The following is a 56954-nucleotide window of genomic DNA, read 5'->3' on the forward strand; positions in this document are numbered from 1 at the left end:
AGCTGCGCCAGATCCTCGATCGAGTAGATATCATGGTGCGGCGGCGGGGAGATAAGCGTCACACCCGGCGTGGAATGGCGCAACTTCGCGATCATCTCTGTCACCTTGAAGCCGGGAAGCTGGCCACCTTCACCAGGCTTGGCACCTTGGGCAACCTTGATTTCCAGCTCTTCGCAGGCGTTCAGGTATTCTGCCGTCACGCCAAAGCGGCCGGACGCCACCTGCTTGATCGGGCTGTTGGCGTTGTCGCCGTTCTCATAGGGCTTGTAGCGTTTTTTGTCTTCGCCACCCTCACCCGAGACCGACTTCGCACCAATGCGGTTCATGGCAATCGCCAGTGTTTCATGCGCTTCAACCGACAGCGCACCCAACGACATGCCCGGCGTGATGAAACGTTTACGGATCTGGGTGATCGATTCCACCTCATCAATCGGCTTGCCTTTTTCAGGGCGACGAAAATCCATCAAGTCACGCAGGTTCACCGGGGGCAGGTTATGCAAACCCCGCGAATAGGTGAGGTACTTGGCATAGTTGTCTTGGCCAACTGCAGTTTGCAACAGGTGGATAAGCTGGCCGTCATGGGCATGCACTTCGCCGCCACGGCGGTAGCGATAGAGGCCGCCAATGGGCAATACCAGAGCATCCTCATCAAAGGCTTTCGCGTGTTGTTCCAATACTTTTTTCTGGATACCCGACAGCCCGATACCGGAAATTTTCGTCGGCATCCCTGGGAAAAACTCAGCCACGAGCGAACGAGAGAGGCCCAGCGCCTCGAAGTTATTGCCCCCACGGTAGGACGAGACCACCGATATGCCCATTTTCGACAGGATCTTGAGCAGCCCCTGATCAATGGCTTCGCTGGCGCGCCAGATAGCATCGTTGAGCGTCATGTCGCCAAAGAGCCCCTTGGCATGGCGGTCTGCAATGGTATCCTGTGCCAGATAAGCGTTTACAGTCGTGGCACCCGCACCGATGAGCACGGCAAAATAATGCGGGTCGAGACATTCCCCCGCACGCACATTGAGGCTGGTGAAGGTTCTGAGCCCCTCATTGAGCAGGTGTGTGTGCAAGCCACCCGTTGCCAGAATCATCGGCACCGGCGCACGCTCCTCGCTGATATTTTCGTCTGATAGGAACAAATGCCCGCGACCGGCACGCACTGCATCTTCAGCTTCGCGCCGGATACGGTCGATTGCCTCACGCAGGGCGGTTTTGCCCGCCTTGACTTCAAAGGTACAGTCAATCACCTGTGCCGAGTCGCCAAAATGCTTGATCAGGATATCCCATTCACGGCTTGAGATCACCGGACTGTCGAGCACGATGGCCCCAGCCTGCGTGTGGCCGCTATCGAGCACGTTGGCAAAGTTGCCAAAACGTGTCTTGAGGCTCATCACCCTGTGTTCGCGCAGACTGTCAATCGGCGGATTTGTCACCTGGCTGAAATTCTGGCGGAAATAATGCGACAGATTACGATACTTGGACGATAAAACAGCAAGCGGTGTGTCGTCGCCCATGGAGCCAATGGCTTCCTTGGCTGTCGTTACCTGCGGATGAAGGATAAGCTCAAGGTCTTCATGGCTGAGACCGGCCGCGATTTGCCTGCGCTTGAGGTCATCGCCGGTGAAAGCCGCGCCTTCGGGTCCCCGGAAATCCGGCAATTCGTCGATGCCCTGAATGTCCTGAACCCAATCCTCAAACGGCTGACTGGCCGCCAGTTTGTCCTTAATCTCGCGGTCATGGTAGAAATGACCCTCCTTGAGATCGAGCGCAATCATCTGCCCAGGGCCCAGGCGGCCCTTTTCGCGCACGTCTTCCTCGTCGACGATCACCATGCCGGTTTCGGAGCCAACCACCAGGAAGCCATCGTTGGTCACCGTAAACCGCATGGGGCGAAGTCCGTTACGGTCCAGCCCGGCGACAACCCAACGGCCGTCTGTGGCTGCCAGCGCAGCCGGACCGTCCCATGGCTCCATCACCGAATTAGTGTAGGCATACATGGCGCGGTGAGCCTCAGGCATGCTGGTTTTATTGGTCCAGGCTTCAGGCACCAGCATGGTTTTCACCATGGGCGCCGACCGGCCCGCACGCACCATGACCTCAAACACAGCATCAAGGGCCGCGCTGTCACTGGCACCTTTTGGCACCACAGGCTTGATATCTTCGGAATTTTCACCAAACGCTATTGACGCCATGCGGATCTGGTGACTGCGCATCCAGTTCACATTGCCGCGGATGGTGTTGATCTCGCCGTTGTGCGCCAGCATGCGGAAGGGCTGCGCCAGCCACCACTGTGGGAACGTGTTTGTCGAATAGCGCTGGTGGTACACCGCAAAGCTGGAGACAAAACGCTCATCCTCAAGATCAGGATAAAAGGTAGAAAGTTGTTCGGCCAGAAACAGGCCTTTATAAATGACCGACCGGCATGACAGCGAACAGATATAGAAGTCACCCACCTGTGCCTTGATAACCGCAGCTTCAATGCGGCGGCGCACAAGGTAAAGTTCGCGTTCGAACGTCTCTTCATCAACTCCCTTGGAGTTGGCGATCATGATCTGTTCAATCTCGGGCCGGGTGCTTTCGGCTTTTTCGCCAATCACATCAATGTCCACCGGCACCTGACGCCAACCATAGATGGTGTAGCCAAACGCGAGGATTTCTTTTTCCACGATGGTACGGCAGGTTTCCTGCGCCGACAGGTCAACCCGCGGCAGGAAAACCATACCGACCGCCAGACGTCCTTCCGCAGGCACATGGCCCGTGGCCCGCACGTGTTCCTTGAAAAACGCCTGCGGGATCTCGACGTGAATACCCGCGCCGTCACCGGTTTTACCGTCTGCGTCTACCGCGCCCCGGTGCCAGATGGCCTTTAGCGCCTCGATCCCCATAAGCACCACACGGCGCGAGGGTTTGCCGTCCATAGCCGCCACAAGGCCAACACCACAAGACGAATGCTCATCTACCGGATCGTACAGCCCAACAGGGCCCGGAACATGCTCGTTATAAGTCTGCATCATCTTTTGTCCCCTTATGCCGCGACACTTGCGCGAGCGCGCAGGAATTGTTTGATCTGGGCCGCAGCGTCGCGGCCGTCACGAATAGCCCACACCACAAGCGAGGCACCGCGCACGATATCACCGGCAGCAAACACCCCGTCGAGGTTGGTCATCATGGTTGAGTGGTTCACCGTCACCGTGCCCCAGCGCGTAACGCGCAGTTCCGGCGCACCAAAAAGCGCGGGCAGGTCTTCGGGCTCAAACCCGAGCGCCATCACGGCAAGGTCACAGTCCAGGGTGAAGGACGATTCCGGTACCGGCTCAGGCGCTTGCCGACCGGTGGCATCAGGCGCGCCCAGGCGCATTTCATAGGCGCGCACCGCTTCAACATCCTTGACGCCCAGAAATGCCTCAGGGCCAGAGAGCCAAACAAATTCAACGCCTTCTTCCTCGGCATTTTGTACCTCACGCACCGACCCCGGCATGTTGGCCCGGTCCCTGCGGTAAAGGCATTTGACCGACTTGGCACCCTGCCGTACAGCCGTTCGCACGCAGTCCATCGCGGTATCACCGCCACCAATGACGACGACGTTTTTGCCGTTGGCATCCAGCGCGCCGTTTTCAAACTCAGGCACAGTGTCGCCCAGACCCTGCCGGTTGGAAGCAATAAGATAATCAAGTGCCTCGCGAATATTCCCAAGGCCTACACCCGGCACCTTAAGGCCTCGGGCGCGATAAACCCCGGTCGCGATCAGAACGGCATCATGTTTTTCACGCAGTTCCGCAAGGCCCGCTTCGCCGCCAACCTCAAAGTCAAGGTGGAAGGTAATGCCGGATTGCTCCAGTCGCCCGGTACGACGGCCCACAACGTCCTTTTCCAGCTTGAAACCGGGAATACCATATATCAGCAGGCCACCAGCGCGGTCGTGCCGGTCATAGACATGAACCTGAAAGCCCGCTTTACGAAGCTCTTCAGCGGCCGCGAGACCCGCAGGCCCGGCACCGATAATACCAACGCTCTCGTCCAGTTCCTTGCGTGGTGTTATCGGCTTGATCCAGCCCTGATCCCACGCGTTATCGGTAATGAATTTCTCAACGCTGCCAATAGTGACGGAGTCGAAATCCTTCTCAATGACACAATTGCCTTCACACAGGCGGTCCTGCGGGCAGATGCGACCACAAATCTCCGGCATATTGTTCGTGGCGCTTGAGATTTCGTAAGCTTCCTGCAACCGGCCTTCAGCGGTCAAGCGCAACCAGTCTGGGATATTGTTCCCAAGCGGACAATGGATCTGGCAAAACGGCACACCGCACTGGCTGCAGCGGCTGGACTGCTCACGCGCGCCATCCACGTTATAGCGGGCATAGACTTCAGAAAAGTCCTCCGCACGCTCTTTTGCCGCGCGTTTGTCCGGCATTTTCTGGTCGATCGAAACAAATTTCAACAGATCGTCGGCCATAGGGCACCCTTCTCACTCTGACAGTTAAAGTGCCCGACAAGATGCCCGACACATTATTATTCGCCCGGAAGCAGCGTGTTAGAAATAGCCGATGCAGAATTGTCGGCGGCTCCGGAAGGCCTAAATAAACCCGGGTGGGTTTATGGCTTGGCGGGGTCGTCGGGATAGCCTCTGCATTAGCAAGTAATTTTACTGTCCACGATTCCGATGCTGCGCATTATAAGTTCAAAATTATCAAATTTCACGCAAAAAATACATTATAGGTCAATTATACTGTCCTATAATTCCTAAATACCTCAAATCCAACGATTCTTCGCCGGACTGGAATGGCCATTTTAGTACCGTTATTGTACTATATCGACTATCGCCACCACCGGGGCACCTTGTTATAAGGATTTTCGAGAATTTCATGGGGAGAGGTGGCCGTGACGGCTCTGCATTTGTTCATCCTGGCTATCGTTCAGGGCATCACCGAATTTCTGCCAATTAGCTCATCTGGACACCTTGTGCTTGTGCCGGTGCTTACCGGCTGGCCCGATCAAGGCCTGATGATGGACGTCTCCGTGCATGTCGGAACGCTGGTTGCGGTACTGATCTATTTTCGTGATGACACAAAGGGCCTGTTTCTCGCGGGTCTCGGCTCTGTCGGCATCGCGCCCGCGCGGCGCGCAACGGAAGGCACCATTTATGGCAAGCTGTTCTGGGCTATTGTCATCGCGACCATCCCGGCAGCCATGATGGGCTTTGCCGTCAAGATCACCGGACTTGCCGACCTGATGCGGGGGGCGGCTATTATCGCCACGACCTCCATCATCTTCGGCCTTCTACTTTATTGGGCCGACAAAGTGGGGGCGACGGAGAAAACGCTGGAGCGCATGGCCGTCAAACCAGCATTGATCGTCGGGCTAGCACAGGTCCTGGCTCTCATCCCCGGCACCAGTCGCGCGGGTATCACCATGACGGCAGCGCGCTATCTGGGCTTCACGCGTCAGGATGCGGCGCGGTTTTCCCTTCTTTTGTCGATCCCCACTATCCTTGGCGCCGGTGTGCTCCTGGGTAAGGATGTCGCGGAAAGTGGTGACCAGATCCTGTGGGTGCACGCAGCGTTCGCGGCCGGCCTTTCCTGCCTCGCAGCACTGGCGGCGATCCACTTTCTGATGAAATGGCTTGCGCACGCCAGCATGGCCATTTTTGTTGTCTACCGGGTTGCTCTCGGGCTGTTCCTGTTCGCGCTGATCGCCGGCGGCGCCATCTAACCTGTCTTGAACTGGCCGTGGCGCTTGTGGTGTGTCATGTAAGCTGGCAACACCGCACTGATACGGGTTGGCGTGATATCGAGATCTGCCAACCCCTTTGCGCCCTCCGGCACCACATTATCCTGCTTTAGCAATTTCACCTGATCGCGCGTTAAGAGCGGGTTTGGCAGCAGCCCCAGAAATGTCGCCTCAAACATGGCAAGACCGAACGGCACATTGATGATCGGTCGCTGCACGCCGGTATAATCCATCATTTCCTCAAGCAGGGCACGCAGTGTTTTAACCTGTGGCCCGCCCAGCGAAAACATTTGCCCTGCAACTGCCCTGGTCCCCGTCGCGGCGCGAACAATGGCTTCCGCCACATCATGCACGTAAACAGGCTGGAACTTCGTCTCCGCCCCGGGAATAGGCAAAACCGGCAGCTTCGCGGCAAGAGAGGCGAACCGGTTATAAAAGCCGTCTTCCGGGCCAAACACCACGCTGGGGCGAATGATGGCGGCACCGGGAAAAGCACCCCGCACAGCGTCTTCGCCGCGCGCCTTGCTGCGCGCATAGTCTGACTCGGATCCGGCGTCCGCGCCAAGCGCTGACATATGCACCATAGTCCGCGCACCCGCCGCCGCGGCACAGGCCGCTACCCGGCCCGCGCCTTCATCGTGCAGGTCTTTGAAAGACTGGCCACCGGCATTAAACAACACACCTACCAGATTGATCACTGTATCAGCCCCAACCACCGCGCGCCTTACAGAGGCCTCGTTATTGAGGTTCGCCGCCACAATCTGTATCTGACCCAGTTCGCCAAGCGGCTTGAGAAAGAGGGCATCTGCCGGGCGCCGGACCGCCACGCGAATCAGGTCGCCGCGCGCCGCCAGTTTTTCCACCACATAGCGCCCGATGAAGCCGGAACCGCCGAATACTGTCACAAGCCTCGATTTCATGCCGTAACCTCCTATGCTGGAAAGAATATTTGCTTTGCGTCCAGTATAATCCTGACGTGCCATTATGGCAATTATACATACGAAAGTACGCGCTGCGCAGATGACAGTAGAAAATAATTACTATTCGCGGGCTTTTTTGACTGTGAGCGCTTGACAGCCCCCCCTTCCGCGCGCTAAATCCCGCCGACCAATTTCTTACGGTGCCCAGATGGCGGAATTGGTAGACGCGCTAGCTTCAGGTGCTAGTGTCCTTTATGGACGTGGAGGTTCGAGTCCTCTTCTGGGCACCAATCAAAAAACCCGCTTTTCTGGCGGGTTTTTTTGTGTTTAGCACTGATCGCCTGCTTTTGCTGTTACCGCAGCTCGTTTGACTTGCCCGCAACCGCCACTTATAGAGACGCGATGCAGATATTTGAGGGCATCATATCAGACCGCGGATCAAAATACGCGGTGTCCGGCGGGCCATGCAGTACGGCCGAGGAAGCCAAAGCTTTTATCAAGGCTCTTTGCCGGCGAAAAAAATTCGCCAAGGCGACCCACAATACCTGGGGCTTTCTGGCTGGCGATGAACCCGTAAAAAACGACGACGGTGAAGGTGGTGCGGGCATGATTATCGTACGCATGCTGGAACGGGAAAATCTGCAAAACCACATCATCGTTGTCACCCGCTGGTACGGCGGAAAACACTTGGGTGGTGACCGCTTCCGCCACGTTCAGGACGCCGTCCGACACTACCTGGACAATGCGCTTTAGCGCCCTCACCATCGCGTGCGCCTCAATTTAAACCCTATATTCTATTGATTATATTAGGGAAAAATAAATATAATCTCCCGGTAATATATAGAAAGAGGCACCATGGCCGATGATCAGTTGAACGCAACACTGTCTGCACTCGCGGACCCCACGAGACGGGCCATCCTCACACGCCTGATGGCCGGTGACGCCACCGTAAACGAGCTTTTGGAACCTTTCAGTATATCCCAGCCCGCCTTGTCGAAGCACCTTAAGGTGCTGGAGGGTGCGGGGTTAATCTCGCAACGCAGTGATGGGCCGCGCCGACCGCGTCGGCTGGAGGCAGGCCCCCTTGTGGGTGTCGTTAAATGGCTGGAGGATTTTCGCCCCCACTGGGAAGACAGCATACAGCGCCAAGCCGAATTCGCCGACCTGCTTGAGGATGACGGTTCCATCACATGGAGCTAGACGCAGGTGGAATGAATCTGTCGACGCGGTAAGCTAAAGCGGTTACCTATGCATCATGACAGAGAATATACTTGAAATTTTTCTGGTAACGGTACCCGGTTTGGAAGCAACTCTGCTGGCCGAAGCACAGCAAAAAGGGTTTGCTGGCGCTAAAGCTATCACGGGCGGCGTCACCGTCCGTGGCGGTTGGCCTGACGTCTGGCGGGCCAATCTGGAACTGCGCGGACCGAGCCACGTGCTTGTCCGGCTAGGGTCCTTCAAGGTTCAGCATCTGGCCAAGCTTGATAAGCGTAGCCGCGGCTTCCCGTGGGCTGACACCTTGCGGACGGACAGGCCCGTACGCGTTGACGTAACCTGCAAAAAATCCCGCATATATCATGATAAGGCGGCTGCGGAACGGATTGAAAAAGCCATCCGTTCCGCCGCGGGCACCGAGATATCCAAAGACGCAGATATCTGTATCAAGGCACGTATTTTTGACGATATTTGCACCATCAGCGTGGATACCTCCGGCGAACCCCTCCACAAGCGAGGGCACAAAGAGGCAGTGAACAAAGCTCCCATGCGCGAAAACCTGGCCGCGCTGTTGCTTCGCGAATGTGGCTTTGACGGCTCAGAGCCGGTAATCGATCCTATGTGTGGTTCCGGCACATTTGTAATCGAAGCTGCAGAAATCGCGGCGGGCCTTTATCCCGGTCGCAGCCGCGCGTTTGCCTTTGAAGACCTGAAGTCCTTCGACAAAGTTATCTGGAACGACTTGAAGAAAAAAACGATACAAAACAACACCAGCTGCCGGTTTTATGGTTTCGACCGCGATGCAGGCGCCATTAAAATGAGCTGTGCTAATGCGAAGCGAGCGGGCGTGTCAAACCTCACCAGCTTTGGCGCACAACCCATCAGCGACCTTGCCCCGCCCGAAGGCCCTGCAGGGCTTGTGATCATCAACCCGCCCTATGGCGCACGCATTGGGGACGTTGGTCGTCTGCGCGCGCTATATACGACGCTCGGCAGCACCCTGTTATCACGGTTTACCGGCTGGCGCGTGGGCCTCGCAACCAACTCGCCTGAACTTGCAAAAGCAACAAAGCTGCCGTTTGGCAAAAAGCCGTTATCATTCTCTCATGGCGGTATTTCGGTGAAGCTGTTCAAAACACCGCCACTGCGTTAACGGCGTCAGCATTTATTCGAAATAAACCATGCATTGACGAGAGAGAGCGAGCAGCTCGCCAGACTCCGAAAACACCAGTCCGGATTGCTGGCTATAACCATTTGCGGCGGCCTCAAGTGTGTAATCAAGGTAGCACCACCCCGGTTTCACCGTCTCGGGCGCGACAAGAAATTCAAGCGACCAGCTAAGCGAACTTGCCATAATAGGCCGATCATAATGCGACATCATCACCGGTGGGGGAATATCTGCAATAGCAATAAGCGCCTCGGTCGGAAAGGCAGCAACGTCCGTGTTATGGCGCACCCATTTGCCAAGTCTGCGCGCCTTCTGGTTCGATGCCGGTATGCCGCCACCGGTCCAATGCACATCAAAATGCTTCAGAAAAGCCGGCAACAGGCGGACAGAGCTATCCATCGGGGGCACACTGTCCCGCGGCTCTGGCTGAAACGCCACGTCTGGCGGCGCTGCTTTGGTTTCACGGTCGGATCCGTATGCTGCCATGGCCTGGGCACATACCTTGTCGCCGTCCGTCATCAGCGCTGTCGCCTGGGTAACATTGCGCCCCTCCCGCAGCACGCTTGCTTTCACACCGACATCTCCTGCAGGGGCGGGGCCCACAAACGAGACCATGAGCGATCGCAATGTTTTCGGCTCATGCAGACCTTTCGTCATGCTGCGGGCGAGCAAGGCCGCGACAAGGCCACCAAATGTGGCGCGGCCCTGCGTCCACCCTTGCGTGAGAGTCACTGTGCCATCGGGGGCGCTAATATCACTCAGAATTTCAGCTAACAAACGGTCCTGCATATATAATCCTTACCAAACAAATTCGGGCGGGTGCCATGCCGTGAACAGATAGCACCTTCGCCGGACCGGGCAAGGCACCATCTGTGTATGCCCCCTATAACAGAGGCAAATAACCGCTGACGCCAATATAGTCCTTTTTTCTGCCACAAGGGGCTTTATAATAGTGGCTCCGCCTGACAATATCCGGCAGCATGTTGCGACAGCTTACGCTGCATCGTGACATGTCAGAATGTTCAAGCATGTTCAACACACCAGGGAGCAGGATACACAATGGCCATTCACTTCCATGAAGGCGACCTGCCGGATGGGGTCGACCTCGGCTCCATCGTCGCGATTGATAGCGAAACAATGGGCCTTAACCCGCACCGGGACCGACTTTGCGTCGTGCAATTGTCCTCAGGTGACGGTGACGCTCATCTGGTGCGCTTCAGGAAGGCCACCTATAACGCGCCAAACCTGCGCAAGTTGCTCACAGACAAAAACGTACTGAAACTGTTCCATTTCGCCCGCTTCGATGTCGCGGTAATGAAGAAGTATCTAGGCGTAGACACCGCGCCGGTCTATTGCACCAAAATTGCCTCCAAGCTTGTGCGTACCTATACCGACCGACATGGGCTGAAGGATCTTGTACGTGAACTGGCTGGCATTGAGCTGGACAAACAGCAGCAGTCCAGCGATTGGGGCGCGGACGACATCACCGACGCACAGCAAAAATATGCCGCATCAGACGTGCTTTACCTTCACGCCTGCAAGGAAAAGCTGGATATGATGCTGGCGCGTGAGGGGCGGACAGAACTGGCGGCAACCGCTTTCGCCTTCCTGCCAACGCGCGCCGCCCTTGACCTGGCCGGTTTTGAACCGGTTGATATTTTTTCGCACTAAGGTTCAGCAACGCCACATGTCTCAAGCCAACAACGCCGACAAAGAGCATTTCATCAGCACGGACGCCTCAAGGGCGCGCGCGCGCGATGCATTGGGCCCGATGGCAATTAAAAAAACCGGCGAAAACTGGGACCGCTTTATCCTGTTCATGCGGGTGCTGTTACCGATACTCGCCGTCATTGTGGGCGGCACAACAATACTGTGGCCGTTTATCAATGAAAAAGAGGTCAGCTTTACGCTCTCTCAGGATGAGGTCGCTAAAAGTGATGGCGTCATCCACATGACCAACCCGCGCTACGTCGGCACAGATTCTGGCAACAGATTGTTCAGTGTCGAAGCAAGCAGTGGCCAGCAGGAGGATGCCAAGTCTCCGCGCATCCGGCTAAGCGACATCCGAGCACAGATGGAACTGCGCCCGGGAAGCCCGGCTTTTGTCCACGCCCGCACCGGCATTTACCGCATGAAAGAAAGTAGTCTCTCACTGGTTGGCGGCGTATCCGTGCGGTCCGCGGCGGGCTATGAGCTTGAAATGGACGGCGCCGAAATTGACCTCAAAGCTCACACCGCTGTGGGCCAGGGGAACGTCCGAGGCGCGTCGGAACTGGGGCGCCTTGAAGCCGGGCAGATGGAAATTCTGGTAGATACGCAAGAAGGCATTTTCGAAGGTGGCGTTAAGCTTTACCTTATCCCACGGCGGCCAAAATCAGACGGGCCCAGGGCGCCCCACCTGACCAGCCAGCCAAACCGCAACCCGTCAGAATTCGCGGGCACATGAGGTATATGATGACATTCCGTACTTTGGCATATATGGGCCGTACTTTGGCATATATAGGGATTTTTGCATGTAGTCTGTTGGGCGCAAATATAGTCCATGCACAGTCTGTGCTCAAAAATCACGACACCTACCAGCCGATCGACATCTCTGCTGAACGGCTGGAGATGAAACAAAAGGAAGGCCGGGCCATTTTTAAAGGAGCCGTTGTCGTCAAACAGGGAGATATGACCCTGAATGCCGATACGCTGACTGTATTTTATCAAGCGGAGAACGGCGTTGAAAACCCTTCAATCTCCAGACTTGACGCGGAAGGCGGCGTAAAACTCACCTCCGATAGTGAAACCCTTACCGGTGAATGGGGTGTTTATGACGTGGATCGTCGTCTGATCACCCTTGGCGGCAGCGTCAGCTTCATGCAGGGAGAGTCAATCCTGACAGGCGAACGGCTTGAGTTTGACCTGGTTTCGGGTCTGGCGAAACTCGACGGACGTGCCAGTGATGACGGCCGAGTACGAGGCCAATTCAGTGTCCCCTCGCCAAAGGACAACAAGGACGGTAACCGGTAAGCCGCGATATCGCTAAAACCCGGCCTCACAACAGCTTTCACGAGTGATGGCATGACCGAACAGCGTCAAGAAATTCGGCGCTGTCCATTGCTTTTCGCTAGCGTCGGGCCCATCTTCATGATTTATTGACAAAGCTCATGCATAAAATGAGCCAATAAGCACCGTGGGTTGTCAGGCCGGGGAAAAACCTGACACGGAAGGCCCACATCGAGGGATGGTCTATGAGAATGAATGGCAGCGAAAGCAGTCAAACTTCAGGTAGCGACAAAAATGTTGGCAACGACGCCGAGGGACTGCATGTGTGCGGCATCGGCAAAGCGTATAGTGGCCGACCTGTCCTGCGTGACGTATCTCTTTCTGTACACCGCGGCGAGGTTGTCGGTCTTTTAGGCCCGAATGGCGCTGGCAAAACCACGTGTTTTTACTCCATAACCGGGCTGATCGCGCCTGACCATGGCCGGGTCGAACTGGACGGCGTTGATGTGACCCATCTGCCGATGTACCGCCGGGCACGCCTCGGGATCGGCTACCTGCCACAGGAAACATCCATCTTCCGCGGCATGACGGTTGAGGAAAACATCCGCGCTATTCTTGAAGTTGTGGAGAAGGACCGTGCACTCAGGGACACAATGGTCGACGAACTGCTGGACGAATTTTCGATCACACATTTGCGCAACACACCTGCACTGGCGCTATCGGGCGGCGAACGACGGCGCTGCGAAATTGCCCGCGCACTGGCGGCCCGGCCCAGTTTTGTGCTGCTTGATGAACCATTTGCAGGTATCGACCCAATCGCAATTGCAGACATTCGAGACCTTACCGCTCACCTGAAAGATCGCGGTATCGGTGTCCTTATTACCGACCACAATGTGCGAGAGACACTTGATATCATTGACCGTGCCTACATCATCTATGATGGGCATGTCTTGTTTGAGGGCAACGCCGAAGCTGTACTCAAGGACCCGGATGTACGCCGGGTTTATCTGGGCGAAAGCTTCAGTCTTTAGGAGGGGGTATCCGTGGCCTTAACGCCAAGGCTTGATCTAAGACAAAGCCAACAGCTGGTGATGACTCCCCAGCTGCAGCAGGCGATCAAGCTTTTGCAGCTCTCCAACCTTGAACTGGCCGACTATGTGGCACAGGAGGTCGAGCGCAACCCGCTTCTGGAAGTGGGTGATCCCGGCGACAGTCCGATTGCACAGGACGGAGGCGAACAGGGCGGCACTGCTTCGGACGATTATCTGCGGGACGGCGGCGAACAAGGTGGCGACGGGTCAGACGGCATCGTCGCAGCTGATCGTGGACTTGAAAGCGCAATGGATACTTCATCCGGCAACGACGGTGCGCTCGATACCGACTTTGAGACCAATATTTACAATAGCGACGCAGCATCCGACAGGGTCAGCGCAGAAGGACCACCGGAAGGCCTTTCATCCGGTAGCCTGTCCTATGATGGTGGTGGCAGCGTCAAAGGCAGTGGCGGGGGCTTCGATGAGCGCGGCCTTGACCAGACCTTGGAAGGTGAAGAAAGCCTCCAGGACTATCTGATGCGGCAAATGGTGGTCGCCCTGCATGGTCCGGCGGAACGGTTGATCGCTACCCACCTGATCGATCTTGTCGACGATGCCGGATACCTTCGTACCGAAAGCTTGGAGGAAGTTGCCGAACAGCTGGGCAGCGATACTGGCGAGGTTGAACGAATTCTCATGGTGTTACAGACGCTTGAACCGTCTGGCGCCTTTGCGCGCGACCTCGGCGAATGCCTTGCACTTCAACTGCGTGAACTCGACCGCTTTGATCCCGCGATGGAAGCTCTGATAAACAATCTGGACCTTCTGGCCAAACGCGATATAGCCGCTCTCAAACGCATATGCGGCGTTGATCAGGACGATATCGCCGACATGGTAAAGGAAATCCGTGCCCTTAATCCCAAGCCCGGGCTGATGTTTGGCGGCGCCTCGGTACAGCCCGTCGTGCCGGATATTTTTGTCCATAAAAGCCGCGCGGGCAGCTGGGTGGTCGAACTCAATACCGACACCCTGCCCAAAGTACTGATGAACCAGCAATACTTGTCAGAGTTGACTGACGTGGCTACCGGCAAGGAAGCGAAAACATTTGTTTCGGACTGTGTTTCAAGCGCCAACTGGCTGGTGAAAGCCCTCGACCAGCGGGCACGAACGATTCTCAAGGTGTCGACTGCCCTCGTGAAGACGCAAAGCCACTTTTTCGAGCATGGTGTTCGTTTCCTCAAGCCCCTGACGCTGAAGGATATCGCGGATGAAATCAACATGCATGAAAGCACCGTCTCTCGCGTGACCAACAACAAGTTTATGTCCTGCCCCCGTGGTATGTTTGAACTCAAGTATTTTTTCACCTCGTCCATATCGTCCGGCGATGGTGGCGATGCCCATTCCTCCGAGTCGGTCAAGTTCCGCCTCAAGGAATTGATTGATGCCGAAGATCCGAAGAAGATTCTTTCCGACGACAAACTTGTGGTGATGATGAGGGGTGAGGGAATCGACATTGCGCGGCGCACTGTCGCCAAATACAGGGAGGCGATGCGCATCCCGTCATCCGTGCAGCGCAGACGCCTTAAAAACATGGGGTCGTGAGTCGTTCGCCTGTTCAACTCACAGGCGGGTAAAACAGACTCTTCAAATTCTCTTTAGTTTCAAAAAATTGACATAAATCATTCCGCATTAACCACACTTAAACCATCTTTTGTGGTAGGCTGAAAGCGTTGGTCGCAATGGCCAGCAGCGGCCCCGATGTCGGACGGGGACAGGCATCGGACTATAGTGTCGCAAGGCGGGTTGCAATGGCCCGTGATACCGGAAAAGGCTGCCGCCCCGGCAGCCAGAGAAAGGATGATTGGCACCTATGGATATCAATGTTACCGGACGGAAAATGAATGTAGGCGAAGCCCTCACCAGTCACGTTGAAGAACGCCTCGAAACAGTCGCAGAAAAATATTTCAGCCGCACCATTGATGCTACTACAACTTTTGTCAAAGAAGGCCATATCTACCGAGTAGATATCTCGGTTCATGCCGGTCAGGGTGTAAACCTTCAGGCAAGAGGCGAAGCCGATGAACCCTATGCCGCATTTGAGGCTGCGGCAGAGAAAGTAGAAAAACAGTTGCGTCGATACAAACGACGCCTTAAGAACCACCACCACGCACCGCAGCGCGAGGTCGCGATGGAGTTGGCACGCGACTCAGTTATCGCGCTGGAGCAGGAAGACGACGAACCAGCCCCGAATGGGCACGATGATCAGCCGATCATTATCGCAGAGGGCAAGAAGGAGATCCCGCTTGTTTCAGTGGGGGATGCCGTGATGTTGATGGACTTGGCTGACGCAAATGCATTTGTCTTCCGGAACCGAAAAAGCGAGGCACTTGAGGTGGTATACCGCCGACAGGATGGCAATATCGGGTGGATAAGCCCGGGCGAATCCGCCTGACGCCAATTGGAACGGTTGGAATTAAAGCCAGAAAAGGTACCGGGCCCGCGCATTGATGGGCCCGGATAAGAGAGAGATCATGGAGATCGAAGATTTGTTGGCGGCCGAGAATGTTCTCGCCGACTTTAGAGCATCGAGTAAAAAGCAGACGATTCAAGCTTTGTCACGCAAACTTGCCGACAGCACCAACCTTGATCCACGGACTGTTTTTGAAAAATTACTGGAACGTGAACGTCTTGGCAGCACCGGTGTTGGCAAGGGCGTAGCCATTCCGCATGCCCGCGTAGAAGGGCTTGACCGCATTGTTGGGCTTTTTGCGCGGCTGGTAAGCCCGATTGATTTCGATAGTGTAGACGATCAGCCTGTAGACATCGTGTTCATGTTGCTGGCACCGGTTGACGCAGGCGCAGATCACCTTAAAGCACTCGCGCGCATATCGCGTTTACTAAGAGATGAAGGCACCTTGGCAAAACTGCGCGTCACTGCGGACTCGAGCGCGCTGTACGCCATGCTGGCACAACCCGCGAGTAACGCCGCTTAAGTCTCGAACTCAACTTTACGAAAATAAAGGCCGTCCGGTGGGGCATTCAGCCCCAGCCGACTTCTGTCTCGCGCGTCAAGGGCTGCTTTAACGTCCGAAGCTGACCAGTTTCCCTCGCCTACCATCTTGAGCGTACCGGTGATGGACCGGATCTGATGATGCAGGAAAGACCGTGCACCAGCATGGATATGCACCTCCTCCCCTACCCGCTCAATGCTAAGGTAGTCCATCGTTTTCACCGGGCTTTTTGCCTGGCACCGCACATGACGGAAGGTGGTAAAGTCGTGCTGACCAATTAAAAGTTGCGCAGCTTCATGCATTGCCTCGTGATCAAGCAGCGGTTTTACATGCCACATCAATCCCTTCTGAAAAGAAGCGGGCGCCCGACGATTGAGAATTTTATATATATAGTGCCGCTTTACAGCAGAGAAGCGGGCGTTGAACTCCTCACTGACAGCCTCTACCGCGACAATCGATATTGGTTCGCGCCGAAGATGATGATTCAGCGCGCCCTGCAAACCATCCGCTGTCATATCGCGCTCAAGGTCCAGGTGTGCAACCTGCCCCAAGGCATGCACGCCGGCATCGGTCCGTCCGGACCCCATTACCCGAATGTCTTCGCCGTGTGTAAAAGCACGACATGCCTCTTCGATCGCAGCCTGCACGGACGGACCGTTTTCCTGTCGTTGCCACCCGACATAGGGTCGGCCGTCATATTCAATGGTGAGTTTGAAGCGCTGCATCAGTTATCCAAACCAACTTTGGTATCTTTCGGCAACGAAAATCCCCGCAGCAACTCATTTCGCTCCATCGGAGCCTTACCCGCCCGCTGAGCACGATCAATGCGGTAAGCGCCTTCACCGCATGCTACCAGCATCTCTTCGTCAAGCACTGTTCCCGCAGTCCCGGTTTTCGGCTCTGCGTGGCCCGAAAGGATTTTCACGCGTTCGCCGCCTAACTCGGACCAAGCGCCAGGAAACGGAAACAAGCCCCGCACATGACGGTCAACCTCGGTAGCCGGACGTGTCCAATCGATACGCGCCTCGGCCTTTTCAATCTTTTTTGCGTAAGTGACCCCAATATCATCCTGAGGTTCAGCCTTCAGCTTGCCTGCCTCAACACCCTCTATCGCGCGGCAGATCAAATCCGCCCCCATTTGGGCCAAACGGTCGTGCAGGCCAAGGGTGGTATCATCGGGCGCAATCTCTATTTCCGCCCGTAGAAGCACCGGCCCGGTGTCAAGGCCGGCTTCCATCTGCATAATGCAAACACCTGTTTTCCGGTCGCCCGCCATCACCGCACGGTGGATGGGTGCTGCGCCACGCCAGCGCGGCAACAGGCTTGCATGAACATTCACGCATCCATATTTTGGCGTGTCCAGTACCGTCTGCGGCAGGATCTGGCCGTAAGCAACCACCACCGCAATGTCCGCGTCCAACGCGCGCAAGTCCGCCTGAGTGTCCTTCTCCCGCATGGATTTTGGTGTGAAAACCGACAGTCCGGCAGCTTCGGCAAAGGCGTGTACCGGGGAAGGCCGCAACTTTTTGCCTCGTCCGGCCGGTGCCGGCGGCTGGCTGTAGACCGCCACGATCTCGTGGCCGCCGTCCATCAATGCCTTCAAGGTTGGCACCGCAAAATCAGGTGTGCCCATAAAAGCGACCCGCATGGTACTCTCCTCCCGGCGAATGAAATTAAAGAATGGTGGCGTCTTTTGTCGCCTTGCGAACCTTCTTGATGATCATATTGCGCTTGAGCTTGGAGAGATAGTCGATAAAGACCACACCATTCAAGTGGTCGATCTCATGTTGCACACAGGTCGCTTTCAGGCCGTCCATCAACTCTTCCTGCGGCTGACCGTGATAGTCGAAATATTTCACCCTCACTTTTGCGGGGCGCTCCACCTCGGCATAATGTTCCGGCACAGACAGGCAGCCTTCGTTATAAACGCTGAATTCCTCGGATTCCCAAGTCACCTCCGGATTGACGAAAAAAAGCGGCTGACGCCCCGTGTCCTCATCACCTTCAGTGTCCATCACAATCACACGTTTTGGCACCGCAACCTGAATAGCAGCGAGGCCAATACCCGGAGCGTCATACATCGTCTCAAGCATGTTATCCATCAGCCGCCGCAATTCGTCATCCACCTGCCCGACAGGGTCAGATTGTGTTTTGAGCAAAGGGTCAGGAACATTGATAATTGGTAACTTGGCCATACATACTTTCCAGCGGCGTGATCATTCGTCCCGCATTACCTATGGACGGCAGGGGCCAACGTCAAGCCGAAACAACGTTTAAAGCGCAGAGACCGGGGCATCACAGACATATTTGCCGCCCATGTCTTCGATCTCAATAACCCACAGGTCACTATCGAACTTACGCTTTTTCAAAATCCGGCCATCGGCGTCAGATTCCGGTTCTCCTGCCTCCGGACCAAGCCGACGCCAGATGCGGTTACCATCAAAATCACGCGAGAGTTCATAAAGATCCACGCCTGCCGCGAACCGGTTTACCTTCAGCAGGATACCGCCACGCTCCCCGTCACCCCGAGACACAACAAACGCCGGACATCCGGCGATGTGACAGGTACGCACGTGGGCATCCACCCATAATTTACTGGTCAGTCGATGATTTTGCATTGCCTGATATGGCGCTGAACCCCGGGCTGGGTCAAGCGTTTCAGTCGTTTTGATATATTAGTCTGTTGCCTCTTCAAGGCCGAGGATATGAAGGCGGTCCGCAAACATTTTACGGACAAAGTCCTCTTCAACATCAAAGCTGACACCGAGTGAATCACCCTGCGTCCAAGCTACCCGTGCCGGGATACCTCCGCGGTCAGAAACACTGATGGTAATCTCGCTGCCCTCCTTAAGAGGCAGGTCGACCCGCAACCGCGCGCCCCCTAAAGAAAGGTTCCATATCTGGCAGGAAACCGTCGTTTTGCCGACAGTTAATCGGGCAGGCCATAGAACGGAGCGCCGCCGATGTCTGCGGTTATCACTGCCGTGCAGTGTTTGTGGGTTATCCTGCGCCATGGATGGCCCTCTCAGGTTTGAGGTGGCGATTTGCCTGATGCCTAGCGGACACTATAGCGTCGAGGAGGTAAAGCAATCGTCACCAAGCGTATCTAATTTTCATTAAACTGGAATGAAATCAAAACATATGTGTGTCGCAAAATGCAGCACTTTGTGTCAAAATCGCAGTATATACACCGAAGTGCGCGGCACATTCAAAACGCTACCGAAAGGCCGAAATGCCCAAAAACGCAAGCATACTGATTGTGGAGGATAGCCCCACTCTCGCATTGACATACCGCGAGTATCTGCGGCCTCTGGGGTTGCCAATGGAAATCGCGGAGACAGGAACGGATGCCCTCAGGCATATTGAGGCAAAGCTTCCGTCTGTCATCCTGCTTGATTTGATGCTGCCTGATATGGACGGCCTGGATATCCTGAAAGGTCTGCACGCAGAGAAAAAAGATGTACGAGTGATCGTTATCACCGCACATGGTTCAGTGAAAATAGCTGTAGAAGCCATGCGCGTTGGCGCAACCGATTTCCTGCTAAAGCCTTTTGCTGCGGAACGGCTTGTTACAACGGTGAAGAACGCCTTGGAGATTCACCGGCTGGCCGGCCTTGTAGAGCGGTTTTCAGGAGGGCGGGCCAAAAAGTTTGATCGCTTCATAGGTTCAAGCCCTGCCATGCAGGCAGTCTATCGCATGATCGAAGACTGTGCGGCCTCAAAAGCCTCCGTATTCATCATGGGCCCTTCCGGTACCGGTAAAGAGCTGTGCGCGGAATCCGTCCACAACCAGAGCCCGCGCAAGGAAAAGCGCTTTGTTGCACTCAACTGTGCCGCTATCCCCGCAAACTTGATTGAAAGCGAGATTTTCGGCCATAAAAAAGGTGCCTTCACCGGCGCCACCGCAGACCGTGACGGCGCAGCGGTAACAGCGGACGGCGGCACTCTTTTTCTCGACGAAATCTGCGAGATGCCGATGGACTTGCAAGCCAAGCTATTGCGCTTTATCCAGACCGGACAGGTGGTGCCGGTTGGCAGCAATACACCACGCAACGTGAACGTGCGCTTTGTCTGCGCCACCAACAGGAACCCTTGGGAAGAAGTGGAGGCCGGACGTTTTCGGGAAGACCTGTATTACCGCCTGCACGTGGTGCCCATTCACCTGCCGCCACTTGCAGAACGCGGCAACGATGTGTTGCTGATCGCCCACCACCTGCTGGCGCAATACGCGGCAGAGGAAAACAAGGCTTTCACCAAAATCGATGACGCGGCAGAAGCGCGACTCAAGGCCCACAGTTGGCCCGGAAACGTGCGCGAACTGGGGAACGTGATCCATTCCGCGGTGGTGCTGAATGACGGGCCGGTATTAACCGCCCCCATGCTGGAACGCCTGATGGGCCCCGCCCGCCGCCTGCGCGCGCAGGCGGCTACTCATGGCATGCACGACATCACCGCGGCCGCTATCACCCCGGCACCCGCTGCGCCCGCCCTCCCGACGAGCGCCGACGAGATTGAACCGCTTGCGATCACAGAACGCCGCATCATCGAACGCACGATAGAGCTTCTGGGTGGCAAGGTTCGCACAGCAGCCAAAAAGCTGGAGGTCAATCCGTCCACACTCTACCGCAAACTAAAAGAATGGGAGGCCTGAGCCTCCCGATCCGGTAATTCAGTAGTTAGGCAGGCGCGGACTAGTCTTTATCCTCGTCATGCGCCAGTTCCTTGCGGGCGGTCTCCAGCGCGTGCGCGGTCGAAGCCGCAAGGCCTGCCATGTTCACAAGATCGGACGCCGAGGCGGTCATACGCGCTACCTGGATCGAATGGCTCATGCCCAGAAGCATCGGCCCGATTACCCGGCCACCACCCAGCTCCGCCAGCAGCTTGTAGCCGATATTGGCGCTATGGAGCGCAGGCATCACCAGCACGTTGGCAGGCCCAGACAGGTTCATGAACGGATACTGTTCCATCAGGTCCCGGTTCAGGGCGACGTCAGCCTGCATTTCACCGTCAAATTCGAAATCAACATCACGTTCGTTGAGGATATTGACCGCCTGCTGGATGTGTTTGGTTTTGTCCGACGGCGGGTTGCCGAAGTTGGAGAATGACAGGAATGCCACGCGCGGATCGTGACCCAGGCGTTTGACAAAATAGGCCGCGCTTTGTGCGATATCGGCCAGATCTTCTGCGCCCGGGCGTTCGTTCACCGTTGTGTCGGCCATAAACACCGTGCGCGACTTTGTCACCACGATCGACATGCCAAAGGGGCGCATGCCCGGCAGCGGGTCGATCACGCGGCGGATGTTCTTGAGCGCGCGCCAGTAATGACGGGTTACACCGGTCACCACTGCATCCGCGTCGCCTGTTGCCACCATGCAAGCCGAAAAGACGTTCCGGTCCCGTTTGACAAGGCGCTGCACGTCGCGCAGCAGGAAGCCGCGGCGGTTCAGACGTTCGTAGATATAATCCACATAGTCGTTGGTACGCGGGGTGTTGGCAGCGTTGACAATCTCAAATGCCTGATCGTCAACCCCCATTTCTCTGAGTTTTTCGCGGATCGGCGCTTCGTAACCCACAAGCACAGGCACACCGTATCCGGCATTCTTGAAACCAATGGCGGCGCGCAGGACTTTTTCCTCTTCCGCTTCCGCAAATACCACGCGCTTGGGTGTGCGGCGCTTGAGGTCTTCAAACATGGTCGAGAGCGTGTCTGCCGTTGGGTCTAGCCGGGCGGACAGTTCTTTCTCATACGCTTCCATATCGGTAATGGGCTTGCGCGCCACGCCGGTATCCATCGCGGCCTGCGCCACCTTTACCGGAATACGGCGGATCAGGCGCGGGTCAAACGGGGCGGGGATAATATATTCCGGGCCATAGTGCGGCTGTTCCCCGCCATAGGCGGCAGCCACTTCATCCGGCACGTCTTCGCGCGCCAATTCCGCAATTGCTTGCGCGGCAGCGATTTTCATTTCTTCGTTAATCGTCCGGGCGCGCACATCAAGCGCCCCCCTGAAGATATAGGGGAAACCAAGCACGTTATTGACCTGATTGGGATAGTCTGACCGGCCGGTAGCGATAATGGCATCCGGACGCGCGTCACGGGCATCCTCCGGCGTGATCTCAGGATCCGGATTGGCCATCGCGAAAATGATCGGCTTTTCACCCATGGATTTGACCATTTCTTTACTGATGGCCCCGGCAGCAGCCAGCCCGATCACCACATCGGCACCAACCATGGCTTCCTCAAGCGACCGAGCCTCGGTCTCGATCGCGTGCGCTGATTTCCACTGGTTCATGCCCTCGGTACGCCCCGCATAGATCACACCCGTGCGGTCGACCATGGTAACATTCTCATGTGGCAGGCCCATGGCCTTGATCAGTTCGATACAGGCAATACACGCCGCGCCTGCACCGATGGCGACAACCTTGGTGTCCTTCAGTTCGCGGCCCGTGAGGTCAAGCGCGTTGATAAAACCGGCGGCAGTGATAATCGCGGTACCATGCTGGTCATCGTGGAAAACGGGAATGTCCATGGCTTCGCGCAGACGCTGCTCAATAATAAAGCATTCAGGCGCGCCAATGTCCTCAAGGTTGATGCCGCCAAAAGATGGCCCCAGAAGCCGCACGCAGTTGACAAATTCGTCGATGTCTTCGCTGTCAACCTCAAGGTCGATCGAATCCACGTCTGCAAACCGCTTGAAAAGAACAGCTTTGCCTTCCATCACCGGCTTCGACGCCTGCGCCCCCAGATTGCCAAGACCAAGGATCGCGGTCCCGTTCGAGATAACAGCCACAAGGTTGCCCTTGGCTGTATAATCATAAGCCGTATCCGGGTCCCGCGCGATTTCCTTCACCGGCACAGCAACACCGGGGCTATACGCCAAAGAAAGGTCACGCTGGGTTGCCATCGGTTTGGTGGGGGTGATCTCGATCTTTCCGGGGCGGCCGGAAGAATGGAACCTGAGCGCTTCCGCATCCGTAAATTTGGAAGATTTGCTAGCCATGGGGATTCCTCTGTTCTTTGATGTTCTTTGGGTGGCGACAGGCAAAAGAATGCTTTAGAAGCTGAGTATGCTATGCGGCATACTATGGCATAAAGCGGCTGACAATTGAAATCGGGCAGTGAACCGGGAGTTTATCAATAAAATGGAAGGTAGTGCGCATTTGGGGGCGAACGCGAACGATCAGACGGCAGAGGATACCGGCAGCGCGGCCAGCGCGGAAAACAAGTGGGCCCGCGCCGCGCGGGAGCCCGGCATCACACCCATGATGCAGCAGTTCCTTGAGATCAAGGCAAACTATCCGGACTGTATGCTTTTCTACCGCATGGGCGATTTCTATGAACTGTTTTTCGAAGATGCAGAACGCGCTTCGCAGGCGCTTGACATAACACTGACCAAACGCGGCAAACACCAGGGTGAAGACATTCCCATGGCCGGTGTGCCCGTTCACGCAAGCGAGATGTATCTCTCTCGCCTTATTCGCAAGGGCTTCAAGGTCGCGGTGTGCGAGCAGACCGAAGACCCGGCAGAGGCCAAAAAACGCGGATCAAAGTCCGTTGTCCGGCGCGAGGTTATCCGCCTCGTGACCCCCGGCACCATCACAGAAGAAAACCTGCTTGATGCCCGCGCGGCTAACTATCTGGTGGCACTTGGCCGCGCGCAAAATGACTTTTCACTGGCGGTGGTGGAAATTTCTACGGGCGAATTTTTCATCCTGCCAACAAAAGCCGGGCGGCTGGACGCTGACCTCGCGCGCCTGAACCCCGGTGAATTGCTGCTGGCTGAAGACGTGCAACGCGACGACAAGCTGACAAGCGCGCTGTTTGACTGGCGCGGCATCATGAGCCCCATTGAAGCTCACCGCTTCGACAGCACCTTTGGCGCCAGACGGCTCAAGGAGCTTTTTGATGTTGCCACCCTTGATGGCTTCGCGCATCTGAGCCGCGCCGACCTTGCCGCCGCCGGCGCGCTGGTGGACTATCTCGAAGACACACAAAAAGGCAAGATGCCAAGGCTTTACCCGCCCAAACGACTGGCCGCAGACGGCACCATGATGATCGACGCTGCCACCCGCCGAAGCCTTGAGCTCACGCGCACACAAAACGGCGATACATCCGGCAGCCTCCTGAGCGTGATTGACTGCACTGTCACCGGCGCTGGCGCCCGACTGCTGGCCAAACGACTTGCCGCACCGCTAACGGACCCCATTCGCATCAATGAACGCCTCGACGCTGTGGGTTATATGCTCGATCGCCCCCACCTGCGCGGCGACCTGCGCGCGGCTCTCAAGGCCGCGCCAGATATGGAACGGGCGCTGGCGCGCCTCTCGCTCGGTCGTGGTGGTCCACGTGACCTGCACGCCATGCGGCTTGGGCTTGAGGCCGCACGGGCGGTGAAAAGCTATCTTATGGCCCCCAAAGACGCCCTTGAAGACATGCCCGACCTTGTGGCCGACGCCGCCACAGACCTTGGTGAACATAACGCCTTGATTGATGAGCTTGGCCGCGCGCTGGTGGACGAGCCACCACTTCTGACCCGCGATGGCGGTTTCATCCAGAAGGGCTACCATGACGCGCTGGACGAATTCCGCGTACTCAAGGACGAAAGCCGCCGCCTGATCGCCGGGCTTGAGGCCGACTACCAGAAACTGACCGGTATCAATTCGCTCAAAGTAAAGCACAACAACGTCATCGGCTATCACGTGGACGTAACAGCCAAACACGCCGACACAATGCACGCCGCCCCGCTGAATGAAACTTTCATCCACCGGCAGACGCTGGCGAACTCCGTCAGGTTTTCTACCAGCGAGCTGTCAAAACTTGCGGGGAAGATTTCAGAAGCAGGCGACCGCGCCCTGTCGCTTGAGCAGGAACTGTTCGCCAAACTGGTTGCACAAGTCATGCACGCGGCGGAGCCGATCTCCACCGTAGCGGAAGCGCTGGCTGACCTTGATGTGGCTACCAGCCTCGCAACCTTGGCGGAGAATGAACGCCAGACCCGGCCAGAGGTAGACGACAGCCTTGCCTTCAATATTCAGGGTGGCCGCCACCCGGTGGTTGAAAAGGCGCTGAAGGCGACAAACGACAAAACCTTTGTTGCCAATGACTGTGACCTTGGCCCCGATGACCGGCTGTGGCTTATCACCGGCCCCAATATGGCCGGAAAAAGTACCTTCCTGCGCCAGAACGCGCTGATCGCCGTGATGGCACAGATAGGCGCCTATGTGCCCGCAGATTACGCCCAGATTGGTGTTGTCGACCGGCTGTTCAGCCGCGTAGGTGCATCAGACGACTTGGCGCACGGTCGTTCCACCTTCATGGTGGAAATGGTTGAAACCGCTGCCATCCTCAACCAGGCCGGCCCGCGCTCGCTGGTGATTTTGGACGAAATCGGCCGTGGTACCGCAACCTATGACGGTCTTTCGATCGCATGGGCGGCGGTGGAAAACCTCCATAATATAAACCAGTCTCGCGCGCTGTTTGCCACGCACTATCACGAGCTGACCGCGCTGAAGGAAACCTTGGACGCTGTCAGCCTGCGTTCCATGAAGGTGCGGGAATGGAAGGGCGTGGTCGTGTTCCTGCATGAGGTGGCTCAAGGCGCGGCCGACCGCTCCTACGGCATTCAGGTTGCCAAGCTCGCCGGTCTGCCTGGCCGGGTGATTGAGAGGGCGCGCCAAGTGCTGGATCATCTGGAGAATAGCGACAAGGGCGACAAGGTCACAGGCTTGATTCAGGACTTGCCGCTGTTTCAAAGCACGCCAGTTTCACGTGAAACGGCGCACTATGGCGCAGGGGCAAACCCAAGCGTGGTGGAGCAGAAACTGGCGGAAATCAACCCCGACCAGTTGACGCCCCGCGAGGCGCTTGAGATGCTGTATGCCCTCAAGGATGAATTGGAAGGCTAGGCCTCGCGCTGGCTGAATTGGAAGTTGCTTTATGAGCCAGATCAAAAATCGCCGCGCCCTCATCAATCGCAAGGAGCTCGTGATCACGCTTGATCACATGGTCGCAGAACAAAGTGCGAGCGACTGGCAATTGGGACTGACCACCATCCTCAAAGACGCACATCAGGCGGGCTGGGGTGAAGTGAAGCGACGATTTCTTGACGATGCTGAGAACGGGCGTATGGCAGCAAAGTCTCTGTGTTACGTCATGGACCAAATCCTGCGCACACTGTATGATTTTGTCACAACGCACGTCTACCCGCTTTCTAACCCTACCTCGTCAGAACAGCTTTGTGTTGTTGCCACAGGTGGATATGGTCGTGGTGAATTGGCCCCATACTCAGACGTCGATCTCTTGTTTCTCATTCCCTACAAGTCTACGCCCTGGGCGGAGAATGTGGTGGAATACATGCTGTATGTGCTGTGGGATCTGGGCCTGAAGGTCGGCCACGCGACCCGTACACCCGAGGAATGCACCCGGCTTGCCAAGGAAGACCTCACCATCCGTACCTCGCTTCTTGAGGCGCGCTACCTGTGGGGCGAGGAAGAGCTTTTTCATACTGCAGCCAAACGTTTTATTCGCCGCGTGGTCGCCACAAGCGGCACCGAATTTGTCGAACTTAAGCTTGAGGAGCGTGACAACCGTCATAAAAAGATGGGCAACAGCCGATATGTGGTGGAACCCAATATCAAGGACGGCAAAGGTGGCTTGCGTGACCTGCAAACAATGTGGTGGATTGCACATTATCTCTATGGTGGCCTGACCCGCGATACCATGGTGGCCGAGGACATGCTGACCGCCTCTGAGAACCGCCAGTTCAAAAAAGCCGAATCGTTCCTGTGGACCGTGCGAGTGGCGCTGCACTTTATGGCGAACCGCGCCGAGGAACGCCTGACGTTTGATTACCAGCGCATGCTGGCCGACCAGTTGAAATATAAGGATCACCCCGGAGCAAGCGGGGTTGAGCGCTTCATGAAGCATTATTTCCTGGTAGCTAAACAAGTGGGGGACCTGACACGCATCTTCTGCGCGGTGCTGGAAGCCCGGCAGCAGAAAAGTACGTTCCTCGCACGGTTCCGCCGGACCAAAAAACTGCAGGAATTTGTCATTGAAGCCGGGCGGCTTTCCTTCGGTTCGCCGGAGGACGTCAAGGAAGACCCGGCGCTGATGATCCGTATCTTTGCGGTTGCGGACGACAAGGGCTTTGACATTCACCCCGATGCGCTGAGGCTTATCAAGCTGAACCTGCACCGCATCACCGACAAGGTGCGCGAGGATACCCGCCCGAACGAGGACTTCCTGAAGGTCCTGACCAGCGAGAAGGAAGGGGAGATAAACCTCAGGCGCATGAACGAAGCGGGGGTGTTTGGCCGCTTCATCCCCGATTTTGGTCGTGTGGTCGCGCAGATGCAATATGACATGTATCACCACTATACGGTGGATGAACATACCATCCGTGCCATTGGGCTGTTATCCCGCATTGAAAGCGGAGAATTGAAGGCCGATCACCCGCTTTCAAGCGATGTGATCCAGAAAGTGATCTCGCGGCGGGTACTGTATGTTGCTGTGCTGTTACATGATATCGCCAAGGGCCGCGGTGGTGATCATTCGGTTATCGGCGCCGAGGTCTGCAGATATCTGTGCCCACGCTTCGGCCTCAAGCCCGCGGAAACCGAAACTGTCGCATGGCTGGTGCGCTGGCACCTGCTCATGAGCAACACGGCGTTCAAACGTGACCTAAGCGATCATAAAACCATCCATGACTTTTGCGAACTGGTCAAAAGCCCCGAACGCCTCCGGCTCCTGCTTGTGCTTACAGTGGTGGATATCCGAGCAGTTGGCCCCGGTATCTGGAACGGCTGGAAAGGCCAACTGTTACGCGAACTGTATTATGCCGCCGAGGAGGTTTTGGTGGCGGGCCATGTGAACGTGGGCCGCGGCGAACGTGTGCACACCAAACAAGAAGCACTGAGAAGCGTACTAGCTGATTGGGATGACAATACTTTTAATACCCACGCTACCCGCCTACCGGATGCCTACTGGATTGCCGAGGGGCCAAACACACTGGAACAAAACGCCCTTCTTATCCGCGAAACGGACGAACGCGGCGGCGCTTTTGGCGTAACGGCAAGAGTCGAAGCCTTTCAGGACATGACAAAAGTAGCTGTTTATACAGCCGACCACCCCGGCCTTTTTGCGCGCATTGTTGGCGCGCTGGGCGTAGCGGGCGCCACCATTATGGATGCCAAGATCCATACGTCGAAGGACGGCATGGCGATGGATAATTTTGCCGTACAGGACATGGACGGACGGGCCTTCGACAGCAAACCCGCGCTCGCCAAATTGGAGGGCACGATTCTTGAGACCCTGCGCGGCAATGTTCGGCCCAAGGAGCAACTCAAGGACCGGCGCATTTTTGGCAATAAGGATGCCGCTTTCGAGGTTGAGCCCGTGGTGCTGATAGACAACAAGGCGTCCAACTGGTCGACTGTCATCGAAGTGAATGCCAAAGACCGGCCCGGCCTTCTTTATGATCTCGCCTACGCCTTGTATCGCCTGAAACTATCGATTTATTCCGCACATGTCGCCACCTATGGTGAACGCGCAATTGACGTTTTTTATGTGCGTGATCTCGTCGGCCAGAAGCTGACCAATAAAATTCGGCTGCGTAACATCGAGGCAAAGCTTCTTAATGCGGCAAAAGGAGAGCCCATCTTCACTCACAAGAACAAACACACGGAGACAGTCGTGTGAGCCTCATCAGGAGGATTTCCACCGTTGGCGGCTTCACACTCTTGAGCCGCCTGTTCGGGTTTATCAGAGATGTGCTGATGGCGCGCTATCTCGGCGCCGGCATGGCGTCAGATGCCTTCTTTATCGCGTTTAAACTACCCAACTTTTTCAGACGGCTTTTTGCTGAAGGCGCCTTTTCTGTCGGCTTTATTCCCCTTTACGCCCGTTTTCTGGGTAAGGACATCACCCCTGAGAGCAAAATGGCGGCCAATGCGTTTGCCAGTCAGGTACTGTCCTGGTTGATGCCGATACTTCTGGTGTTCCTCATCATCATGGAAGTCGCAATGGTTCCCGTCATGTTCGGCCTTTCCGGCGGGTTTGACGGCGACACCACGAAGTTTGATTTTACGGTGGAATTGGGGCGGTATACCTTCCCCTATCTCGTTCTGATCTCGCTGATGACCTTTTTCACCGGTATGCTCAATGCGGTTGACCGTTTCTCAGCGTCGGCCTTTGCGCCCGTCATTCTCAACATTTTCATGATTGCATCACTCCTGTTTTTTGGTGAAACCGAGCTGGAGAAAGCGCGCTGGCTGGCCATCGCGATTTCTGTATCCGGCTTTGCTCAACTGCTGTGGGTCTTTATTGCCGCCCGCCGCGCCGGGTTGCAGGTCCGCATTCCCAAGCCACGAATAAGCAACGAAATTCGGGAGTTATTTCGCGTGATCGGCCCGGCTGCTCTTGGCGCCGGCATCATCCAGATAAACCTTTTAGTGGACACCCTGCTGGCGGCACGCTTCCTGCCCGAAGGTTCCGTGTCATGGCTTTTTTATGCCGATCGGCTTAATCAACTGCCGCTTGGCGTCATCGGGATTGCCGTGGGCACAGTTTTGTTACCTGGTATCTCTCGCCTTCTCTCTGTCGGAGATGATGCAGGTGCCGCACGCCAGCAAAACCGTGCGATAGAGTTCACACTGTTCCTTACACTTCCCGCAGCAACCGCCCTTTTCTTAATCGCAAGCCCCATCATCGCGACCTTGTTCGAGCGTAATGCTTTCACCGCGGCAGACACCGCAGCAACCGGTGCCGCACTCGCTGTTTATGCGCTCGGCCTTCCGGCTTACGTCGTCGCAAAAGCCCTGACGCCGGGTTATTTCGCGCGGCAGGACACCAAAACTCCGGTGCGTTTCGCCGCCATCTCGCTGGTGATCAATACGGCGCTCAACCTTGCGCTGATATGGGACTTTGCCCACATCGGCCTTGCGGCCGCCACCGCGATCGCCGCCTGGATCAATGTTATAATGCTGTATTTCGGCCTCAAAAAACGATTTGCTTTTGCGTTAACACGGCATACCTGGATCGCTATCGGAAAATCGCTACTGGCTTGCGCTGTGATGGGCGCAACGCTTGGCGGGCTACACCTCTGGCTGGGCGATTTATATGCCAACGGAGGCAGCTCCAGAATTCTCTATCTCACCCTGATGGTGACAGGAGGTGGCCTCAGCTACGCCGGCATCGCTTTATCGCTCGGTGCAGTCAAGGTCAGCGAAATTCGACAGATTACCCGCCGCTAGCGCTTTTGCCTGCTTGACCGGCCACGTACCCCTTGCCATAACGCAGCAACACAGGCGGCCCGGTCCAAAGGTGTCCGCAGTATCATGATGGAGACAATTAGTGACAAATCGCGTTTTTTCAGGAGCCCAACCCAGCGGCAACATGCATCTTGGCAATTATCTTGGTGCATTTCGGAACTGGGTAAAGCTGCAAGACAATTTTGAATGTATCTATTGTGTTGTAGACATGCACGCGATCACTGTCTGGCAGGACCCCGCCGCACTACGCGCCCAGGTACGCGAAGCGGCAGCGGCTTACATCGCGTCGGGTGTAGACCCCGAAAAATCTATCCTTTTTAACCAGAGCCGGGTACCCGGCCACGCAGAGCTGGCATGGATTTTCAACTGTGTTGCGCGCATTGGCTGGCTGAACCGCATGACCCAGTTCAAGGACAAAGCCGGCAAGAACCGCGAAAAAGCCTCGGCCGGCCTGTATGTGTATCCCAACCTGATGGCAGCCGATATCCTGCTTTATAAAGCCACCCACGTACCGGTGGGCGAGGACCAGAAACAGCACCTTGAGCTGACACGTGACATAGCGCAGAAGTTCAACAACGACTATAGCGTTGAGCTTTTCCCTGTGGTTGAACCGGTTATTCAGGGCGAAGGCACCCGGGTGATGAGCCTGCGTGACGGCAGCAGTAAAATGTCGAAATCCGACCCGTCGGAATACAGCCGCATCAACCTCAATGACGATGCCGACACCATCGCGCAGAAAATCCGCAAAGCGAAAACCGACGCCGAACTCCTGCCTGCCAAGGCCGAACAACTTGTCTGCCGCGCCGAAGCGCAAAACCTTGTCGGCATCTATGCCGCCCTTATGGACATGAGCCGCGATGAGGTTTGCGCGCAGTATGAAGGCAAGGGCTTCGGCGATTTCAAAAAAGCGCTTACCGATGTTGCCGTCGCCAAGCTGGCCCCTATTACCGGGGAAATGGCGCGCCTGCAAAAGGACGAAGCCTATATAGATAGTGTGCTGCACTCAGGCGCGGAGCGTGCAACGGCCATTGCGGAACCGATCTTGTCTGAAGTCAAGGACGCCATCGGCTTCCTGCGCTAGGCTTGATCTGGTCGTTCAGTCTACGTTCAGGCTGGTTGCGTTATCGTTACCCAGATAATGTAAAGCAGTGATCAGACCTTGCCGATATGACCCGGCTTGATAGACTACCAGCAGGAAAACGCACAACGCACCCAAGAACGGCCAACAACGGACGGAAAGACAGCAAATGCCCAGCATGATGACCGCAAAAACTTTCAAGACAGTTGTGCTTGCAGCGGCGCTAATAACCCTGAGCGCCTGCTCAAACACATTTCGCAGTGATGTCGCTACATTTCACCAACTACCCGCCCCAAAAGGCGAGCGGCTGATGATTGTGCCCATGAATGAAGAGCGTAAAGACAGCCTTGAGTTTCAGCAATACGCAGCCATTCTGGCTAACCATCTCAGAAATGAAGGCTATAAGGCCACCGGCGAGAATGACCCGGACCTGATTGTCGGCTTCGATGTACAGATCAGCGATGGCCGTGAAAAGGTGACAACAACGCCGGGCGCGCGCAGCGACTATTACTGGCGCAGCTACTGGTATTGGGGCCGTTTCTGGCACCCCGTATACCCGATGGGCCGCGGTTTTGATGACCGCCTCGTGACCCGCACCGTTTACACGGCCACACTTTGGCTGGAAATCCGCAAACCCAACGGTGATCTTGTTTTTGAAGGCCGTGCCGAAACTGAAACTCGCAATCGTGCGGTCCCTGAAGTGGTGCCTTACCTCGCCGAAGCTCTGTTTGAAAACTTCCCCGGACCAAGCGGCGTAACCCGCCACGTGACGCTGGACCTGAGCGAAGAGTAAAGGCGGAACACATCATAGAATAGATTAGCCCCCGGTGTTTCCGGGGGCTTATTTTATTCGGCCCACTTCCCCGTTAAGGCACAACTTCCCACCGCAGAAGCGCTGTTCCGCAGCGGGAGATTGGGCAAAATAAAGCCATCCACAATCATCATTCGCGCACAGATGAAGCCGCTTGTCCGGCATAGTTTTCATCAGGTCAACGGCGTCGCGGGTAATAAGGTCGGCGATAATGGTCAAACTGGTGAAAGCCGCCGGGCGTATTTCGATGTGGTCGCCCTCGAACGCCAACCGGTGCGCTGCGATCGCCTGCCTCCAGAAAGCCTCAAAACTCTCCATGTCGTCGTATGAAGGTTCCTCACCAAGGGCGAAGGCTGTGAACACATGGTGCAACAATGTCCTGAGCGCGCGGGCGCTATCAAGTGCCGCAGCGGCCTCTTCCGACTCGAGGCTGGCCTTCATGACAAGAATATCGGCCAAAGTAGGCTCCATCACACCAGCGTCGACGGACCACCGGGCAAGACTAATATAATCATCAAGACTGTCGACCGGGGATTCGCTACCCCAACCAGCGAGCGTGTTGGTGAAATCAAGCACATGATGGCCCGCAACCAAACCCTCCGCACTAAAGGGCGAGCACTCGCTTTTCTCTGACACATCCTGCACCATAGGCCTTAACGATTGTTTTTCATCAATGTTGTACTATCTGCCAAACATGGCAACCCTGTGCCGCAAGCGCAAGGCGGACCACGCCAGAATTATCGCTTGATCGCAGGGTAATTTGCATCCCCTCGCGCAACGTTTCAGCGGCTTGCCAAAACCCGTCTCAAATCTCCTCTTGACTTTGCCCCTGAAATTCATACTTTGTTTTTCAAAGTACTTTGTAATAGACCATCTGGAGACAGCGAATGACAAGCGGGACGGAACAACACGGCTTAGGCAAAGCAGCGGAAGATCTGGCCCTTATTCGCCAGATGATGGAGGCGGGCCGCAGTCGCGTGGCGGTTAGCGGGGTGCACTTTATCCTTTGGGGTATTTTACTGACGCTCGCGTTTTTTCTGCAGTATCTCAGTGTGCAGAACTATTTGCCGCCAATGATGGTGGAAATATGGGTGCCGATGTCAATTCTTGGCTGGTTGGTTGAGTTTTATCTGGCGCGGCAGTGTCCGCCTGCGATGCGCACATCAAACCCGTCCGTGGTTGCCCATACCTCAAGCTGGGCAGCTGTGGGCATCACCACACTCGGCTACTTTGCCGTCTCCGTCTTCACCAAGACCTTCGATCCAAAAATCATTACAATCCTGTCGTCGGGACTGATCGGTAGCGCATATTGGGTAACCTCTGCAGTGACGGGGGTTCGCTGGCTCAGGTTTATTGCGTTCGGCTGGTGGGCGGTTCTGGCTTATGCCACATCGGTTGAAGTTTATAATGGGGAAATGCTGCTGGTAATGGCAGCGGCGAGCGCGTTTTTTCTCACATTGCCGGGCTTCGTCATGAGACGATTGAATAACGGCGGGGAGTAAGGCATGTCCGATTTTGATTACCGGGCAATTGACGACGTAATCCACTCACGTGTGCGGCTTGCGATCATGTCCTACCTTGCGTCAGCCCATGTAACAGAGTTCACCGAGCTTAAAAAGGCGTTGAAGGTCTCTGACGGCAACCTCAGTACCCACCTCAAAAAACTGGAAGAGCATAGGTATGTCAAAACAGAAAAAGGGTTTGTCGGTCGCAAACCACAGACCACAGTTGAGATAACGGACGAAGGCACCAAAGCCTTCCAGACCTATGTCGAGGGCATCGCCAGCATGTTGGGCCAAAGCAAAAACCATTAAACCCGAGACACGACACGAGGATAGAGATGCAAATACTAAACAGTTTAATGGCCCTTGGCCTTGCCGCAGTCGCGGCCGCTTCCGGGGCAAACGCAGCCGATCTGACGGTGGAGGTTGCAGGCATCCGCAAAGCAGATGGCAACATCATGATCGCGGTTTATGACACGCCGGAAAAATTCCTCACCCCGGGTGGGTTTCTGGTCGGCACCAGAATGCCCGCTGATGCCGCGGGTGTCATCCACACCTTCACCGGGCTTGAACCGGGAGAATATGCCGTATCCGTCTTTCATGATGTTGACGCGAACGGCAAACTTGACAGCAACTTTATGGGCATCCCGAAGGAGCCTGTGGGCATCTCCCGGGATGCGCGCGGCAGCTTCGGCCCTCCCAAATTCAGAGATGCTGCCTTTAAGCTGACGGCCGAAGGCAGTAGGCAGAAGGTGTATCTCGACTAAGCTTATATCAATTTATCTAGCCCGAATTGCCACCCTTCAAGGCCTGCACCAGACACTTCGGCGCAGGCTTTTATCTACTTGAGGCTCTCAAAAATAAACCCGATAAACATATCCGGCCATTTGGGATTATCCGTCTGCCATTTGGCAGGTATGTCCTTGAGTGGTTTGGCGGCCTGAATTTCCTCCAGCGTCCTTCCTTCCTCCTTGAGTGACCGCACCTGATTGCGGGCCTCGGTGAGCATCGCCCGGTAGGCTTCCAGTCCTGCCTTGTCCGTCACCGGACCGTGCCCGGGAATAATAATCGTCTTGGCGTCCGCTGCCGCCAAAGCAAGTTCGGCTGCATGAAGAACGCCACCTATACTGCCGCCGTTCGGCACGTCAATAAACGGAAAGCGGTCATTAAAAAATGTGTCCCCCATGTGTATGACATTGGAGCCACGGAAATGAATGATGCTGTCCCCGTCTGTGTGTGCGTTCGGCACATGGATAATGCGGGCGTTTTCCCCGTTCAGGTGCAAAGACATCTGATCGTTAAAAGTCACGACCGGCAACGCAGCGCCGCGCTGTGGTTCCATTTTATGATTGAATGCCTTGATAAACGCCCCTGCGCGCAGCCGTTGTCGTACATTGTCATGCGCCACAATCACCGAGCCTGAACCACCAAGCTTTTCATTGCCACCAGTATGGTCAAAATGGAAATGAGTGTTGATGATATAGCGGATCGGCTCAGGCGAGATCGAAGCAATGCTGGCGCGCACCCGTTCAGTAAGAGGTGCGTATTGGTCGTCAACAATGAAAACCCCATCATCCCCGGCGGATACACCAATATTTCCGCCCGCACCGTAGATAACGTGGATATTGCCATTCAGCGCCTCCGCCTTCATCTCCACCTTGTCCCAATCCTGTGCGGATGCCATGCCGGAAACTAGCAGACTGGTAATGAATAAGGCCCTGACCTTCATCGTTCATGCTCCATAAAACTTATTATATTGCCCAAACCTAATACAGTAGACAGGCAGACAACAGGGTCAAATGACAAACACTTGATAGACAGACAGCGCCACAGCCGACCGGCACCCGTGGGGTTGGAAATTGTTGCCCTCGCCCAACTACCGCCATGCTTACCGCGTTAAAGTGGCGTCGCGGGCGCATTTGCCTTTGCCGTTCGCGCCCGAATTGGCTAAATGATGAGAGAGAGCCATAAACATTCAGGTGAAGGGAGCGCCCGTGACCCAAAAGAAGGTCATTGCCGTCATTTTTGGTGGAAGAAGTGTTGAGCATGATGTCAGCGTACTGACCGGACTGCAGTTCCTTGAGGCGCTTGACCCCGGACGGTACGAAGGGTTGCCCATATATGTCGACCCTCTGGGCCAGTGGTGGACCGGTGCGCCATTAACCCGCCGCAGTCGCTATCCGCTTGAAGAAGCCCCCGGGGATCTCACGCAAGTGATGCTTGACCTCGCCACCCCGGCAGCGGGACGGCCGCAATTTGTTTCCTTTTCCAAGGGGCTGATGGGCGAAAAGCGCACAGTGATCCCGTTTGACCTGATGGTGCCCGCCATACATGGCTCCAACGGCGAAGACGGCAGCCTTCAAGGCCTGCTGGATTTTGCCGACATTCCTTATGCTGGCTGCCGAACCCTGGGTGCATCTGCGACCATGAACAAGGTTTTTGCAAAAAAAGTGGCCGCACAGTCAGGCATCAAGGTACTTCCCGAGCTGCTGCTGAGCCGACCGGAAAAAGGCGAATTTCTCGACCCGGAAACACTAAAGAAACAACTGCAAAGTGCCTTCGGCACCGTTGATTACCCCTTCATTGTCAAGCCTTGCAACCTTGGCTCAAGTGTCGGTGTCGGCAAGGCTGATGACATCGACGGTCTCGTCGCCGCGCTGATGTCTGCCTTCCGCATGGACAGCGAAGTCATTGTAGAACCGTTCGTCGCCAACCTCGTTGAATATAATATCGCGGTTCGGCGCTCTGCGGATGATGAGACCATCACCTCCGCCATCGAACGCCCCCTGCGTGACGCGGAACTCCTGGACTTCAAGAACAAATATCTGGCCGGAGGCACACCGGGTGCCCCCAAACTTGACACCGGCCCAAGCGAAGGCATGGCCTCTCTTAACCGGATACTGAACCCTGACGAACTGACGCCCGTACAGGAAAGCTTCATCCGCGAGAGCGCAGCCTGCGTCTTTGATGCACTCTCTCTGGCCGGCAGCGTGCGGGTGGATTTTCTCTGCAACGGTGCCAGCGGTGAGTTGTGGCTCAACGAAGTGAATACCATCCCCGGCTCATTTGCCTATTTCCTGTGGGAAGCAGCCAGCACACCGCTGAGCTTCCTTGCCCTCGTCAGCGAGATTGTCGAAGAAGGCTTCCGGTTGTCGGGGGGGCGCTTGGGTGAAACCGATACCAAAACAGGTGGCGCCACCATCTTCATGCGGAGCTGACGGGTGCCAAAAGGTCAGACTGTCATGACAAAAAGCCGCTGGTTTCATGTGACGGAAGGTAGGGACGGACAGTCCCTTATCTGGCTTCATGGCTGGGGTATGGAACATGCATCCCTCAAGCGCCTTGCCAGCATTTTTAAGGCCAGCAATAAAAATGTGCTCTATGACCAACCTGGCTTCGGACGCACCCCCAAGTTACGGGACGGCGCCGGTACCGAGGATTATGCCGATGATCTCGCGCGGGAACTTGAGGCGGTCCCCGGGGCGCCACACATCCTGATCGGGCACAGCTTTGGCGGCCGTGTCGCTGTGCAAATGGCAGCGCGGCATCCCACGCTGGTCAAAGCCATTGTCCTTATCGGGGGGGCAGGCCTGCAACGACGCCGGTCTGCCCAGTTTAAAATACGGGCATGGGTCATCAGAAATATTGGCCGTCTCGCCCGATTTTCTGACGCATTGTTTCGGACGCGCCTGCGGGACGTTTACGTGCAGCGTTTTGGCAGCGCAGACTATAAAAATGCCGGGTCCCTCAGGCCCACTTTTGTTCGCGTTGTCAATGAAGATCTAAGCCGGACAGCAAAAGCGGTACGCTGCCCGGCACTTCTGATATACGGTTCTGATGACACAGAAGCACCGCCTGAAATTGGCCGCAGGTTTGAAAGCCTGATCCCGATCGCGCGCTTTGTCGAAGTGCCCGGCTTCGACCACTGGGATATCCTTGGTCGTGGTGCCTACCAGTGTGAAGCGCTGATCCGTACCTTCATGGATGACCTGAAAGATGATTGAGACGTTGCTGCCTTTCTGGCCCGCATTTTTATTTTCTCCGCTGGTGCTCTGGTTCGCCTTTGAGCGAGGCAAGACCCTCATGATGATCTTCCAGCAGGAAGAATATGATGATGTGCGTTTTCTCACATGGTACCGCACCAGCAAGGCATTCGACCGAAGGGCAAGCCTGTGGATGCTGGCAGCGGTAGTGATTGGCCTCATTTCTCAGAGTACTTTGATCGGCGAGCTGGGTGCCACAGTGGGCTTGGCGGCTTTCCTTGTCTGGCCGCTGATGGTCGTCTCCTTTATCCACGGTGCTGTTGTATCGCGCGCGGCGCGTAACGCGTCGAAAAAGCCATTGGTGTCAACCGCGCGTGTCAAACGTATCCTCACAGTTTACCTCGCCTTCACCGGCGCGATTTACCTTATTATCCTGCTGCTGGCCGTTCTTGCCCCCAAAGGCACCCATTATGCCGTCGCCATCGACATGGACGGCATCGGTTTCGCGAGCCTGCCCTATAATTGGCAGGTAGTCTTGGCCTCCATACTCTTTCTGCTGTTTCTTCAGTTACCGCCCTTTCTTCTGGTGCTGGCCAACAAACTGCTGGAACCTGCTGAGGAACGCGTCAAAGCCGGGTTCCGCAAGGAAGCGGTCGAGAAATTCAGTCGCCTGCAGCCAAAGGTGGTCGCGATAACCGGCTCGTTCGGTAAAACATCCACCAAACATATACTGAGCCATATTCTCGGCGCGGCGGCGCCCACGCTCGCAACACCTGGCAGCGTGAACACCGACATGGGCATCACCCGTGTCATCCGTGAGCAGCTGACCGAAAATCATCAGTTTTTCATTGTCGAGATGGGCGCCTACGGGCCCGGGTCTATTGCCCGCTTGTGCCGCCTTACCCCCCCTGATGTTGGCCTTATAACCGCCGTTGGCGCAGCACACTACGAGCGCTTCAAAACGCTGGAGACCGTTGCACGCGCCAAGTTTGAGCTGGCAGAGGCAGTCTTTGGCAAAGGTGGGCAGGTCATTGTCAACCGGGACGGCATCGCACCTGACCTGCTGGCAGAACGGGTGGAAAACGTGCCAGGTAACTACCGCATTGTTGGCGCGGCAGGTGACGTCGTGATCAAAGACTGGGTCATGACAGCACTGGGGCTTGAGGTCACCGTACGGGATGGCGATGAAGAGCATGTGCTCAAAGCGCCGCTATACGGTAGCCATCAGGCCGGTAATATTGCGCTGGCGGCTGCAAGCGCCCGTGCGCTTGGCCTGCCATGGGCTGCCATAAAAGGCGCGCTCGCCTCTGTGCCGCAGATCAGGCACCGGCTTGAGGTAACACGATCCTCAAACGGCCCGACCATCATCAACGATGCTTATAACTCCAATCCTGTTGGCTTCAAGGCCGCCCTTGAATGCCTTGACGCGCTGGTCGGTGAAGGCGGGCGACGCATTCTCGTTACACCCGGCATGGTCGAGCTTGGAGCAAAACATGATGAAGAGCACGCAGCACTTGGCGCACTGGCTGCCGCCCACTGCGATATCGTGCTGGTTGTCACACCGGACCGCATCCCAACCTTCGTTGACGCTCTGAACCACGCCAACGATGGTTCAGTGACAGTGATGATGTACAACAAGCAGGCAGACGCGGAAAACTGGGTTAAAGGTCATTGGGGCAAGGGCGACGCCGTCTTGTTCGAGAACAACCTGCCCGACCTATATGAAGCCTTGATCCGTTTCTAGTTTTTGCTGTCCTCGCTGGTGGCGATGTGCATATCCAGTTTTGCGAGGTTAGCGCGAGCCGCGTCAGCGTCCTCACCCTCGACACTGAAGCGCAGCAGATCAAGCCATGCCTTGCGCGCATCATCCCGTCTTCCCTGAGCGTGACGCAAGTTACCCAGTTCAAGAAGACCGGCGGTATGGTCCGGATACGTCTTTCGATATCTCGTCAGGGCGTCTTCTGCCCGGTTATATTGACCAAGACTTCTGGCGGCAGCGGCGACAAGCACCAAAATATCGGTGCGGTTCTGATCGCTTGCTAAAACAGCTTCAAGGTCTTGCAGTGCATACTCAAAGTCGTTGTCCGCTGCGGCAATCCGCGCGCGGTCAACCAACAATTCACGGTGCTGTGGCGTTCCTGCAGGCACCACAGAAAGCGCCAGTTCCACCGCATCCTCCGCACGGACGATTTCATCTGCGAGCAACCATGCATTGGCGGCCTGTCCGTACATATCGGCAATCAACGTCGCATTCGCTACAAGGCGTTGATCACCAAGTACCGGCATACCGCGCCCCACACGAATATCCTCGGCAATCCGCATCAGCCTTGCCGCCGCCTCAGCATATTCGCCAAGCTCGACAAGGCCCAAGGCTTCGCAATGCCGTGCGGGCACGCCGCCGCCCGAAGCCTGCCACTCAAGGGCAAGGTTGATCGATTTGTCCGGTGACCGGTCGATCATATCGACACAGCGGCGATACCGTTCTTCGCCGGCCTCATCCGCCCGAACGGGAAGATTTGATGTAAGCACAGTGGCAAAAACCACTGAAACAAGTATTGTTGACCTTCTTTTCATCTGCGCAAAATGCGTAAAAGCCGTGGCAAATTCAAGGCAGAAGACATGAGCAAACCAAATAAAAAGCATCTGTTCATCTTTGGTCCCGGATACACAGCCGGCTTTATTGGCCAGCGAGCTGTAGAGGCCGGCTGGCGCGTCAGTGCAGGCTACCGGGACGCAACAAAAACAACAGCTCTTGAAGCCCGTGGGTTTATCCCGGTCTCCCTTTCCGACGAGACACTGGGAGCCAAACTGCAAGACGCCAGCCACGTCCTGACATCCGTCGCCCCCACACAAGCTGGTGATCCCATACTCCCGATTTTTGAAAGTTGTCTGGAACATCTTGTGGCACTTGAGTGGCTCGGCTACCTCTCATCAACCAATGTATACGGTGATCATGGTGGCGACTGGGTTGATGAAAACACAACTCCAGCCCCCAATCTTGACCGTGGTCGTCGCCGGGTCGCGGCTGAAAACCGTTGGCTGCGGGTGGCCGAGCAAACCGGCGTGCCACTGCACATCTTCCGCCTTGCGGGCATATATGGCCCTGGAAGAAACGCCGTGCGCACCTTGCTGGATGGACGAGCCAGACGCATTTTCAAGCAAGGTCAAATGTTCAGCCGCGTCCATGTAAAAGACATTGAGGAAGCGGTATGGCAAGGCATGCACTCAGGGCTGAAAAGTCAGGTCTTCAATCTCGCAGACGACATGCCCGCGCCGCCGCAGGATATTATTGAAAAAGCAGCGCAGCACCTGGCTTTACCTGTTCCGCCCCTGATTCCATTTGAAGACGCCGAGCTAAGCCCGATGGCGCGCAGCTTCTACACAGAGAGCAAACGGGTGAAAAATGACCGGGTGAAAAAACTACTTGGCCTATCGCTGCGTTACCCAACGTTTGATAGCGCGCTCGAAGATCTGGCAGATTATGAAAAAGACGCCCAGAAGCGCTAGGCCATGGCGTCGATTTGTTCGTACGTCATATTGCCGGGGATGAGGAAAAGCGGACAAGGCAGGTTGCTCGCGAGGTCATGGGTGAAATAATCCACGAGCGGCCCTGGTCCACCATCAGATCCAACGCCCAAAACCAGCCCGAAGATGTCCTTTCGTTCCTCAATACATTTGCGGATTTCGTCATTGGGTTCGCCCTCCATTATAATGGTCTCAGGCACAACACCACAGTATGCGTGCAGGCGCTCTGCCATATCCCGCAATAATTCTTCCGCTTCCTCGCGCGCTTCCTCGCGCATTCGGTCTGCCACCGCCATCCAATGCTGGAATTCCCCAGGCCGAATACAATGAAACAGGATCAGACCGCCACCTGTGATGTGCGCCGCGCGTGCCGCAGCAAACCGTATGGCCACCTTTGACTCCGGTGAACCATCCACCACGACCAACAGCTTGCGCCAGCGTTTGGCGACCGGGCGTATCGGCCCATGAATCTCATCGCTCAGTGTTTCGTTCACCATATTCTTCCCTTTTGCAGCACCCAGATTGACAGCCCCTTGCGACGCTGACAAGCCTATTTAAGGAGGATGTTAGACACCTCGCGCAACTGGGTGCGCGCTCTGAGAAGATAAAAACCCTGCATCGACAAGTGGTTGGCTACTACGCCGTCAATCGCGCCATTCGATACCACCACCGGATCCAACGTCGCCGCAGCCCGCAGACTTTTCAGCAGTTCATTATAGATTGAGGTCAGGTCCCGGTCTTCTATCACCTTGGCAAAGTCTTTCCTGAGCGCTGCCAGAATAACGGTATAGGCATAGACCTGTCCCTTAACCTGATAAAAAAGATCGTCTGCGCCAAAGTCCGGCAGCACGCCTCCTGCGTTCTCGCCGATATAAGTCTCAAGCGCGGCCGATGAAGCGCCCAGATCAAGCGCAATACGGTCAAGCGTTGCCTGCAGGTTATCCGACCGACGCTCAAAAACGGCGGCGCCGGACGCCAGTCTGGCATTATACGCCTCAAGCTGTTGCGCCGCCTCACGGAAATAACTGTCTGATGGCGTCGTGGGCAGAATCGAATTTGAAAAGTCAATGACCCAGCGATCCGGCTCCTTGGAAAGGTTTCCTGCCGCCTGTTCAAGATCATCATCTACAGCACTGGACCCCCGGGCGCGGCCAATCTGATCCCTGAGCTCAAAAGTGAACCGGGACAGCGCGCTCATCATGCCCTTCTGGTAATTGGGCGTATTATCCAGCCACCACCCCGGTTGAAAAAACGGATCATTTGCCGTCCAGCCATGCTCAACGGTCTCCCGCCTTACCAAGAATGCGATATCAGCTACCACATGCGCGCCGCCGGACTGCGTGGTGGTCGGCAAGTCTACGGTATCATCAACCCGGTGGACGATGGGCATGCCAACGAGGATATAGAGGATAAAGGCCAGAGGTACCGCAACCCCGACCTTACGCCAGGTGCTACCGGAAATCGTGACCAGCCAGCCGGTAAAATACCGCCACACAGCTCTCAGGCCGCGGCCAATCATCGCAAAAAATGCCGCAAGCTTCTCGCGAGTCCAAAGCCAAATTTCCTGCATCATAAAACCGCTCCCTGTCCACAGCTCACGCCGGAGGTTTGCGGTATACCGCAAAGCCATTTATCTTGATTAATGTCGTCATGAATTTCGTCCAAACAAGGGTCCTCACGGCAATTCATTCATGGACAGTTAAGGTAAAGCCCGCCATTCTTTGTCAATGTCGTTTCCAAGAATGTTATCATAGACCAGTCTTTGCCGGGGACCAAACCCATGCAGCCGCGTGCTTTTGCCTTTTCTGTTATTATCATGCTCGCTGGCCTGTCGCCGGCGCTTGCTCAGGAGGAAGAATCCGGTGCGGCACGTCGCCCACTTCCTGGCGAGCCGGGTGCGCAGTGTATTGATACCGATAAAATTGTCTCCTACCAAACGGTCTCAGATGAACTGATCCGCTTTGAGCTTACAGATCATCACGTCATGGCACGCCTGAGAAAAAACTGCCCACAGATGCACTATCACGGCTATATCTCATATCAACCTGTCAATGGTCAGCTATGCGCCCGTTTTGACGATGTGGTCAGCCGGTCCGGGATGCCTTGCCGGATTGAAAGCCTCACCGAGTTGCCGCTCCCGTCAAATAATGAACAAACTGCTGAAGCCGCACCGGGGCGCTAAACGGCCAAAAATTCATCCCGCAGGGCTCGTTTAAGCACTTTGCCCGACGCATTGCGCGGCAATGCCTGCATGAAATGTACGGCCCTAGGCAATTTGTAGCCCGCCAGATTTTTTTCCGAAAACTCAATCAAGACGTCCGGCTCCAGATTCAGGCCGGGCTTCAGCACCACCGCCGCCTGCACCTGCTCTCCCCAGACCTCGTGCGGCACACCAAAAACCGCGACCTCTGCGACTGCCGGGTGTGCCGCGATGACAGCTTCAACCTCGCTGGGAAAGACATTTTCCCCACCAGTGATGATCATGTCTTTTATCCGGTCCTTGAGGTAAAGATACCCATCACGATCAAGATAACCACCATCACCGGTCTTGTACCACCCACCCTCCAGAACCGCTTTGCTGGCTTCGTCATTGTCCCAATAGCCATTCATGACCGTTGGCGTTTTGATCCAGACCTCACCCACTTCACCGGCGGGTAACGGATTGCCTCCCACATCACGCACACTGAGGTCTACGCCACCAAATGGCTTGCCCACGCTGGCGCGCCGGTATTCAAACGCCGGTGCATGATCTTCAGGCGGTAAATATGTCGCGTACCCGCAGGTCTCCGTCATACCGTACAGCTGGACAAAACCCGTCTTCGGGAATGCCTGAAGCGCCGCCTTCAGAAGCGAGGCAGGCATCGGCGATGCACCGTAAGACAGATAGTCAAGCGAGCTCAAATCAGCCGAGGCAAGGCCTGGTTCCTTCAACAAAAAAGCCAGCATCGCCGGCACAAAAATCGAGCGGGTGACCCGCTTTTCTTCAATCGTTTTAATAACCTCAGCGGGAACAAAGTCGCGCAAAACAACTATTTTCGCACCGTGGTAAAGTCCGATCAAAGCCCAGCCACACCCTGCGATATGGAAAAGCGGGGTTGGCACCAATTCTACATCGTCCGAGGACCAGTCGTTCCATGCCTCCGACGTCGGGCCTCCCTGCCGGGAAGCAAGGATGGCTGTCTGGGAAACCACCACACCCTTTGCGCGGCCTGTTGTGCCGGAAGTATACATCATCAGCGCCGGCGCCTCGGGGTCCACAACGCCGTAGCTTGCGCTTTGGCCCGCACTGTTTCGCCAACTTGCATAGGCTTCACCACCATCAAGCTGAACAAGGGGCCGAGACTTGTGCCGGCTAGCGCCAATGCCGGTCAAGAAATCGCCATCGGCGAAAATAATGCCGGGGCCACTGTCATCCAGCTGATCGGAAATTTCATGGTCCGTGAGCCGCCAGTTGAGGCTGACGAAACATAAGCCAAGGCGCGTACAGGCATAAAGCAGTTCAAAAAATGCTATGGACGACCGCCCCAGATAAACGACCCGGTCCCCTGCCTTCAACCCCGCCTGCTGCAGGCTGGCGGCCGCCCTGTGGCTGCGCTCGGCAAGAGCAGCATACCTGACGAAACTGCCATCGCACTCGATGGCCACCTTATCGGGCAACGCGCTTGCATGGTGATCCAGATAGTCTTGAAACAGGCGATAGGTTTTAGGCCGATAGGTTTTAGGCATGGGCAGTCCTCCCTTGGTTTAGAAGGCTATCACACTGGCAAACACAGGCAAGCTGCCTCACACAGGGATTAATGGCTGACGTGAGCGCCGAACCTGAACACCAAGCTTGAACGCCGGGGCAAGACCGCTTATTGAAAAGTCATGACCGGCCTCATATACAAGATTTTACGACCGCAGGAATGGCGGGACGCGACCGAGAACAGCGCATATAGCGGCGCGCCCGTTGATATTGCTGACGGATTTGTACATTTCTCCACCGAAGCGCAGGTTGCGGATACAGCTGTAAAACACTTCGGTGACAGCGACCGTATTCATTTGCTCGGCTTCAGGCCCGATGTGTTTCCAGCACATACCCTGAAATGGGAAAAATCCCGTGGGGGCGATCTTTTCCCCCATCTTTACGCACCGCTGAATATCACGCTGGCTTGTGAACGGCTTAGTTTGTCCCGTCGTATCGACGGTACCTTCGATTTCTCATTTCTGAAAAAAGACAAGGCGTAATGCTCGACCTCTTCCCTCTCGTCCGGCCTTTTGTCCACGCGCTTGACCCCGAATCCGCGCATAATGCCACCATCAAAGCGCTCAAGCTGGGCCTTACCGGACAGCTTGGCCGCAACACAGACGATCCGGTGCTGGAGACAACGGTTTTTGGCCTCAGCTTCAAAAACCCTGTTGGACTTGCCGCCGGTTTTGACAAAAATGCCGAAGTCATCGTGCCCGCACACAAAATGGGATTTGGCTTTGCTGAAGCGGGAACCGTTACTCCAAGACCTCAGGAAGGTAACGCCAGACCACGGTTGTTCCGGCTGACGAAAGACCGGGCTGTCATAAACCGTTTTGGCTTCAACAATAAAGGCCTTGAGTATTTTGAGGCTCGGTTAAGGGCCTTGCCCGCCAATCGCGGCATTTTCGGCGCAAATGTGGGCGCCAACAAGGATAGCGAAGATCGCACGGCCGATTATGTTACCGGGATTAAGCGACTTTACGGTCTGAGTGACTATTTCACCGTCAACATTTCCAGTCCCAACACACCTGGCCTTCGGGCGCTGCAATCAAAGGCGGCGCTTGAGGATCTGGTCGGGCAGGTTCTGGAGGCACGGCAGGAAAAGATGGCCGCCGGGGCCAAGTTCATCCCCGTTCTCATCAAAATAGCACCGGACCTTTTGCCGGCTGATATCAGCGACATTGCCGATGTGGCGCGGGGCAGCGGAATTGATGGCCTGATCGTTAGCAACACCACCATCTGCCGCCCGGACACCCTGCTCAGCGACAAGCGGGCTGAAGCCGGTGGTTTGTCCGGTGCACCGCTCATGGCACAATCGACAGAAGTGCTGGCTGCCGTTTATAAAGCCACAGGGGGTGCGGTACCGCTTGTTGGTGCTGGCGGCATTGCGTCAGGCGCGGATGCCTACGCCAAGATTCGGGCGGGAGCGTCGCTTGTACAGCTATATTCGGCGCTTGTGTATGACGGCCCCGGTCTCGTGAGCACCATAAAGCGCGACTTGGCTGCACTGCTGAAAGCTGACGGATTCTCATCTGTCCGTGACGCCGTGGGCGCTGGTACCTCTAGGCAATCAAGTTGATGTAATTCCCTTTGCGCGCCGGGGGCGTTTGTGTTGCAGCAGTCTCCGCAGACGCGGTAGCCTCTGACGTGATATAGGCGCCAAGGCTATCGCCTTTCTGGCTCCGTAAGTCCGCCTCTGCTTCGCGAATAGCGGCTGCTGCCTTTGCAGCCACCGCCCTGTCCTGCCCTGACGGCCGCGCGGGCGCCAGCGCCGCGGCCTGCACAACCTGCATCTTTTCGATGGTTGCTGCGGGATTATCGGCCACCGCCTGCGTATCAATCGACACATGACCGCCCACCGCATATTGCACCCCATCGGGGCCACGCACGAATTCATACTGAGGCCTGCCGGCATAGCCCTGACCCGTCGCCGCATGCGCGGCTTCGTGGGTTCGCACTTCGCGGTCACGCGCCCGCAGTTCTGCGATGCGCGCACGGTCTTCATCGGACAATTTGTCCGTCTGGGCTGGCGTTCCCTGACGTCTCGTGCCTTGGCCCTCAACGCCACGGAAGGGTGCCACAGACGCGGAAATTCGGCTTTCATTGGCCTGCACAGTCACGGCCGCCGCCCCGCCCGGGTTTTGCCCCGGGCCGGCCAAATAGGTTTTTGCTGGTTTTTTAGCTGTTTGAGCAGAAGCTGCCGTCCCACTTACCTCGCGAGTGTCCGCGCCCGGCACATCAGGCTTCAGGTTATCGGGCACTTTGGGCCGCCTGATAGCAAGCGGCGGCGGTCCGATAGAAGGTAATATGGCAGCACTGGTCATACGCGCACCATAGCACAGAACACGGCGCGCTATCTATCTTACGCTTAAAAACTGGCGTCCGGCTCCCGTTCCGGTTGCCCGTCACGCCCGTCATCGTCAGGTCTTTCGCGCATGCCATCGGGACCTTCTCCACCAAATCCACCGGGAGGAGGCGGAGGCACACGGCCCGTTTCGTCACCAAACGGCCCACCAGGGTCACGTTCAGGGCCACGCTTCATACGCGCTTGCCGACGCTTATACATATCTTCCGCAAGCTGTTTCCGGGTTTCAAGGTCCAGATCCGCGACAATATCAAGCAAAACAGCACGCAAAGGGCCATGCAACTGGCGGGTCTTGCCTTCGAGCTCATCCAGAGCGCCACGCAGTGCAGCCTTGTCAACCGTGTCCGCAAGCAACAGAGCGCGCACCTTCTCTTCGCTTTCGCGAATACCACGGAAACCAGCGCGCAAGTCCTTGCGGTGATTGCGCATCATAGCCTTGAGTTCCTCACGGCGGTCTTCGGGCAGGTAAGACATAAGATGCCGCATATTAAACAGCTCGCGGCTGTTCATACGGTGTTCTCGCTTTTGTCCATCTGGCCGCATCTCCTTGCCAACCAGATAACCCCCGGCAAAAATATTGGCAGCCAGTGAAACCGCGAGCGCACCATGAATCCAGTTTACCTTGAATGCCATGTTCTATTCGTCCTCCAGATAAAAGTCTGCGTTGCTGGCAAATAACTGGGCGCTCAGGTCCACACTATCCGCATCACCACTGCCGGAGCCATCCTGCATGCCCACAACAACGCCGACGGCCAGGACAAGCGCATAGACAGCAGCCTGAGAAGCCACAACACCGAAGGAGGGCAAACCACCAAAAAGGCTGGCCAAAAAACCGCGAGGAACCGCTGCAGAGCAACCCGTGTGTGATTGTGGAATATCCATCAGGCGAGCAAGAAAGGCGGTATCATCACCCGGCATCGGGTCCGGTGCACGCATAAAAGCGTCAAGCGTTTGCTGCACACGCAGCAGGGACTGCCCTTTGGGGCTGGCAAGGAAACTTTCGGCTTGCTGTCGCTTGCCAGTGGGCCAGACTCCAAGATCGGCACCAAAACGCACCGTGAGTTCCTCAAATTCCTGTTCATTCATGGGCATCATCATTGCCCTCCTATCCCAATGCATCAAAAAGCTGCTGCTTTTCGGCTTGCAGTCTTTCTCTCAATTTTGCCCGAGATCGCACCAGAAGCGACTCGTAGGCTTTCAACTTCATATCCATCGCGTCCGCGGCTTCCACATTGGACAACCCGTCAAAATAACTGAGCGTAACAGCCAGCTTTTGCCGGTCGGACAAAGCGTCAAGAGCCAGCCTTAACCGCGCCTTGCCGCTTTCTTCTGCCAACCCGGCTTCGGCGTCCGGACGCTCATCCGCCTGATCAAAACCTTCCGGTAACGGATCGGCTTTTTTGCGGCGTTTATCATCAAGGCAGCGGTTGACCACAATGCGGTGAAACCATGTGGTGAACTTTGCCTTTCCTGCATCAAACCTGCCTGCGTGAGTCCAGAGTTTAACAAAAGCCTCCTGCACCAGGTCTTCTGCACGGGCCATGTCGCCCAAGTACCGGAACGCCAAAGCGCGGTACCGGAGTCCATACCGGTTTACAAGAACAGCAAACGCAGTACGGTCACCTGTCGCGACCCTCGCAACCAGGGCCTCGTCCGTCGGTTCTTCGCCTTCAAACGCCAAACCAAAACTCTTTTTATTGTTACATTCTCGTCTTCAACCTGTGCTTGGTACGGTACAGCAGCCCATTCCCCTTCGACTTTATTTGGCCGTGGCCATCATGAAACCGAAATAATAAGAGCCTATGCGCAAGCAGGTTCATAGAGTATGACATTTCGTGGCGTACCAGAATGACTTTATAGCAGGACGCCTCGCAGCTTGACGAGACATCGAGGGGTAAAACATGAAGATAACAGTCATCGGCACAGGATATGTAGGGCTTGTTTCTGGCACCTGCTTTTCAGAATTTGGTCACGAAGTAACTTGCGTTGACAAGGATGCTTCCAAGATCAAAGCCCTTGAAAATAACATCATGCCCATCTACGAGCCCGGCCTCGACAGTCTTGTTGCGCGTAATGTGGAGGCTGGCCGCCTGAATTTCAGTACAGACCTTAAAACCGCCATGCAGGACGCCAAAGCGATCTTTATCGCTGTTGGCACACCCAGCCGACGCGGGGATGGTCATGCTGATCTTCAGTATGTATTCGCTGCAATTGAAGAAGCAGCAAGCTATATTGAGGATTACACGCTGGTAGTGACCAAGTCGACTGTCCCGGTCGGTACCGGTGCCCGCATCAAGGCGCGCCTGAGCGAACTGCTGCCTGCGGAAAAATTCGATGTAGCATCAAATCCGGAATTCCTGCGTGAAGGCGCGGCGATTGAGGATTTCATGCGCCCAGACCGCGTTGTATGTGGTGTGGACAGTGAACGCGCCCATGACGTCCTGCGGGAACTCTATCGCCCGCTGTATCTCAACGAAACACCGATCGTGTTCACCAACCGCGAGACGGCGGAAGTTATCAAATATGCCGCGAACGCCTTCCTTGCTACCAAGATCAGCTTCATCAACGAAATCGCCGACCTGTGTGAAGCTGCTGGCGCCGACGTTCAGGAGGTCTCCAAAGGCATCGGCCTTGATAACCGAATCGGCTCCAAATTTCTGCACGCGGGACCGGGCTATGGCGGCAGCTGTTTCCCCAAAGACACCCGCGCACTTGTCTCCACCGCCGACCAGTATGGCGTACCGCTCAAGATCGTGCGCTCGGTCGTTGAGGTAAATGAAGAACGCAAGCGCGCCATGGCAGCCAAGGTCATCAAGGCGTGTGGCGGAGATGTCGCGGGTAAACGTATCGCCGTGCTGGGCCTCACGTTCAAGCCCAATACCGACGACATGCGCGAAAGCCCATCGCTTGACATTATCCCAACCCTTCAGGAAGCGGGCGCCACCATTCACGCCCATGACCCCAAGGGCACAGAGGAAGCGGAAAAGCTGCTCAAGGATGTCACTTTCCATAACGAGCCCTACAGTACCATGCAGGATGCGGACGCTCTTGTGATCCTGACCGAATGGAACCAGTATCGGGCGCTTGACCTTGACCGTGCCCGCAAGCTGATGAAAGACGGTATTCTCGTGGACCTCCGTAATATCTACGCCAAGGCCAGCCCGGACAAACACGGCTTTACCTATACCGGCATCGGGCGGGGCGCGTGACGGCAGAGCTCGCGCTTAGTCATCCCCACAAACGCATCTGGGCCATCGCCGGCCCGGCCATCATCGCCAATAGCTCGGCACCGCTGGTCGGGCTGGTTGATACATGGGTGATTGGCCACCTGCCGAACGCGCTGCATCTGGCGGCTGTCAGTGTCGGAGCCATGGTGTTCAGCTATATTTTCTGGGCTTTCGGTTTCCTGCGCATGAGCACAACCGGCATGGTCGCTCAGGCACACGGGCAAAAAGATGATGACCAACTAAGGCGCGTGATGGTGCGTGCCGCCATGCTGGGCCTGTTGATCGGCACCATACTGCTGCTGCTGCAGCCTCAGATCTTCAGCCTCGCGCTTGCCGCACTGACCCCACCCAAAAGCACCGAGGCCCTGTTCCGGGCCTATTTTGACATCCGCATCTGGTCTGCACCCGCAAGCCTGATGATATATGCCATCAATGGCTATCTCATTGGGGTTGCACGCGCGCGGACAGCGCTCATGCTGCAACTGGTGCTGAACATCACCAACGGCGTGTTGAACCTTGTGTTTGTGCTCGGCCTTGATATGGGGGTTAGCGGTATTGCGCTCGGTTCGCTGATCGCCGAATGGCTGGCGTGCCTGTTTGGTCTCGTTTTGCTATTCAGGGCACTCGGGTTAGGCGCCACCCTAGCCGCCGCCCGGCAGCGCCTTACATGGTCCGCAGACAAACTCCTCAAACTGCTGAACACCAATGGGTTTATATTTATCCGCACGCTGATGCTGATGACCGCCCTTGGGCTTGTAACACGGGAAGCCGGAAAACTGGGTGCGGCAGAACTGGCAGCCAGCCACGTGTTGTCCACTTTCCTGATGCTCATCAGCCTTGGCCTGGACGGTTTTGCTTACGCGGCGGAAGCTCTCGCGGGGGCAGCCTACGGCCGCAAAAACCGGCGTGAATTCCGTGCCTGGGTGAAAGTCACCTTTCTGTGGGTTGCACTCGCCGCTGTGTTTTACACGCTCGGGTTTGCGCTTTTTGGCGAAGCCCTGATCTATACTCTCACAGATATTGCCGCGGTACGCGACGCAGCGACATACAGCCTGCCCGTGTTGGTGGCATTGCCGGTCATCGCCTTCGCCTGCTACCAGTATGACGGGGTTTATATTGGCGCGACCGCCGGCGGCGCCATGATGGGTACAATGGCGATAGCTTTTGCGGCCTTCCTGCTGGTGCTGGCCCCCCTGACCGATGCTTATGGCCTCATGGGCCTTTGGCTCGCAGTCGGTATTTTCATGGGCATGCGGGGGTTGGCACAAGCTGTGTATTACCCCCGTATCGAACGGCGGCTGGATGCAGGCTCAGGCTAAAGAATATCAAGCACACTTTCGGGCGGGCGTCCAATCCGTGCCTTGCTGCCCGAGAAAACGATCGGGCGTTCAATCAGTTTTGGCGTCGCCGCCATGGCGTCAATCAGGTCGTCGCCTTCCTTGTCGGCAAGGCTCTGCTCTTTATAGTCAGACTCTCCCGTGCGCATCAGACCGCGCGGCTCAAGGTTCAGGAGCTTGAGCGCGTGCCTGATCTCATCCTTTGACGGAGCATCCTCAAGATACAGCCTGACCTCTGGCGTCATGCCGCTTTGCTCGAGAAGCGCCAGGGTCTGCCGGGATTTGCTGCACCGCGGGTTGTGCCAGATGGTAACGCTCATTGCTCTTCACTCCCTAGTTCATTCAGGCTTGATAAGGGTTTAGCGCGGGAATGTGTCGGCGGCAAGGCCCCTGAGCGGGGAAATGGCGCGGGGAAATGGCGCAGGGAAATGGTGCCGCCAAAGGGCTGGAGCGGGTGAAGGGAATCGAACCCTCGTCTTAAGCTTGGGAAGCTTCTGCTCTACCATTGAGCTACACCCGCATGTGCGCACCATGTGCAAACACTGCGGGCAAAGCATTTACCAGAGCTTTAGGAAAAAGCAAGAAATGATAGCGCGCTCAGACGCCGAAATACTTGACGGCAGGCGCCGCCCGACGCAACGTGGCGCCGCAGGCCCCACATCAGGGCTATAAAAAGATATTTGTTCAGGAGATACAGCGATGAAACAGCGCGCAGGCCTAGATAAAAGCCTTACTTCCACCTGGTCGCCCCAGACCCAGATGGTGCGCGCGGGTTCGATGCGCTCCGACTTTGGCGAGATGTCCGAGGCCCTGTTCCTCACCTCCGCCTTTACCTATGAAGATGCGGAGCAAGCAGAGGCACGCTTCGACGGCCGCGCAGAAGGCTTTACCTATTCACGCCAGACCAACCCGACCGTCGCCATGTTTGAGCACCGCATGGCCGTGCTTGAGGGTGCAGAGGTCTGCCGGGCAACCGGTACCGGCATGGCGGCGATGACGGCGACACTTCTGTCCAGCCTGCGGGCCGGTGATCATGTTGTGGGCGCGCGGGCGCTTTTTGGCTCGTGCCGCTGGCTACTGGATGAATTGCTGCCCCGGTATGGTATTGAGACCACCGTTGTGGACGGCACCGACATGAACGCCTGGAAAGCCGCGATCCGGCCAAACACCAAAATGTTCTTCACTGAAACACCCGCCAACCCGACACTTGAGATTGTCGACATCAAGGCCGTGGCCGACCTCGCGCACAATGCGGGCGCACTGCTTGCTGTCGATAACGTGTTCGCCACGCCGGTGCTGCAACGCCCGATGGAGCTGGGCGCAGACCTTGTCGCCTATTCAACCACCAAACACATTGATGGGCAGGGTCGCTGCCTGGGCGGCGCAATCCTGTGCTCAAAGGCCTTCGACGAAGAACATCTTTACCCCTATTACCGCCATACCGGGTGCGCCATGTCACCCTTCAATGCATGGGTAATGCTCAAGGGACTTGAAACGCTGGGCCTGCGGGTACACGCCATGTGTGACAATGCGGAAAAGATGGCAGCCTTCATTGCGGAACGCGTGAAAGATACCCGCCACCCCACCCTCGCCAGTTTTGAACAACAAAATCTGGCGCTCAGCCAAATGGAGCGCGGCGGAACCATGGTGGCATTTGAATTGCCCGGTGGCCGTGATCAGGCCTTCAAGTTCATGAATTCGCTGCAGATTGTCGATATTTCCAACAACCTTGGTGACAGCAGGTCGATCGCTACCCACCCGTGGAGCACCACGCACAAGGCGCTATCGGAAGAGAACCGGCTGGAGCTTGGCATCACGCCGGGGCTCATTCGTTTTTCAGTAGGGCTTGAGGATGGTGACGATCTCGTTCAGGATGTGGCACAAGCACTCGACAAAGCTGGCGTGTAGGGCACCGGCACCGCGCGCTGAAGAAGGCATTTGAAAGCGATATGGTTGAAGATGACCTCATTGACGGAGTTCTAACCTTCGAAGAGACAACCGAAGGCGTCCATATCGCTGTTCAAAGCTATTATCTGGACGAACAATCGAAGCCGGAGGCCCAGCAATATGTCTGGGCCTACCGCATCCGGATCACAAACAAGGCTGACCTGCCGGTACAACTCTTGAACCGGCACTGGATCATCACCGATGGCAATGGTGGGCAACAGGAAGTAAAAGGCATTGGTGTGATTGGCGAACAGCCCGTCATCCGCCCTGGAGACACCTATATCTATACAAGCGGCACACCACTTTCCACACCATCAGGCTTTATGCGAGGCTCATATGAGATGCAACGTGATGATGGCATAATGTTTCGCGCCAAGGTGCCGGCCTTCTCTCTCGACAGTCCTCACGTTTCCCTGCACATCAACTGAGGAACCGTCGGTGATCGATCTCAGGCCGGTTCTTTTTACCCTTGGTTCGCTGATCGTCCTGCTGGCGGCGGGCATGATATTGCCAACCATCGTTGACCTCATCGCAGGCAATACAGACTGGCAAACCTTTGCCATCGCCATGTTCCTGACCGCCTTGATTGGGGGCATGCTCATGCTGTCGACCCGCGGTAGTGGCGACAACCTCAACCTCAGGCAAGCCTTCCTTGTTACAACGCTTGCGTGGGCCGTTCTGCCAGCATTTGCCGCGCTGCCTATTTCCTTTTCTGACCTCAACCTTAGCTTCACAGACGGTTACTTTGAAGCCATGAGCGGCCTCACCACGACGGGCTCCACAGTTATCACCGGGCTGGATTACGCCCCCCCCGGCATCCTCTTGTGGCGCGGTCTGCTACAGTGGTTCGGCGGTATCGGAATTGTGGTCATGGCCGTTGCCGTGCTGCCTATGTTGCAAGTGGGCGGCATGCAGGTTTTTCGGGTGGAAAGCTTTGAAACCGTTGAGAAGATCCTGCCACGTGCCGCGCAGATATCCGGCCTGATCTCCGGTGTGTATGTGGCTTTCACTGCGCTGTGCATGTTTTTCTACATGCTGGCTGGCATGGGGGCATTTGACGCCCTCGTACACTCCATGACCACCATCGCCACAGGCGGTTTTTCCAACTCGGACAGCTCATTCGGGAAATTTGACAGCCTCGGCACCGATACGGTTTGCCTTGTTTTCATGGTCCTGGGCTCGTTACCTTTTATCCTGTTCCTGCAGGTATTGCGGGGCCGCCCACTCGCTCTATGGCGCGACGAACAAGCGCGCGGCTTCCTGTTGCTGGTGTTGTTTTTATGCGTCGGCATCACGCTTTGGTTGATGATATGGAAAAACTTTACCCTTGAAGAAGCCTTTCGTTACGGCAGCTTCAATATCATTTCTGTACTGACCGGCACTGGCTTTGCCTCCACCGACTACGGCCAGTGGGGAGCCTTTTCCGTTACCTTGTTTTTTGTCGCCATGTTTATCGGGGGCTGCGCCGGGTCAACCAGCTGCGGGATCAAGATATTCCGCTTTCAGGTACTGTTTAAATTTATGCGCAGCTGGATTGAACGCATGGTGCAACCCAATGGCGTCTTCATCGCGCGGTTCAACGGACGCCCGATTCCAGACGATGTTCGCGCATCGGTCATGAGCTTCATGACCCTTTTCCTGGGTATTTTTCTGATCCTCGCCTTTGCTATCGCGCTAACAGGCGAAGACTGGATCACCTCGCTTTCCGCGGCAGGAACGGCCATCGCCAACGTAGGACCGGGCCTTGGCGATAAAGTTGGTCCTTCCGGCAACTTCAGTGGCCTGACAGATATCGCCAAATGGCTGATGTCCTTTGGTATGCTTATTGGCCGGCTGGAGCTGTTTTCAGTTTTGGTGCTTTTTTCGCCAGGGTTCTGGCGCGCATAAATTTTATCCGCTAGGCTTCCACTCTTCAGCCTGAACAGGATACCAAGGAGCTTATGAAAACAGCGATCGTTTCCCTGATGCTTGTCTTGAATAGCTGGCAGCCGGATCACACACCGGGATGGGCAGCTTTCGTCGCGGGCGATTTTTCCCGCGCTCGTGAGGAAGGTGCCGCTGCCAAAACGGCTGACGGCCTGGCCCTTGCCTGCCGAAGCGGTTTGGTCATCGGCGGATTTCGCGCTACGGGAAAAGATGTCGTTCTCTCCCTGCACCGCGCACTACAGGACTGTGAAGCGGCCCTCGAGATTGACCCGCACAATATCGTCGCAAGCGTGAGCTATTCGCTGGCTCTTGGCTATGAAGGCAAGCGGCTCAAAAAAGCGTCCTATATCAAGGCGTCTCGTGAGCGGCTTGAGCATTGCCTTGAACATCACCCCGGGGACCCTCTGGTCCTGGCTGCACTCGGCGGCTGGCATTCAGCTGTCAGTAATGCGGGCTTTCTGGCAAGGCTGGCACTTGGCGGCAGCCGAGATCAGGCAGAGCAATATTTCACGCGCGCCATAGAGCTTGATTCCACTTCAATCGGCACACGGTTTGAATATGTGCGTTTTCTCGCCCGCGGAGACAACAAGGAGCGGAGCGAAGCGTTAACGCAATTGGCAATTGTGCTGGCATTGCCACCGGCCGATGCAGCGGAAAAAATCATGAAAGAGCGGTTGGCTCAGCTTATACCCATGCTGGAGGCCAATGACAAAAAAGGCGTTCGTGAACGGGTTATGGAAACAGCCGCTTTTCGCGACATCGCCGACTGGCGAGATTTTGAGGGCTATCCGCTGGTACCCATCGAAAACTACAAAAGCTGAACAATCAAGGGAGCGCCCTATGGCGCCCCGCCTATGCTTTTGCTGACATTTGGTCTTAGCCGAATGTTTTCTGCCGCGCGGCGGCACCGCGTTCAATCGCCGCTGCTGTCAGCCGGTCAATATCCAAAACGTGGCGGATCATCTCAAGCAGCCTGAGCTCTTCCTGTGTAAGGTTACCGTCCGACGCTGCCACTTCACACGCCAGCGCATAAACAAGGTCGCTGTGACTTTCGGGGATAGCCTCTTCCACAAGGCCCATCACGGCATCAAGGCCTTCTTCGCTTTGCAACAATTCGATACAGCTGTTGGTATCAGAACGCAGTTTTTCCACATTATAATTGCGGAACGCAGGCAGATAGCCAACAATT

General features: G+C 56.1%; 55 protein-coding genes and 2 tRNA genes (1 of these 57 running past the window's edge). 34 read left to right on the forward strand and 23 right to left on the reverse strand.

Translation table 11 applies throughout. The features are described from left to right. Together gltB and ACN0VM_RS01375 are read right to left on the reverse strand one after the other, a co-directional pair. A partial coding sequence (gltB, locus tag ACN0VM_RS01370; RefSeq protein ID WP_417449037.1) for a glutamate synthase large subunit occupies positions 1-3011 on the reverse strand: 3011 nt, incomplete at its 3' end. Between the two features lie 14 nt (positions 3012-3025). Further along, complete coding sequence (locus tag ACN0VM_RS01375) at positions 3026-4453, reverse strand: NAD(P)-dependent oxidoreductase (RefSeq protein ID WP_417449038.1); 1428 nt, start codon at positions 4451-4453, stop codon at positions 3026-3028. A gap of 425 nt (positions 4454-4878) precedes the next feature. Between ACN0VM_RS01375 and ACN0VM_RS01380 the strand changes: the two genes are divergently transcribed. Further along, positions 4879-5709 (forward strand): undecaprenyl-diphosphate phosphatase, encoded by an 831-nt coding sequence (locus ACN0VM_RS01380; protein WP_417449039.1) that lies wholly within the window; start codon positions 4879-4881, stop codon positions 5707-5709. Here ACN0VM_RS01380 and ACN0VM_RS01385 read toward each other — a convergent pair. Further along, entirely contained in the window at positions 5706-6647 is a 942-nt protein-coding gene (locus ACN0VM_RS01385; RefSeq protein ID WP_417449040.1) for a complex I NDUFA9 subunit family protein, read from the reverse strand. The two genes, ACN0VM_RS01380 and ACN0VM_RS01385, sit on opposite strands and share 4 nt — an antisense overlap. Positions 6648-6849: 202 nt before the next feature. Between ACN0VM_RS01385 and ACN0VM_RS01390 the strand changes: the two genes are divergently transcribed. The 4 genes from ACN0VM_RS01390 to ACN0VM_RS01405 all read left to right on the forward strand — a co-directional run bounded on the left by ACN0VM_RS01390 (position 6850) and on the right by ACN0VM_RS01405 (position 9015). Beyond that, positions 6850-6937 (forward strand) — tRNA-Leu (locus ACN0VM_RS01390). A gap of 112 nt (positions 6938-7049) precedes the next feature. Next, positions 7050-7400 (forward strand): YigZ family protein, encoded by a 351-nt coding sequence (locus tag ACN0VM_RS01395; protein WP_417449041.1) that lies wholly within the window; start codon positions 7050-7052, stop codon positions 7398-7400. A gap of 102 nt (positions 7401-7502) precedes the next feature. After that, entirely contained in the window at positions 7503-7847 is a 345-nt protein-coding gene (locus ACN0VM_RS01400; protein ID WP_417449042.1) for an ArsR/SmtB family transcription factor, read from the forward strand. Between the two features lie 52 nt (positions 7848-7899). Continuing rightward, a complete protein-coding gene (locus ACN0VM_RS01405; RefSeq protein ID WP_417449247.1) occupies positions 7900-9015 on the forward strand; it encodes a THUMP domain-containing class I SAM-dependent RNA methyltransferase in 1116 nt (371 codons plus the stop codon). Between the two features lie 12 nt (positions 9016-9027). Here ACN0VM_RS01405 and ACN0VM_RS01410 read toward each other — a convergent pair whose 3' ends face one another. Then, the gene (locus tag ACN0VM_RS01410) at positions 9028-9819 is read right to left on the reverse strand and encodes a thioesterase family protein (protein ID WP_417449043.1); all 792 of its coding nucleotides are present in this window, start codon (positions 9817-9819) and stop codon (positions 9028-9030) included. 270 nt (positions 9820-10089) lie between these two features. Between ACN0VM_RS01410 and ACN0VM_RS01415 the strand changes: the two genes are divergently transcribed. From ACN0VM_RS01415 to ACN0VM_RS01445, 7 genes are all read left to right on the forward strand, one after another. Then, entirely contained in the window at positions 10090-10701 is a 612-nt protein-coding gene (locus tag ACN0VM_RS01415) for a ribonuclease D (protein ID WP_417449044.1), read from the forward strand. A gap of 16 nt (positions 10702-10717) precedes the next feature. Further along, the gene (locus tag ACN0VM_RS01420; protein WP_417449045.1) at positions 10718-11476 is read left to right on the forward strand and encodes a hypothetical protein; all 759 of its coding nucleotides are present in this window, start codon (positions 10718-10720) and stop codon (positions 11474-11476) included. A 107-nt stretch (positions 11477-11583) separates the two neighbouring features. Further along, complete coding sequence (locus tag ACN0VM_RS01425; RefSeq protein WP_417449046.1) at positions 11584-12042, forward strand: LptA/OstA family protein; 459 nt, start codon at positions 11584-11586, stop codon at positions 12040-12042. Positions 12043-12263: 221 nt separating this feature from the next. Further along, positions 12264-13049, forward strand: a complete 786-nt coding sequence (gene lptB / locus ACN0VM_RS01430; RefSeq protein ID WP_417449047.1) for an LPS export ABC transporter ATP-binding protein — start codon at positions 12264-12266, stop codon at positions 13047-13049. Positions 13050-13061: 12 nt separating this feature from the next. After that, complete coding sequence (gene rpoN, locus ACN0VM_RS01435; RefSeq protein WP_417449048.1) at positions 13062-14654, forward strand: RNA polymerase factor sigma-54; 1593 nt, start codon at positions 13062-13064, stop codon at positions 14652-14654. Between the two features lie 268 nt (positions 14655-14922). Further along, positions 14923-15504 carry a ribosome hibernation-promoting factor, HPF/YfiA family gene (gene hpf / locus ACN0VM_RS01440; RefSeq protein ID WP_417449049.1) on the forward strand — a complete coding sequence of 194 codons (582 nt, stop codon included), beginning with the start codon at positions 14923-14925 and terminating at the stop codon, positions 15502-15504. Positions 15505-15583: 79 nt separating this feature from the next. Next, on the forward strand, positions 15584-16045 hold the full coding sequence (locus tag ACN0VM_RS01445) for a PTS sugar transporter subunit IIA (RefSeq protein WP_417449050.1): 462 nt from the start codon (positions 15584-15586) through the stop codon (positions 16043-16045). Here ACN0VM_RS01445 and truA read toward each other — a convergent pair. From truA to ACN0VM_RS01470, 5 genes are all read right to left on the reverse strand, one after another. Continuing rightward, positions 16042-16788: a tRNA pseudouridine(38-40) synthase TruA gene (truA, locus tag ACN0VM_RS01450; protein WP_417449051.1), complete on the reverse strand. Its 747-nt coding sequence runs from the start codon at positions 16786-16788 to the stop codon at positions 16042-16044. The two genes, ACN0VM_RS01445 and truA, sit on opposite strands and share 4 nt — an antisense overlap. After that, positions 16788-17711 carry a methionyl-tRNA formyltransferase gene (gene fmt / locus ACN0VM_RS01455; RefSeq protein ID WP_417449052.1) on the reverse strand — a complete coding sequence of 308 codons (924 nt, stop codon included), beginning with the start codon at positions 17709-17711 and terminating at the stop codon, positions 16788-16790. The genes truA and fmt overlap by 1 nt, the downstream gene beginning before the upstream one ends. 25 nt (positions 17712-17736) lie before the next feature. Continuing rightward, positions 17737-18258, reverse strand: coding sequence for a peptide deformylase (gene def / locus ACN0VM_RS01460; protein ID WP_417449053.1), 522 nt, complete (start codon positions 18256-18258; stop codon positions 17737-17739). Positions 18259-18336: 78 nt separating this feature from the next. Beyond that, positions 18337-18681 carry a DUF1491 family protein gene (locus ACN0VM_RS01465; protein ID WP_417449054.1) on the reverse strand — a complete coding sequence of 115 codons (345 nt, stop codon included), beginning with the start codon at positions 18679-18681 and terminating at the stop codon, positions 18337-18339. A gap of 57 nt (positions 18682-18738) precedes the next feature. Further along, positions 18739-19077, reverse strand: coding sequence for a PilZ domain-containing protein (locus ACN0VM_RS01470; protein WP_417449055.1), 339 nt, complete (start codon positions 19075-19077; stop codon positions 18739-18741). Positions 19078-19295: 218 nt separating this feature from the next. Here ACN0VM_RS01470 and ACN0VM_RS01475 point away from each other — a divergent pair, with 218 nt between their 5' ends. Continuing rightward, positions 19296-20714 carry a sigma-54-dependent transcriptional regulator gene (locus ACN0VM_RS01475; protein ID WP_417449056.1) on the forward strand — a complete coding sequence of 473 codons (1419 nt, stop codon included), beginning with the start codon at positions 19296-19298 and terminating at the stop codon, positions 20712-20714. 40 nt (positions 20715-20754) lie between these two features. Here ACN0VM_RS01475 and ACN0VM_RS01480 read toward each other — a convergent pair whose 3' ends face one another. Continuing rightward, entirely contained in the window at positions 20755-23064 is a 2310-nt protein-coding gene (locus tag ACN0VM_RS01480) for an NADP-dependent malic enzyme (RefSeq protein WP_417449057.1), read from the reverse strand. A 142-nt stretch (positions 23065-23206) separates the two neighbouring features. Between ACN0VM_RS01480 and mutS the strand changes: the two genes are divergently transcribed. From mutS to ACN0VM_RS01505, 5 genes are all read left to right on the forward strand, one after another. Continuing rightward, positions 23207-25969 carry a DNA mismatch repair protein MutS gene (mutS, locus tag ACN0VM_RS01485; RefSeq protein WP_417449058.1) on the forward strand — a complete coding sequence of 921 codons (2763 nt, stop codon included), beginning with the start codon at positions 23207-23209 and terminating at the stop codon, positions 25967-25969. Between the two features lie 31 nt (positions 25970-26000). Further along, positions 26001-28763: a [protein-PII] uridylyltransferase gene (locus ACN0VM_RS01490; RefSeq protein ID WP_417449059.1), complete on the forward strand. Its 2763-nt coding sequence runs from the start codon at positions 26001-26003 to the stop codon at positions 28761-28763. After that, complete coding sequence (murJ, locus tag ACN0VM_RS01495) at positions 28760-30316, forward strand: murein biosynthesis integral membrane protein MurJ (RefSeq protein WP_417449060.1); 1557 nt, start codon at positions 28760-28762, stop codon at positions 30314-30316. The genes ACN0VM_RS01490 and murJ overlap by 4 nt, the downstream gene beginning before the upstream one ends. Before the next feature lie 100 nt (positions 30317-30416). Further along, a complete protein-coding gene (gene trpS / locus ACN0VM_RS01500; protein ID WP_417449061.1) occupies positions 30417-31415 on the forward strand; it encodes a tryptophan--tRNA ligase in 999 nt (332 codons plus the stop codon). Positions 31416-31590: 175 nt separating this feature from the next. After that, positions 31591-32205, forward strand: coding sequence for a DUF4136 domain-containing protein (locus tag ACN0VM_RS01505; protein WP_417449062.1), 615 nt, complete (start codon positions 31591-31593; stop codon positions 32203-32205). 48 nt (positions 32206-32253) lie between these two features. On the opposite strand, the gene ACN0VM_RS01510 is transcribed toward ACN0VM_RS01505, so the two are convergent. After that, positions 32254-32859: a CGNR zinc finger domain-containing protein gene (locus ACN0VM_RS01510; RefSeq protein ID WP_417449063.1), complete on the reverse strand. Its 606-nt coding sequence runs from the start codon at positions 32857-32859 to the stop codon at positions 32254-32256. Positions 32860-33110: 251 nt separating this feature from the next. On the opposite strand from ACN0VM_RS01510, the gene ACN0VM_RS01515 reads away from it, so the two are divergent. The 3 genes from ACN0VM_RS01515 to ACN0VM_RS01525 are packed head-to-tail and all read left to right on the forward strand — an operon-like array spanning position 33111 to position 34492. Continuing rightward, positions 33111-33725, forward strand: coding sequence for a hypothetical protein (locus ACN0VM_RS01515; protein ID WP_417449064.1), 615 nt, complete (start codon positions 33111-33113; stop codon positions 33723-33725). Between the two features lie 3 nt (positions 33726-33728). Beyond that, positions 33729-34037: a winged helix-turn-helix domain-containing protein gene (locus tag ACN0VM_RS01520; RefSeq protein WP_417449065.1), complete on the forward strand. Its 309-nt coding sequence runs from the start codon at positions 33729-33731 to the stop codon at positions 34035-34037. A 26-nt stretch (positions 34038-34063) separates the two neighbouring features. Next, positions 34064-34492 carry a DUF2141 domain-containing protein gene (locus ACN0VM_RS01525; RefSeq protein ID WP_417449066.1) on the forward strand — a complete coding sequence of 143 codons (429 nt, stop codon included), beginning with the start codon at positions 34064-34066 and terminating at the stop codon, positions 34490-34492. A 74-nt stretch (positions 34493-34566) separates the two neighbouring features. On the opposite strand, the gene ACN0VM_RS01530 is transcribed toward ACN0VM_RS01525, so the two are convergent. Then, positions 34567-35454, reverse strand: coding sequence for an MBL fold metallo-hydrolase (locus ACN0VM_RS01530; RefSeq protein ID WP_417449067.1), 888 nt, complete (start codon positions 35452-35454; stop codon positions 34567-34569). Between the two features lie 265 nt (positions 35455-35719). Between ACN0VM_RS01530 and ACN0VM_RS01535 the strand changes: the two genes are divergently transcribed. Genes ACN0VM_RS01535 through ACN0VM_RS01545 form a run of 3 tightly spaced genes read left to right on the forward strand, consistent with a single transcriptional unit; the run spans position 35720 to position 39452 of the window. Beyond that, entirely contained in the window at positions 35720-36943 is a 1224-nt protein-coding gene (locus tag ACN0VM_RS01535; RefSeq protein ID WP_417449068.1) for a D-alanine--D-alanine ligase, read from the forward strand. Positions 36944-36967: 24 nt separating this feature from the next. Then, positions 36968-37729 (forward strand): alpha/beta fold hydrolase, encoded by a 762-nt coding sequence (locus ACN0VM_RS01540; protein ID WP_417449069.1) that lies wholly within the window; start codon positions 36968-36970, stop codon positions 37727-37729. Beyond that, on the forward strand, positions 37722-39452 hold the full coding sequence (locus tag ACN0VM_RS01545; protein WP_417449070.1) for a Mur ligase family protein: 1731 nt from the start codon (positions 37722-37724) through the stop codon (positions 39450-39452). The genes ACN0VM_RS01540 and ACN0VM_RS01545 overlap by 8 nt, the downstream gene beginning before the upstream one ends. Here ACN0VM_RS01545 and ACN0VM_RS01550 read toward each other — a convergent pair. Continuing rightward, entirely contained in the window at positions 39449-40351 is a 903-nt protein-coding gene (locus tag ACN0VM_RS01550) for a hypothetical protein (protein ID WP_417449071.1), read from the reverse strand. The genes ACN0VM_RS01545 and ACN0VM_RS01550 overlap by 4 nt on opposite strands. Between ACN0VM_RS01550 and ACN0VM_RS01555 the strand changes: the two genes are divergently transcribed. Then, a complete protein-coding gene (locus ACN0VM_RS01555) occupies positions 40328-41215 on the forward strand; it encodes an SDR family oxidoreductase (RefSeq protein WP_417449072.1) in 888 nt (295 codons plus the stop codon). The two genes, ACN0VM_RS01550 and ACN0VM_RS01555, sit on opposite strands and share 24 nt — an antisense overlap. Here ACN0VM_RS01555 and ACN0VM_RS01560 read toward each other — a convergent pair. Both ACN0VM_RS01560 and ACN0VM_RS01565 read right to left on the reverse strand, forming a co-directional pair. Then, entirely contained in the window at positions 41212-41730 is a 519-nt protein-coding gene (locus tag ACN0VM_RS01560; protein WP_417449073.1) for a universal stress protein, read from the reverse strand. The genes ACN0VM_RS01555 and ACN0VM_RS01560 overlap by 4 nt on opposite strands. Before the next feature lie 53 nt (positions 41731-41783). Then, the gene (locus tag ACN0VM_RS01565; RefSeq protein WP_417449074.1) at positions 41784-42806 is read right to left on the reverse strand and encodes a DUF2333 family protein; all 1023 of its coding nucleotides are present in this window, start codon (positions 42804-42806) and stop codon (positions 41784-41786) included. A gap of 207 nt (positions 42807-43013) precedes the next feature. On the opposite strand from ACN0VM_RS01565, the gene ACN0VM_RS01570 reads away from it, so the two are divergent. After that, positions 43014-43415 carry a DUF6491 family protein gene (locus ACN0VM_RS01570; protein ID WP_417449075.1) on the forward strand — a complete coding sequence of 134 codons (402 nt, stop codon included), beginning with the start codon at positions 43014-43016 and terminating at the stop codon, positions 43413-43415. Here ACN0VM_RS01570 and ACN0VM_RS01575 read toward each other — a convergent pair. Then, entirely contained in the window at positions 43412-44959 is a 1548-nt protein-coding gene (locus tag ACN0VM_RS01575; RefSeq protein ID WP_417449076.1) for a long-chain-fatty-acid--CoA ligase, read from the reverse strand. The genes ACN0VM_RS01570 and ACN0VM_RS01575 overlap by 4 nt on opposite strands. Positions 44960-45100: 141 nt before the next feature. Here ACN0VM_RS01575 and ACN0VM_RS01580 point away from each other — a divergent pair, with 141 nt between their 5' ends. Next, positions 45101-45460: a DUF952 domain-containing protein gene (locus ACN0VM_RS01580; protein ID WP_417449077.1), complete on the forward strand. Its 360-nt coding sequence runs from the start codon at positions 45101-45103 to the stop codon at positions 45458-45460. Then, the gene (locus ACN0VM_RS01585; protein ID WP_417449078.1) at positions 45460-46542 is read left to right on the forward strand and encodes a quinone-dependent dihydroorotate dehydrogenase; all 1083 of its coding nucleotides are present in this window, start codon (positions 45460-45462) and stop codon (positions 46540-46542) included. The genes ACN0VM_RS01580 and ACN0VM_RS01585 overlap by 1 nt, the downstream gene beginning before the upstream one ends. On the opposite strand, the gene ACN0VM_RS01590 is transcribed toward ACN0VM_RS01585, so the two are convergent. The 4 genes from ACN0VM_RS01590 to ACN0VM_RS01605 are packed head-to-tail and all read right to left on the reverse strand — an operon-like array spanning position 46526 to position 49009. Next, positions 46526-47287, reverse strand: a complete 762-nt coding sequence (locus ACN0VM_RS01590) for a putative metalloprotease CJM1_0395 family protein (protein ID WP_417449079.1) — start codon at positions 47285-47287, stop codon at positions 46526-46528. The genes ACN0VM_RS01585 and ACN0VM_RS01590 overlap by 17 nt on opposite strands. A 44-nt stretch (positions 47288-47331) precedes the next feature. Further along, entirely contained in the window at positions 47332-47961 is a 630-nt protein-coding gene (locus ACN0VM_RS01595) for a periplasmic heavy metal sensor (RefSeq protein WP_417449080.1), read from the reverse strand. A gap of 3 nt (positions 47962-47964) precedes the next feature. Beyond that, positions 47965-48423: a hypothetical protein gene (locus ACN0VM_RS01600; protein ID WP_417449081.1), complete on the reverse strand. Its 459-nt coding sequence runs from the start codon at positions 48421-48423 to the stop codon at positions 47965-47967. A 10-nt stretch (positions 48424-48433) separates the two neighbouring features. Beyond that, positions 48434-49009 (reverse strand): sigma-70 family RNA polymerase sigma factor, encoded by a 576-nt coding sequence (locus ACN0VM_RS01605; RefSeq protein ID WP_417449082.1) that lies wholly within the window; start codon positions 49007-49009, stop codon positions 48434-48436. 220 nt (positions 49010-49229) lie between these two features. Between ACN0VM_RS01605 and ACN0VM_RS01610 the strand changes: the two genes are divergently transcribed. Continuing rightward, positions 49230-50537, forward strand: coding sequence for a UDP-glucose dehydrogenase family protein (locus ACN0VM_RS01610; RefSeq protein ID WP_417449083.1), 1308 nt, complete (start codon positions 49230-49232; stop codon positions 50535-50537). Next, positions 50534-51874 (forward strand): MATE family efflux transporter, encoded by a 1341-nt coding sequence (locus ACN0VM_RS01615; protein ID WP_417449084.1) that lies wholly within the window; start codon positions 50534-50536, stop codon positions 51872-51874. The genes ACN0VM_RS01610 and ACN0VM_RS01615 overlap by 4 nt, the downstream gene beginning before the upstream one ends. On the opposite strand, the gene arsC is transcribed toward ACN0VM_RS01615, so the two are convergent. Both arsC and ACN0VM_RS01625 read right to left on the reverse strand, forming a co-directional pair. Next, positions 51871-52212 carry an arsenate reductase (glutaredoxin) gene (gene arsC, locus ACN0VM_RS01620; RefSeq protein WP_417449085.1) on the reverse strand — a complete coding sequence of 114 codons (342 nt, stop codon included), beginning with the start codon at positions 52210-52212 and terminating at the stop codon, positions 51871-51873. The two genes, ACN0VM_RS01615 and arsC, sit on opposite strands and share 4 nt — an antisense overlap. Before the next feature lie 126 nt (positions 52213-52338). Then, positions 52339-52412, reverse strand: a tRNA-Gly gene (locus tag ACN0VM_RS01625). Between the two features lie 179 nt (positions 52413-52591). Between ACN0VM_RS01625 and metZ the strand changes: the two genes are divergently transcribed. From metZ to ACN0VM_RS01645, 4 genes are read left to right on the forward strand one after another with little or no spacing between them, the layout of a single operon-like run. Next, positions 52592-53800, forward strand: a complete 1209-nt coding sequence (gene metZ / locus ACN0VM_RS01630; RefSeq protein ID WP_417449086.1) for an O-succinylhomoserine sulfhydrylase — start codon at positions 52592-52594, stop codon at positions 53798-53800. Between the two features lie 41 nt (positions 53801-53841). Next, positions 53842-54267 (forward strand): Co2+/Mg2+ efflux protein ApaG, encoded by a 426-nt coding sequence (gene apaG, locus ACN0VM_RS01635; RefSeq protein ID WP_417449087.1) that lies wholly within the window; start codon positions 53842-53844, stop codon positions 54265-54267. A gap of 10 nt (positions 54268-54277) precedes the next feature. Continuing rightward, entirely contained in the window at positions 54278-55726 is a 1449-nt protein-coding gene (locus ACN0VM_RS01640) for a TrkH family potassium uptake protein (RefSeq protein ID WP_417449088.1), read from the forward strand. Positions 55727-55779: 53 nt separating this feature from the next. Further along, on the forward strand, positions 55780-56586 hold the full coding sequence (locus ACN0VM_RS01645) for a tetratricopeptide repeat protein (protein ID WP_417449089.1): 807 nt from the start codon (positions 55780-55782) through the stop codon (positions 56584-56586). Positions 56587-56641: 55 nt separating this feature from the next. Here ACN0VM_RS01645 and ACN0VM_RS01650 read toward each other — a convergent pair whose 3' ends face one another. Next, on the reverse strand, positions 56642-56954 hold the 3' portion of the coding sequence (locus tag ACN0VM_RS01650; RefSeq protein ID WP_417449090.1) for a tellurite resistance TerB family protein. 101 nt of this gene lie beyond the right edge of the window; 313 of the gene's 414 nt are visible here — the last part of the coding sequence; its start codon lies beyond the right edge, outside the window; its stop codon occupies positions 56642-56644.

The sequence above is a fragment of the Kordiimonas sp. genome (assembly GCF_048260245.1).
Classification (GTDB): Bacteria; Pseudomonadota; Alphaproteobacteria; order Sphingomonadales; family Kordiimonadaceae; genus Kordiimonas.

Coding starts and splice junctions, on each gene's coding strand:
- ACN0VM_RS01375 (WP_417449038.1), bottom strand. CDS start 4,453: ATGGCCGACGATCTGTTGAAATTTGTTTCGATCGACCAGAAAATGCCG.
- ACN0VM_RS01385 (WP_417449040.1), bottom strand. CDS start 6,647: ATGAAATCGAGGCTTGTGACAGTATTCGGCGGTTCCGGCTTCATCGGG.
- ACN0VM_RS01395 (WP_417449041.1), top strand. CDS start 7,050: ATGCAGATATTTGAGGGCATCATATCAGACCGCGGATCAAAATACGCG.
- ACN0VM_RS01400 (WP_417449042.1), top strand. CDS start 7,503: ATGGCCGATGATCAGTTGAACGCAACACTGTCTGCACTCGCGGACCCC.
- ACN0VM_RS01410 (WP_417449043.1), bottom strand. CDS start 9,819: ATGCAGGACCGTTTGTTAGCTGAAATTCTGAGTGATATTAGCGCCCCC.
- ACN0VM_RS01415 (WP_417449044.1), top strand. CDS start 10,090: ATGGCCATTCACTTCCATGAAGGCGACCTGCCGGATGGGGTCGACCTC.
- ACN0VM_RS01420 (WP_417449045.1), top strand. CDS start 10,718: ATGTCTCAAGCCAACAACGCCGACAAAGAGCATTTCATCAGCACGGAC.
- lptB (WP_417449047.1), top strand. CDS start 12,264: ATGAGAATGAATGGCAGCGAAAGCAGTCAAACTTCAGGTAGCGACAAA.
- hpf (WP_417449049.1), top strand. CDS start 14,923: ATGGATATCAATGTTACCGGACGGAAAATGAATGTAGGCGAAGCCCTC.
- ACN0VM_RS01445 (WP_417449050.1), top strand. CDS start 15,584: ATGGAGATCGAAGATTTGTTGGCGGCCGAGAATGTTCTCGCCGACTTT.
- truA (WP_417449051.1), bottom strand. CDS start 16,788: ATGCAGCGCTTCAAACTCACCATTGAATATGACGGCCGACCCTATGTC.
- fmt (WP_417449052.1), bottom strand. CDS start 17,711: ATGCGGGTCGCTTTTATGGGCACACCTGATTTTGCGGTGCCAACCTTG.
- def (WP_417449053.1), bottom strand. CDS start 18,258: ATGGCCAAGTTACCAATTATCAATGTTCCTGACCCTTTGCTCAAAACA.
- ACN0VM_RS01465 (WP_417449054.1), bottom strand. CDS start 18,681: ATGCAAAATCATCGACTGACCAGTAAATTATGGGTGGATGCCCACGTG.
- ACN0VM_RS01470 (WP_417449055.1), bottom strand. CDS start 19,077: ATGGCGCAGGATAACCCACAAACACTGCACGGCAGTGATAACCGCAGA.
- ACN0VM_RS01475 (WP_417449056.1), top strand. CDS start 19,296: ATGCCCAAAAACGCAAGCATACTGATTGTGGAGGATAGCCCCACTCTC.
- ACN0VM_RS01480 (WP_417449057.1), bottom strand. CDS start 23,064: ATGGCTAGCAAATCTTCCAAATTTACGGATGCGGAAGCGCTCAGGTTC.
- mutS (WP_417449058.1), top strand. CDS start 23,207: ATGGAAGGTAGTGCGCATTTGGGGGCGAACGCGAACGATCAGACGGCA.
- ACN0VM_RS01490 (WP_417449059.1), top strand. CDS start 26,001: ATGAGCCAGATCAAAAATCGCCGCGCCCTCATCAATCGCAAGGAGCTC.
- ACN0VM_RS01505 (WP_417449062.1), top strand. CDS start 31,591: ATGATGACCGCAAAAACTTTCAAGACAGTTGTGCTTGCAGCGGCGCTA.
- ACN0VM_RS01515 (WP_417449064.1), top strand. CDS start 33,111: ATGACAAGCGGGACGGAACAACACGGCTTAGGCAAAGCAGCGGAAGAT.
- ACN0VM_RS01520 (WP_417449065.1), top strand. CDS start 33,729: ATGTCCGATTTTGATTACCGGGCAATTGACGACGTAATCCACTCACGT.
- ACN0VM_RS01525 (WP_417449066.1), top strand. CDS start 34,064: ATGCAAATACTAAACAGTTTAATGGCCCTTGGCCTTGCCGCAGTCGCG.
- ACN0VM_RS01530 (WP_417449067.1), bottom strand. CDS start 35,454: ATGAAGGTCAGGGCCTTATTCATTACCAGTCTGCTAGTTTCCGGCATG.
- ACN0VM_RS01540 (WP_417449069.1), top strand. CDS start 36,968: ATGACAAAAAGCCGCTGGTTTCATGTGACGGAAGGTAGGGACGGACAG.
- ACN0VM_RS01545 (WP_417449070.1), top strand. CDS start 37,722: ATGATTGAGACGTTGCTGCCTTTCTGGCCCGCATTTTTATTTTCTCCG.
- ACN0VM_RS01555 (WP_417449072.1), top strand. CDS start 40,328: ATGAGCAAACCAAATAAAAAGCATCTGTTCATCTTTGGTCCCGGATAC.
- ACN0VM_RS01550 (WP_417449071.1), bottom strand. CDS start 40,351: ATGCTTTTTATTTGGTTTGCTCATGTCTTCTGCCTTGAATTTGCCACG.
- ACN0VM_RS01560 (WP_417449073.1), bottom strand. CDS start 41,730: ATGGTGAACGAAACACTGAGCGATGAGATTCATGGGCCGATACGCCCG.
- ACN0VM_RS01565 (WP_417449074.1), bottom strand. CDS start 42,806: ATGATGCAGGAAATTTGGCTTTGGACTCGCGAGAAGCTTGCGGCATTT.
- ACN0VM_RS01570 (WP_417449075.1), top strand. CDS start 43,014: ATGCAGCCGCGTGCTTTTGCCTTTTCTGTTATTATCATGCTCGCTGGC.
- ACN0VM_RS01575 (WP_417449076.1), bottom strand. CDS start 44,959: ATGCCTAAAACCTATCGGCCTAAAACCTATCGCCTGTTTCAAGACTAT.
- ACN0VM_RS01580 (WP_417449077.1), top strand. CDS start 45,101: ATGACCGGCCTCATATACAAGATTTTACGACCGCAGGAATGGCGGGAC.
- ACN0VM_RS01585 (WP_417449078.1), top strand. CDS start 45,460: ATGCTCGACCTCTTCCCTCTCGTCCGGCCTTTTGTCCACGCGCTTGAC.
- ACN0VM_RS01590 (WP_417449079.1), bottom strand. CDS start 47,287: ATGACCAGTGCTGCCATATTACCTTCTATCGGACCGCCGCCGCTTGCT.
- ACN0VM_RS01595 (WP_417449080.1), bottom strand. CDS start 47,961: ATGGCATTCAAGGTAAACTGGATTCATGGTGCGCTCGCGGTTTCACTG.
- ACN0VM_RS01600 (WP_417449081.1), bottom strand. CDS start 48,423: ATGATGCCCATGAATGAACAGGAATTTGAGGAACTCACGGTGCGTTTT.
- ACN0VM_RS01610 (WP_417449083.1), top strand. CDS start 49,230: ATGAAGATAACAGTCATCGGCACAGGATATGTAGGGCTTGTTTCTGGC.
- arsC (WP_417449085.1), bottom strand. CDS start 52,212: ATGAGCGTTACCATCTGGCACAACCCGCGGTGCAGCAAATCCCGGCAG.
- metZ (WP_417449086.1), top strand. CDS start 52,592: ATGAAACAGCGCGCAGGCCTAGATAAAAGCCTTACTTCCACCTGGTCG.
- apaG (WP_417449087.1), top strand. CDS start 53,842: ATGGTTGAAGATGACCTCATTGACGGAGTTCTAACCTTCGAAGAGACA.
- ACN0VM_RS01645 (WP_417449089.1), top strand. CDS start 55,780: ATGAAAACAGCGATCGTTTCCCTGATGCTTGTCTTGAATAGCTGGCAG.